The organism is Leclercia sp. UBA5076 (assembly GCF_002416465.1).
Classification (GTDB): Bacteria; Pseudomonadota; Gammaproteobacteria; order Enterobacterales; family Enterobacteriaceae; genus Enterobacter.
Window position 1 is genome coordinate 57,672 of record NZ_DIAO01000023.1, and the last position, 56,831, is coordinate 114,502.

Genomic DNA, 56,831 nt, shown 5'->3' on the forward strand with positions numbered 1-56,831 from the left:
TGGGCGCCGTGGTCTTTCAGCACCGCTTCCAGCTCGGGCCAGATCGGGTTGTGACGACGTTCATACTCCTCGTGTGCGTCAGGGTTTACCTGCATCACAAAGGCTTTGCGGATCATAATGCCTCCAGATAGAGTTCGCGCACCTCGTCGCGGCTGGCGCTGCGTGGGTTGCAGGGGGCGCACGGGTCGGCGAGGGCTTTGTCGAGCCAGCCTTCGATGTCGGCTTTGGTGACGCCCAGCTTGCTGAAGCCGGATGGAATACCGACGCGACTGCTCAGGGTGCGGATGGCGTTGATCGCCGCCATGCTGGCCGCTTCGTCGCTCATCTCGCGGGTATCTACGCCCATCGCCTGGGCCACGCGGGCAAAGCGTTCCACGGCGTTCGGGCGGTTAAAGTTTTCGATGATCGGCAGCAGGATGGCGTTGCACACGCCGTGCGGCAGGTTGTGCGTGGCCCCCGGTTGGTGGGCCAGGGCATGCACCAGTCCCAGTCCGGCGCTGTTAAAGGCCATACCTGCCAGATACTGGCCGTAGGCCATCTGCTCGCGCGCCTCCAGGTTATGTCCGTTGTCGACCGCTTCCGGTAGCCAGTGGGCGATCAGGCGAATCGCCTCCAGCGCGTTGGCATCGGTGAGGGGGTGAGCGCCGACGGAGACATAGGCTTCGATGGCGTGGGTCAGGGCGTCCATCCCGGTGGCGGCGGTGACGGAGGCCGGAATATCGAGCATCACGCTGGCGTCATCCACGGCAATGTCCGGGATGATGTTCGGGTCGATAATCACCTCTTTGACCTGACGGGCAGAGTCGATGATCACCGCATTGCTGGTCATCTCTGCCGCCGTACCTGCGGTGGTGTTGATGGCCACCAGCGGCACGCCGGGGTTGAGCACTTTGCCGACGCCGGAATAAGCGGTAGACGGGCCAGGATTGGCGGTGAGAATTTTAATCGCTTTGGCGGTGTCGATCGGGCTGCCGCCCCCGAAGGCAATGATGTAATCGCACTGCGCATCCTGGAAAGCGGCAAAGCCCTGCTGCACCAGTTCTTCCGTCGGATTCGGGAAGACCGCGTCAAACAGGTGATACGACATCCGCTCTGCGTCGAGAGCGGTAAACAGGCTGTCGAGCAGGCCCATTTTTACCAGCTGACCGTCGGTGACAATCAGCGCGGTGCCCCACTGTTTGTTTGCCACCAGCTTAACCATATCGCCGATTGCGCCTGCGCCGTGCAGGCTGATTTTCGGCAGCGCCAACATAAAGCTCATGATAATTCTCCTTAATTACGGTGATTTTTATGCCCGGCGGCGCTGCGCTTGTACACAGCGCCACCCGGCACTAGATCCGTCTTCGCTGCATTACGCGGCGGGTGATGATCGGCAGGGAGATCACCACAATCAGCATTGCGCCGATAATTACCGACATCACGATGCCCGGCACGTTGAGCAGGCTCAGGCCGAAGGTGACCAGCCCCATCAGGAAGGCGGCGATAATCACGCCTACCATGCTGCCGGAACCGCCGAGAATATTGACCCCGCCAAGCACCGCCATGGTCACCACCGCCAGCTCCCAGCCCATCGCAATCGTCGGGCGGGTACTGCCCAGACGCGAGGTGAGCAGCACCGAGGCCAGCCCGGCCATCAGCCCCACCAGGGCGAAGAGGATCAGATTGTGACGCTTGACGTTGATGCCGGAATACCATGCCCCGGTGGGGTTATTACCGATGGCGTAGGTACGACGCCCGAAGTTGGTTTTGTGCAGCACGAAGGCAAACACCACCGCCAGCACCATAAACAGCGCGAACTCAAACGACAGCGCGCCCCAGACGTATCCCTGGCCGAACCAGGCGAAGCTCTCCGGCCAGGTATTAAGCGCCTGGTCACCCAACAGAATGTAGGTGATGCCGCGATAGAGGCTCATAGTGCCGATGGTGATCACAATCGACGACAGGTTAAAGCGGGTCACCAGCAGGCCGTTGAACAGCCCACACAGCAGGCCAACCCCTAACCCCACGCAGACCAGCCACGGTGTATCCAGCCCCGCCGCCGCGCAGAAGCCCATCACCGTGGAGCTCAGGGCGATAGTGGAGGCCACCGACAGGTCAATCTCCCGGGCGATAATCAGCATCGCCATCGGCAGCACGATGATCGCCTTTTCGGTGAAGTTGAAGGTCGCATCCGACAGGTTCCAGATATTCAGGAAGTACGGGGAGGCCAGGGCATTGCCCACGAACACCGCCAGGGTGACCGCCAGCAGAAAACCCTCCCAGCACAGCAGGCGCTGGAAAATGCCCGCCGGAGCCGGGGTATTTTTCATCTCTTCAGAGGTCATCACTTTACTCATGATCTTACCGCCTGTTTCTGACGTGCCAGCGCCGCATCGCGCAGGATCAGCCGTCCTTTGCGCTTGTTGCCGCGTTCATTGAGCAGCACCGCAATCACAATCACCGTCCCGGAAATCGCCATCTGCCAGAACGGCGATACGCCGATCACCGGCAGGGCATTGTTGATGACGCCGAGGAAGAGCGCCCCGCACAGGCAACCTAACACCCGGCCCGTACCGCCCATGGTACTGATGCCGCCGATCACGCAGGCCGCCACTACCTGGAGTTCAAAGCCGTTCGCCACGTCGACATAGGCCACCGCGAAGCGCGAGATCCACAGATAGCCGCAGAACCCGGCCAGCGCCCCGGAGAGGCAGAAGCTGACAAACTGCATTTTGCCGGCGTTGATGCCGGTGTAGTACGCCGCCGTGGCGTTACCGCCTGCGGTGTAGAGCGCCCGCCCGGTGCGGCTGTAGCGCAGGAAATAGCCCACCAGCAGCAGGGCGGCGATGGCGCACCAGCTCAGCACCGGTAAACCCAGCACCGACGCACGCGGCAGGCCGAGGAAATCCGCCCCCATCTGGTTGGAGTTGACCCAGCCCCCGCCGGAGAGCAAGAAGATAATCCCGCGGTAGATGCTCATGGTGCCGAGCGTTACCACAATCGCCGGGATGCCCATCTTCCACACCAGCAGACCGTTGATAACGCCCATCAGCAGGCCCAGGGCCGTCGCCAGAATGAGCAGCACCCAGACCGGCACCTCGGGGTAATGAAAGTTAATCAGGGCGACAATCATCCCGGTCAGCGCCAGGTTCGCCGCCATCGACAGGTCGATGCCTTTGGTGAGCAGCACCATCATCTGGCCGAGGGCGAGGATGATCAGAATCGAGGTGTCGTTAAACATCTCCACCAGGTTGCCCGGCGCGATAAACGACGGGACGCGGGTGCCGATGGCGATCACCATCAGCACAATCACCGCCGCCAGCAGCGCCTCGCGGTGTTTAAGCAGTTGTTGCACCATTATGCGGCCTCCTGTCTGGCACCGCTGGCGGCGCTGACGATGGTTTCCGCCGTCGCGCCCTCCGCCTGATACTCCGCCACCATTAACCCTTCATGCATGACGATGATCCTGTCGGCCATGCCCATCACTTCCGGCAGTTCAGAGGAGACCATGATCACCGCCAGCCCCTGACCGACCAGCTCGGACATAAACTGATGCACCGCCGCTTTGGAGCCGATATCGATCCCTTTGGTCGGTTCATCCAGAATGATGACATCAGGATGGGTCGCCAGCCATTTGCCAATCACCACTTTCTGCTGGTTGCCGCCAGAGAGGGTTTCCACCGCCTGTTTCCAGCTAAAGGCTTTCACCTGTAGCCGCTTTGCATATTCATCCGCCAGCTGCCACTCGCGCGCGTCGTTCAGCACGCCGCTGGCGTTGAGTTTGCCAAGCTGCGGCAGGCTGATGTTCTGGGCAATCGACAGCTCGATAATCGCCCCCTGCTTCTGGCGCTCTTCCGGCACGCAGACGATCCCGGCTTTGATGGCGTCCGCCGGCTGGCGGAAATGCTGCGCTTTGCCGTTCAGCACAATGCTGCCGGAGGAGGGGCGCGAGACGCCGGAGAGCGCCTGCATCAGCTCGGTACGCCCGGCGCCTACCAGGCCATAGAAGCCGAGGATTTCGCCTTTGCGCAGGGTAAAGGAAATATTGGCGAACTCGGTCGGGTGGCAGAGATTTTTCACCTCCAGCACCGTGTCGCCTTTTTCGCATTCCACCTTCGGGAAGGTCTGGGTAATGGCGCGCCCCACCATCATCGCCACCATCCGCTCTTCGGTGATGTCGTTGATGGCCCCGGCGCCGACAAATACGCCGTCGCGCAGGATGGTGTAGTGATCCGCCAGCTCAAAAATCTCGTCGAACTTGTGGGAGATAAAGAGGATGGCTTTTCCCTCCTGCTTTAAGCGTTCGACAATCTGATAGAACTCGAGAATTTCATGCTGCGACAGGGCAGCGGTGGGTTCATCGAGGATCACCACCTGGGCATCAAACGACAGCGCACGGGCAATCGCCACCATATGCCGCTGGGCGATGCTCAGGGTTTTCAGCGTCGCACGCGGGTCAATCTGCACCTCCAGACGGGTGAGGATCGCCTGCGCCCGGCGGTGCATCTCCGGCCAGTCGAGCTTTTTGAAAAAGCCTTTATAGAGATACTGACCGACAAAAATATTTTCGGTGACCGACAGCTCATCGAACAGCACGGTCTCCTGGTGGATGGCGGTAATACCCACCTTGTGCGCCGCGTCAGGGGTCGGCAGCTGGATGGGGATCGCTTTATAGAGGATTTCGCCCTCGTCGGGCTGGTAGATGCCGGTCATCACTTTCACCAGCGTCGATTTGCCCGCGCCGTTTTCACCGATCAGGGCGGTGACTTTGCCGGGCCAGAGTTCAAGCTGCACGTTTTCAAGGGCACGCACGCCAGGGAAAACTTTGGTGATGCCGTTGAGTGCCAGTAATGGGGTCATGATAGTTCTCCACCATAGGGGATTTTGTAGGCCGGATGGCGCTACGCTTATCCGGCCTACAAAACGCATCAGAAGATTTTTGAGAACTTATCAATGTTGCTGGCATCGTAAACGAACGGCTCCGCCATCGCGCCGTTGCCGTCGGCATCCAGCTTCACTTTGCCCAGTTTGCCCATGCTGGCTTCGTCTTTGGTCGCCGTGCCTTTCACCAGATCATCCGCTAAGTAAGTCGCGGCATAACCGAGGTCAATCGGGTTCCAGATGGCGAAGCTCTTGCTGGCGCCGGATTTCACCGCGCCCGCCATTTCAGACGGCAACCCTAAGCCGGTGACGTACACTTTGCCGATCTTGCCCTGATCTTTCACCGCCTGCGCCGCCGCCACGATACCGACTGACGACGGGGAGACGATCACTTTCAGATCCGGGTAGGTTTTAAGCAGGCCAACCGCTTCGCGGTAGCTCTTGTCAGAGAGATCGTCGCCATAGGCCACGGTCACCAGATTGACGGACGGGTACTGCGGCAGCACCTTTTTCATCTCGGCAATCCAGGTGTTCTGGTTAGTAGAGGTAGGGGTAGCGCTCAGCACCGCCACGTCGCCTTTCTCCACATTCAGCGCTTTCAGCGCGTCGGCCGCCAGCTTGACGTTGGTCTCGCCAATCAGCGCGTTATTAGAAGGGTTGAGGTGGATCTGGCGCCCGGCTTTCGCCACGCCGGAATCCCAGGAGACCACTTTGATCCCGCGCTGCATCGCTTTTTTCAGCACCGGCACCACGGCGTCAGGATCGTTGGCGGAGATAGCGATCGCATCGACACCCTGAGCGATCAACCCGTTGAGGACTTCGATCTGGGCTTCGGCGGTGGTGGTGGTCGGCCCGGTATAGATGACTTTGACATCCCCCAACTCTTTAGCTGCCTCCTGGGCACCCACGTTTGCCGCTTCAAAGAAGCCGTTACCTAAGGATTTCGCCACCAGGGCGATTTTCACTTCAGCTAAAGCAGAACCGGACAACGCCAGGGCGGCAACGGTGAGGATCAAGCTTGTCTTTATTTTCATTGCTTTTACTCCACTTAATTGAGTTTTGTAGGGTTTGCAGGTGTAGATTCGCCCCGTCTCAATGAGCGGGGCGCGATGTTCTTATTTGTAGAGATCTAACGCTGACTGCACAGGATTAACGCCAAAGCGTTTACCCAGCGCAATCAGTTCTTCCCGGGTGATGGTCTGCTTCATGCCACCCATTGAATAAACTTTTACCAGCACTTCCGCAGACTTCTCGGCGGTATCGATCAGGCCAAAGGTTTCGTCCAGCGTCGGGCCGCTGCCGAACACGCCGTGGAACGGCCACAGCACCAGCGAATGTTTTTGCATCTCCACCGCCGTGGCGCTGCCGATTTCGTCGGTACCCGGCACCATCCACGGCAGAATGCCCACGCCATCCGGGAACACCACCAGACACTCGGTGCTGCCTTCCCACAGCTGACGGGTGATGACGTCTGAGTTGTTCTCCAGCACAAAAGTCAGGGCGATCAGGTTGGTGGCGTGGCAGTGCATGATCACGCGGTCTTTTCCCCCCGTGGCTTTGATGCGCTCGCAGTGGGAGAGGAAGTGGGCCGGCAGTTCAGATGTTGGCACCGCTTCGTCAGTCAGCCCCCAAAGAATGTGGTAGCCCGCGCCGTCGCTGTCCACTTTTACCACCCCTAAATTGGCGGTGGGATCGAGCTGTACGTTGCGGAAGAATTTGCCGGAACCGGTGACGATAAACGGCGTGTTGGCGAGCAGCGGCATCGGCTGGCTCAGGGCGATATAGCGCGGTTTGGCGTGGAAATCCGCTTCAAACGGGGCGATATCCGCGTCATCCAGGCGCAGCGTCAGGTTGCCGCCGTTGCGCTCGTCCCAGCCTTTCAGCCAGGCGTCGGAGGTGGCTTTGATCATGCCCTGGACGAACCAGGATTGGGTGATGGTCTGCATTTTTTGATTCCTTTGAAAACGCCCGGTGGCGCTTCGCTTGCCGGGCCTACAGCTAAACGTAGGCCGGGTAAGCGAAGCGCCACCCGGCAATGTTATTTACGTGCGACTGGCTAATACGTCCTGCTCATACGCCCGGACGTTATCCAGCCACTGGCTGCCCGCCAGGGCGTCGTTGCGCTGGCAGTACATCTCCCATACCGCCTGCCACGGCAGTGATTTTTGCTCTTCCAGCAGGGCCAGACGCGCGGTGTAATCCCCCGCGGCTTCCAGCGCGCGCAGCTCGGCGGTGGGCTCCAGCAGAGCGCGCAGCAGGGCTTTCTTCATGTTGCGGGTGCCGATCACCCACGCCGCGATGCGGTTGATGGAGGCATCAAAGAAGTCGAGGCCGATATGTACCCGGTCAAACAGGTCATGGCGGATAATTTCGCTGGCGATGGCCTGGGTTTCGTCATCCAGCAGCACCACGTGGTCGCTGTCCCAGCGCACCGGACGGCTGACGTGCAGCAGCAGGTGCGGCACATAGAGCATCGCGGCGGAGATCTTGTCGGAGATGACTTCAGTCGGATGGAAGTGACCCGCGTCCAGACACAGCGCGGTCTGGCGGCTGGTGGCGTAACCCATGTAGAACTCGTTGGAGCCCACGGTGTAGCTCTCGGCGCCAATGCCGAACAGCTTGCTCTCCACGGCATCGATGTGGTGCGCCGGGTCGAGCTTTTCACTGATGGCTTCATCCAGCGCCGCCAGCAGGCGCTGACGTGGGGCGAGGCGGTCAACGGTGATGTCTTTCATCCCGTCCGGGATCCAGATATTCATCACCGATGGGGTGCCAAGCTGCTCGCCAAAGTACGCCGACACGCGGCGGCTGGCCTTCACGTGGTCGATCCAGAACTGGCGGATCTCGTCGTTGGCGTGGGCGAGGGTAAAGCCGTCGGCGCTCAGCGGATGCGAGAAGCAGGAGGGGTTAAAATCCAGCCCCAGCTTGTTAGCTTTCGCCCACTCGACCCAGTTTTTAAAATGTTCTGGTTTGATGGCGTTACGCTCGACGGGCTCGTCGGATTCCAGATAGATGGCGTGCAGGTTCAGGCGCTTAGGACCCGGGATCAGGCTCAGGGCCAGCTCCAGATCCGCCCGCAGTTCGGCGGCGTTACGCGCCTTGCCCGGATAGTTACCGGTGGCCTGAATACCGCCGGTCAGCGCCCCGCCCGGGTTCTCAAAACCGGCGACGTCATCACCCTGCCAGCAGTGCATAGAGACCGGCAGACGGTCGAGCTGACGCAGAGCCTCCTCGACATCCACGCCCACGGCGGCGAAACGCTGTTTAGCCAGTTCCCAGGCTTGTTCAAGTTGAGTGGTCATGCGCAAAGCTCCTTTGTCGGTCGTTGTTGCTGAAACTGCGCTCGGTAGCGGGCAATCTCATGATCGGGATGAGGGGTAAAGGTGGTCAGGCCATAGTTGCCGGTCACCACCTGGCGGAACTGGTCGACGTTGTTCAGTTCGTCGAGGGTCATCAGCTGAATGCCAATATTGCCGAGGGTGGAGGCCTCGACCGGCCCGGCTAACACCGTGATGCCGCAGGCGTTGGCGCACAGCTGGTTGAGCAGCTGGTTCTGGCAGCCGCCGCCCACGATGTGCAGCTGGCTGAACGGCTTCTCGCGCAGGGTGGCCAGCTCGTGCAGCACCTCGGCATAGAGCAGGGCGAGGCTGTCGAAGATGCAGCGCGCCAGCTCGGCGGCGCTCTCCGGCACCGGCTGCGCGCTTTCGCGGCAGGCGGCCTGAATCTCGGCGCTCATATTGGCCGGATTGATAAAGCGGTCGTCATTGGGGTTGATCAGGAAGCGGCACGACGGCAGGATTTCCGTCTCAGCGATCAGGGCAGCCAGGTCGCTGATACCTTTTTCCTTCAGCACCCGCTGTAGCAGCCACAGCCCCATAATGTTTTTCAGCACCCGGTAGCGGCCCTCTGCGCCGCCCTCGTTGGTGATGTTGGCCGCCAGCGCGCTATCGCTGGTGTAGGGGGTTTTGCTCTCAAAGCCCATCAGCGACCAGGTGCCGGAGGAGAGATACGCCGCATCTTTTGAGGCTAGCGGGGCGGCGATCACCGCGCTGGCGGTGTCATGGCTGGCGACGGCCACCACCGGGATGGCATTCTCCCGGGGGCAAATCCAGTGACCGATTACATTGCCCGGATGGGTCGGCGTGCCAAACCAGTCGCGCGGCGCGCCGGTCCAGTTGAGCAGGTTCTCGTCCCAGGTATCGGAATTGATGTTCACCAGCTGGGTGGTGGTGGCGTTGGTATATTCCCAGTTCATCTGGCCGGTAAGGCGGTAGCTGAAGTAGTCCGGGATCAGCAGGGCGTGGGCGACCTTCGCCACCAGCTCCGGCTGCTGTTCAACCAGGGCACGCAGCTGATAGAGGGTATTAAACGGCAGGAACTGGATGCCGCTGCGGCCATAGATCTCCGCCTTGCCCAACTGCGCCAGCGCGTGCGCCATTACCCCGTCGGTGCGGCTGTCGCGGTAGGAGACCGGCAGGCCGATGCGCTGGCCGTTGCTGTCCAGCAGAACATAATCCACGCCCCAGGTATCAATCCCGATGCTGTCGATGCGAATGCCTTCTTCACAAACCTTATTCAGCCCGGTGCGGATCTCCGCTTCCAGGGTGTCGATATCCCAGCAGTCAAAGCCGTCCCGCTTTTGCAGACAGTTAACGAAACGGTGGATTTCGCGAAGCTGAAGCGTGCGCGCCTCGCGGTGGTAGCTTGCCAGCATCACCCGGCCGCTGGATGCGCCTAAATCGACAGCCACACAATGGCGAAAAGTCATGGTCCGGTCCTTCCTGAAGTCATTGCCGGACAGTGTAAAAAAGGGAAGGGAAGGCGACCTTCTTGCTACTGACAGCGCATTTCAGGCGCTGGCAAGAAAGCAAAGATGAACGTGAGAGAGTTCACATTTTCCGTTTTTAACGGCACTTGCAGGCGATGTGACGGTGACCGCATTTCCAGATCTTTCCCGCCGCTTCTTGAAAAAGCGACAGGGTTTGCGCCATTTGCTGTCGAAAATTTAAGGTGAGGCGGGGAACCCTAAATTACTATTTTGAGAACTCTTATCATCTGGTGACCCGTTATGACCGTACTGCACAGCGTGGATTTTTTTCCTTCAGGCCACTCGCCTGTGGCGATTGAGCCGCGGCTGCCCCAGGCTGCCTTTCCGGAACATCATCATGATTTTCATGAGATTGTGATCGTGGAGCACGGTACGGGTATCCACGTCTTCAACGGCCAGCCGTACACCATCAGCGGCGGAACGGTCTGCTTCGTGCGCGATCATGACCGGCACATGTATGAACATACCGATAACCTGTGCCTGACCAACGTGCTCTATCGCTCCCCGGAGGCGTTCCAGTTTTTGTCGGGGTTGAACCAGCTCCTGCCCCAGGAGCTGGACGGGCACTATCCGTCGCACTGGCGGGTGAACCAGGCCACGCTGCAACAGGTGCGCCAGCTGGTGAGCCAGATGGAGCAGGCTGAAGAGGGGCAGGAGACCCACGCCCTCGCCAGCCGTGAAATCCTCTTTATGCAACTGCTGGTGCTGCTGCGCCGCGGCAGCCTGGTCGAAGGGGCGGCGGATAATGACGCCCGCCTCAACCAGCTGATGGCCTGGCTGGAAGATCACTACGCGGAGGATGTCTGCTGGGAGACGCTGGCGGATAACTTTTCTCTCTCGCTGCGCACCCTGCATCGCCAGCTCAAACAGCACACCGGGCAGACGCCGCAGCGCTACCTGAACCGTCTGCGGCTGATTAAAGCGCGGCATCTGCTGCGCCATACCGATGATAGCGTCACGGATATCGCCTATCGCTGCGGTTTCGGCGACAGTAACCACTTTTCGACCCTGTTTCGCCGGGAATTTAGCTGGTCGCCGCGCGATATTCGCCAGGGCCGGGATGCTTCACTTCAGTAACGCGAGGAAAATCACCGTTTTATTGCCGCAAAGCGGGTAATAATGTCAGGTTATTCCCCGGTGAGGTTGTGACGTGGCAGGACAGTTGATTCTTCGCAGAGCCGATTTTTTTGCATCCGCTGCTCAGGCCGTCGCGGTGGCGGACCGCTATCCGCAGAATGTCTTTGCCGAACATACCCACGACTTCTGCGAGCTGGTGCTGGTGTGGCGCGGCAACGGCCTGCATATCCTCAACGATCGCCCCTACCGTATTACCCGCGGTGACCTGTTTTACATCCGCGCGGAAGACAAACACGCCTACGCCTCGGTGAACGATCTGGTGCTGCAGAACATCATCTACTGCCCCGACCGGCTGAAGCTCAACGTGGACTGGGGAGCCAACATCCCCGGCTTTATGAACGCCCGCGGAGCACCACACTGGCGGCTTGGCAGCAACGGTATGACTCAGGTGCGCCAGATCATTGCCCAACTGGAGCAGGAGAGCCTGAAGGACGATCCCCACGGCTATGACCTGGCGGAGCTGCTGTTTGCCCAGCTGGTGATCATGCTCAAACGCTACCGCTACGCCCCGGACAACCCGACCGCCAGCGAGCCGGAAGCGCTGCTGGATAAGCTCATCACCGCGCTGTCTGGCAGCCTGAACCGCAGCTTTGTGCTGGAGAAGTTTTGCGAGCAGGAGCAGTGCAGCGAGCGCGCCCTGCGCCAGCAGTTCCGAACCCAGACCGGCATGACGGTGAACCACTATCTGCGTCAGCTGCGGATCTGCCACGCCCAGTATCTGCTGCAGCATACCGAGCTGATGGTGAGTGAAGTGGCGATGCAGTGCGGCTTTGAGGACAGCAACTACTTCTCGGTGGTGTTTAACCGCGAAGTGGGGATGACCCCGGTTCAGTGGCGCCACCGCAGCCATAACGCCGCGTAATAGAATCCCGGCTCTACCCCTGACTTCTCCGCAGCCCCCGCCAGATCAGTGACATAACGAAAAGTTATAACCTTATTAAAACTACGGCATTGATAAACATTTTCAATATCATTTAATTAACTATAATGAACCAACTGCTTACGCGGCATTAACACGTTTGCCGCCCGACAATAATGGAGATGATTATGAGCTATACCCTGCCATCCCTGCCGTACGCTTACGACGCCCTGGAGCCGCATTTCGACAAGCAGACGATGGAAATCCATCACACCAAACACCACCAGACTTACGTTAACAACGCCAACGCGGCGCTGGAAAGCCTGCCAGAATTCGCGAGCCTGCCGGTTGAAGAGCTGATCACCAAACTGGATCAACTGCCAGCCGACAAGAAAACCGTCCTGCGCAACAACGCGGGCGGCCATGCTAACCACAGCCTGTTCTGGAAAGGCCTGAAAACCGGTACTACTCTGCAGGGCGACCTGAAATCCGCTATTGAGCGCGACTTCGGCTCCGTTGAGAACTTCAAAGCTGAGTTTGAAAAAGCGGCTGCTACCCGTTTCGGCTCCGGCTGGGCGTGGCTGGTTCTGAAAGGCGACAAACTGGCGGTAGTCTCTACGGCTAACCAGGACTCCCCGCTGATGGGCGAAGCGATCTCTGGCGCATCCGGTTTCCCAATCCTGGGTCTGGACGTGTGGGAACACGCTTACTACCTGAAATTCCAGAACCGTCGTCCGGACTACATCAAAGCCTTCTGGGACGTCGTCAACTGGGACGAAGCTGCGGCACGTTTCGCTGCTAAAAAATAAGGTTGCAAAGCCTTCTGTGAGAAGCGAGTCTGATGACTCGCTTTTTTTGTATCTGAAGGAGTAGAGATGCATTACCCGGTGAATGTGTTTACAGGCAAGGTAAGGGACTACGACGGCAGCCGCCCGAGCGCAATTGCTAAAGTGCAGGTCGACGGTGAGCTGACCTTAACCGACCTTGGACTGGCAGGTGACGAGCAGGCGGAAAAGAAGATCCACGGCGGGCCCGACCGCGCGCTGTGCCACTATCCGCGGGAGCACTATCAGCACTGGGCAAGGGAATTTCCCGCTCAGGCCGATCTGTTTGTCGCCCCGGCGTTTGGCGAAAACCTCTCAACCGAGGGGCTGACGGAGGAGAACGTCTTTATCGGCGACATCTTTCGCTGGGGGGATGCCCTGATCCAGGTGACCCAGCCGCGCTCGCCGTGCTTCAAACTCAACTTCCATTTCGGCATCAGCGATATGGCTACGCAGATGCAGAACGCGGCGAAAACCGGCTGGCTCTATCGGGTGGTGCTGGCAGGGCAGGTATCGGCGGATGCGCCCCTGAAGCTGGTGTCACGCCTGAGCGACGTATCGGTACATGACGCCTGCGCTATCGCCTGGCATATGCCGTTTGACGACGAACAGTATCAGCGTCTGCTGGCGGCGGCGGGCCTGTCAACAAGCTGGACCAGAACCATGCAGAAACGGCGTTTAAGCGGGAAGATCGAGAATAATTCCCGCAGATTGTGGGGAAACCAGGCCGGGTAAGGCGAAGCCGCCACCCGGCATAACAGGCGACAACTACGAACGTTTATACAACGGCAGCCAGAGGGTTAAACGCAATCCACCCAGCGGGCTGTCGTCCGCTTTCACCCAGCCGCGATGCTGCTGAATGGCGGTTTCGACAATCGCCAGACCCAGTCCGGTGCCGCCAGATTCACGGTCGCGGGCTTCGTCAGTACGGTAGAACGGACGGAAAATCTGCTCGCGATCTTCCGGGCTGACGCCAGGACCATCGTCATCCACGTTAATAGTGATGCCGTCTTTATCCACCGAGAACGCCACCTCGATTTTGGTATGCGAGTAGCGCAGGGCGTTACGGACGATATTCTCCAGCGCGCTTTCCAGCGCATTCGGGTTACCGTACAGCGGCCACGGGCCCGGCGGGAAATTAACGGTGAACGATTTACCCATCTGCTCCGCTTCGAAGGCGGCGTTATCCAGCACTTCGCCCCAGAGGTGGTTAGCCTTCATCGTTTCGCTGACCAGCGCGTTTTTCTGCTGATTGCGTGACATCACCAGCAGGTCGTTGATCATGCTGTCCAGACGGTGGGCTTCCGTTTCGATACGCTCCAGCTCCTTGCTCTCACCACTGCGGCGGCGCAGCAGGGCGGTGCCAAGTTGCAGGCGCGTCAGCGGGGTACGCAGCTCGTGCGAGATATCAGAAAGCAGACGCTGCTGGGTCGTCATCATCCGCTCTAGCGCCGTCACCATCTGGTTGAAGCTGGCCCCTGCCGCCAGGAACTCCTGCGGCCCGGCTTCCAGTTCCGGGTGCTGTCGCAGGTTGCCCTGCGCCACTTCATCCGCGGCGTTTTTCAGTTTGCGCGCCGGCTTCGCCAGGCTCCATGCGAGCCACAACAACAGCGGTGAACTCACCAGCATGGTGACAATCAGCAGTAGCAGCGGGCGGTCAAACAGCAGATTGATAAAGTCGGACTGGGAGCTGCTCGCCGGGCGGATCAGGTAGAGCTGATAATTATCCTCCCCGTCATTGACGGAGAACGGCCCCACCATCTCCACCCGACCATATTTTTTCTTTTGCGGGTGATCGGCGTTATCCGCCTGGCCAATGAAGTTACGGATGATCTGCATTTCATTGCGGTCCGCACCAATCACGCGACCTTCGCTGGTCACCAGCAGCAGGCGTTGGCCGGGAGGCGCCCATTTTTCGATAGCGCGAAACAGCCTGCGCCACCACATCAAATCATTGGGCGGATCGGTGGCCAGCTCTGCTTCTACGTGTTGCTCGATCATCACACCCTGACGTTGCTCGCTGTCGAGGAGCTCCGTCATCTGGCGTGAGTCGAGTTTTGGCAACATCAAAACCAGCATTAAAACCAGTGCCAGCGTCAGCCAGAAGATGGCGAAAATGCGGGCGGTTAAGCTACCTATCATGAAGCGGAAACCATCAGATAGCCGCGTCCACGCAGGGTTTTAAACCACGGGTGACCATCTTTGCGCTCCGGCAGCTTACGGCGCAGGTTCGAGATGTGCATATCGATGGCGCGGTCGAACGGCGTCAGGCGTTTACCCAACACTTCCTGGCTCAGATGTTCACGCGACACCACCTGGCCCAGATGCTGCGCCAGCAGATAAAGCAGGGTGAATTCGGTGCCGGTCAGCTCCAGCGCCTGGCCGTCAAAGCTCGCTTCCTGGCGGCCTGGATTGAGGCTCAGGGAGTCGACTTCCAGCGTCGGTGAACCGTTGTCGGTGTTTTGCTGCTGCTCGCTCCAGTGGGAACGGCGCAGGATCGCCCGAATACGCGCCACCAGTTCACGGTCGTTAAACGGTTTTGGCAGATAGTCATCAGCGCCCAGCTCAAGGCCGAGTACGCGGTCAAGTTCGCTGCCGCGCGCGGTCAGCATAATAACGGGGGTCTGGTGTGTCTGGCGCAGCTCTTTAAGGGTGTCGATACCGTTTTTCTTCGGCATCATGACGTCGAGCAAAAGCAAGTCGATGCTATCGTCGAGTAGACTCAGCGCCTGCTCCCCATCATGGGCAACCGACACGTCAAAGCCTTCCATGTCGAGCAACTCCTTTAAAAGGGATGTCAGCTCTCGGTCATCATCAACTAACAGGATTTTATTCATTGTTTAAATACCTCCGAGGCAGAAATTACGTCATCAAGGCTATCTAATCCATGACTTTACGTTGTTTTACACCCCCTGACGCATGTTTGCAGCCTGAATCGTAGACTGTCTCTCGTTGAATCGCGACACGAAAGATTTTGGGAGTAAGTGATGCGCATAGTTACCGCTGCCGTCATGGCCTCAACGCTGGCGTTTAGTGCATTTAGCCAGGCTGCTGGAGCTATCACCGGCGATAACCGTTCCTCAGCAGAGGGCATTGCGCAGCAAAACGGCCAGGGCCACATGTTTGACGGCATAAGTTTAACCGAACATCAGCGTCAACAGATGCGAGATCTGATGCAGCGGGCTCGTCATGACCAGCCCCCTGTTAATGTTAGCGAAATGGAGACAATGCACCGCCTTGTCACCGCAGAAAATTTTGACGAAAACGCTGTGCGCGCTCAGGCAAACAAAATGGCGCAGGAACAGGTTGCCCGCCAGGTCGAAATGGCCCGGGTCCGCAACCAGATGTTTCACCTGCTAACGCCAGAGCAGCAAGCGGTTTTGAACCAGAAACACCAGCAACGTATGGACCAGTTGCGCGAGGTTGCCCGGATGCAGAAGAACGCTGAATCGACGCTTTTTAGTAGCAACACCCGTAGTAACCAGTAAACCCTGTTTTCCTTGCCATAGACACCATCCCTGTCTTCCCCCACATGATGTGGGGGTTTTTTTTGCCCATCATTAAAATGCGTTAACCGTTTATTCATCTTATTGACTCCTCCGCATCCGTTATACTAGCGGCATAGCGTGACAGGAGTGTTTATGAATCAATCCTATGGACGGCTGGTGAGCCGGGCGGCAATCGCCGCGACGGTCATGGCGTCGTGCCTGTTAGTCATTAAAATCTTCGCGTGGTGGTATACCGGTTCGGTCAGTATTCTGGCGGCGCTGGTAGACTCCCTGGTGGATATTGCCGCCTCGGTGACGAACCTGTGGGTGGTGCGTTACTCGTTACAGCCAGCGGACGAAGAGCATACCTTTGGTCATGGCAAAGCGGAGTCGCTGGCGGCGCTGGCGCAAAGCATGTTTATTTCCGGTTCGGCGCTGTTCCTCTTTTTGACTGGCATTCAGCACCTATATACCCCATCGCCGATGAAAGATCCCGGCGTCGGCGTGGTCGTTACCGTTATTGCACTTATAAGCACATTAATTCTGGTGACGTTCCAGCGCTGGGTGGTGCGTAAAACGCAGAGCCAGGCGGTACGGGCGGATATGCTTCATTATCAGTCTGATGTTATGATGAACGGTGCGATTCTTATTGCGCTCGGTCTGGCCTGGTATGGCTGGCACCGGGCCGATGCGTTATTTGCGTTAGGGATTGGATTCTATATTTTATACAGTGCGTTGCGTATGGGGTACGATGCAGTGCAATCCCTGCTCGACCGCGCACTGCCAGACGCAGAACGGCATGAAATCTTTGAAATTGTGACCTCCTGGCCCGGTGTCAGCGGCGCTCACGATCTTCGCACGCGGCAGTCAGGGCCGACCCGCTTTATTCAGATTCATTTAGAAATGGAAGATAACCTGCCGCTCGTTCAGGCCCATCTGGTGGCGGAACAGGTTGAGCAGGCGATTTTGCAGCGTTTCCCGGGGTCAGATGTCATTATTCACCAGGATCCCTGCTCAGTCGTACCTAAGCCAGGTAATGGACATTTTGAGCTTTCGTAATTCGTTGTAAAAAAGTGAACCGGGGCAGCATTTTGTGGAAAAATAACCGCCATTTGGTCTGACCTGAATCAATTCAGCGGGAAGTGATTGATATACTATTTGCACTATTCGTTGGTCGATAGGACGTCTTCCGGCAACAGATTTCATTTTTGCATTCCTAAGTTCAGAGGTAGTCATGATTAAGAAAATCGGTGTGTTGACAAGCGGCGGTGATGCGCCCGGCATGAACGCAGCAATTCGTGGTGTAGTGCGCGCAGCGTTGACGGAAGGTCTGGAAGTTTTTGGTATCTATGACGGTTATCTGGGCCTGTATGAAGATCGCATGGTGCAGCTCGACCGCTACAGCGTGTCCGACATGATTAACCGTGGCGGTACCTTCCTGGGCTCCGCGCGTTTCCCGGAATTCCGCGATGAGCGCATCCGTGAAGTGGCTATCGAGAACATGAAAAAACGCGGCCTGGACGCGCTGGTTGTTATCGGCGGTGACGGTTCCTACATGGGGGCAAAACGCCTGACCGAAATGGGCTTCCCATGCATCGGTCTGCCAGGCACCATCGACAACGACATCAAAGGTACCGACTACACCATCGGTTACTTCACTGCGCTGGGCACCGTGGTAGAGGCGATTGACCGTCTGCGCGACACCTCTTCTTCTCACCAGCGTATCTCCATCGTCGAAGTGATGGGCCGCTACTGTGGCGACCTGACCCTGGCGGCGGCGATTGCCGGCGGCTGTGAGTTTATCGTGGTGCCGGAAGTGGAATTCAGCCGTGAAGATCTGGTGGCAGAAATCAAAGCCGGTATCGCCAAAGGTAAGAAACACGCCATCGTTGCCATCACCGAGCATATCTGCGACGTTGACGAGCTGGCGAAGTACATCGAAGCTGAAACCAAACGCGAAACCCGCGCGACCGTTCTCGGTCACATCCAGCGTGGCGGCTCTCCGGGTCCTTACGACCGTATCCTGGCATCCCGTATGGGCGCTTACGCGATTGAACTGCTGCAGCAGGGCTTTGGCGGTCGTTGCGTCGGTATTCAGAACGAAAAACTGGTTCACCATGACATCATCGACGCTATTGAAAATATGAAGCGTCCGTTCAAAGGTGACTGGCTGGAGTGCGCGAAAAAGCTGTACTGATCGGCGGCTGTTGCCCGGTGGCGCTGTGCTGACCGGGCCTACAAAAGCATGGTTCGTGGGCCGGGTAAGGCGTAGCTGCCACCCGGCTTTTTTGTGCGCTCACACCCTCTTTTTATTCCCCTGTGTTATAGCCAATCTTTTTTTATTCTTTAATCATTGGTTCGCTTTCTGGCACCCTGCACTCATCAAACACAACATTAAGAGAGTTGGGCGATGAATAAATGGGGCGTGGGTTTAACGTTATTGCTGGCATCGACCAGCGTTCTGGCAAAGGATATTCAGCTACTGAACGTGTCTTACGATCCGACGCGTGAACTGTACGAGCAGTACAACAAAGCGTTCGCCGCACACTGGAAACAGGAAACCGGCGATAACGTCGTGATCCGCCAGTCCCACGGTGGCTCCGGCAAGCAGGCGACCTCGGTGATTAACGGCATTGAAGCCGACGTCGTGACCCTGGCGCTGGCGTATGACGTGGACGCTATCGCGGAACGCGGCCGTATCGAGAAAAACTGGATCAAACGCCTGCCGGATAACTCCGCGCCGTATACCTCCACCATCGTTTTCCTGGTTCGCAAAGGTAACCCGAAACAGATCCATGACTGGAACGATCTGGTTAAGCCGGGCGTATCGGTCATCACTCCAAACCCAAAAAGCTCTGGCGGCGCACGCTGGAACTACCTGGCAGCCTGGGGTTACGCCCTGCACCAGAACAATGGCGATCAGGCTAAAGCGCAGGATTTCGTGAAAGCGCTGTTTAAAAACGTCGAAGTGCTGGATTCCGGCGCACGCGGCGCAACCAACACCTTCGTTGAACGCGGCATTGGTGACGTGCTGATTGCCTGGGAAAACGAAGCGCTGCTGGCGGCGAACGAGCTGGGTAAAGATAAATTTGAAATTGTCACCCCAAGCGAATCTATTCTGGCTGAGCCAACCGTCTCTGTGGTCGATAAAGTGGCGGATAAGAAAGGCACCCAGGCCGTGGCGGAAGCCTACCTGAAATACCTTTACTCCCCGGAAGGCCAGGAGATTGCCGCGAAGAATTTCTACCGGCCACGTGATGAGGCGGTGGCGAAAAAATATGAGAACACATTCCCGAAACTGAAGCTCTTCACTATCGATGAGGTCTTCGGCGGCTGGACGAAAGCGCAGAAAGATCACTTCTCGAATGGCGGCACCTTCGATCAGATCAGCAAGCGTTAAGCATTTTTTGAAGAACGACACGGGACCCGGTGTGAGAAATCCACCGGGTTTTTTATTTGGTCACTTTTATGCGTTACTCTTTGGCGTCAGGTGGATACAGGGAATGCGCTGTGAAAAAAATAATCGTGTTGGTACTGGTTATGATTGCGCTCGCGGCAGGCGGCGGGTTCTGGCTGAAAGCGGGTAACCCAAACGCGCTGCGGCATATCGTTCTCGACCAGTGTGTGCCTGGTCAGATGCAGAACCGTAACCCGGCGCCCTGTGCGCTGGTAAAAACGGATGCGGGATATGTGGTGTTTAAAGATCGCAACGGGCCGCTGCAATATCTGCTGATGCCCACGTACCGCATCAACGGTACCGAAAGCCCGCTCCTGACCGAGGCTCATACGCCCAATTTCTTCTGGCTGGCGTGGCAGTCGCGCCACTTTATGAGCATGAAGCGGGGGAGCAACGTGCCCGACAGTGCAGTTTCACTGACCATCAACTCCCCGACCGGCCGCACGCAAAACCATTTTCATATCCATATCTCCTGCCTGCGCCCGGACGTGCGCGAGAAGCTCAATGTTAGTCAGGGGCAAATCAGCACCCAGTGGCTGCCGTTCCCCGGTGGGCTGGAGGGGCATGAATACCTGGCGCGTCGGGTGACGGAAGCGGAGCTGGTGAAACGCAGCCCGTTTATGATGCTGGCAGAAGAGCTGCCGGAAGCGCGCGACCATATGGGGCGTTTTGCGCTAGCGATGGCGCAGCAGGCGGACGGATCGTTTGTATTACTGGCAACGGCGCGCAATTTGCTGGCGCTTAACCGCGCTTCTGCTGAGGAATTGCAGGATCATCAATGCACTATCCTGAATGAACCCCACCATAAATAGCGTTTACTCGCCCTGCCTGTCGCCGTAGACTTGCTGAAAAATTCTACAGGAGACAGGCATGTCGCTCTGGTTCACTCACCCGCTGTTTCTGCCCTCGCTGATTATCGTCGTCACCATCATCCTGTGGGCCACCTCGCTGTTGCCGGAATTCCTCACTGCGCTGCTGTTCTTTACCGCGGCGATGATCGCGCGTATCGCCCCGCCGGAGGTGATTTTTGGCGGTTTTGCCTCGTCAGCGTTCTGGCTGGTGTTCAGCGGATTTGTGCTGGGGGTGGCGATCCGCAAAACCGGGCTGGCGGACAGGGCGGCGCGGGCGCTGTCGGCCAGGCTGACCGACTCCTGGCCGCTGATGGTGGCAAGCGTAGTGCTGCTCACCTATGCGCTGGCGTTTGTGATGCCCTCCAATATGGGGCGTATTGCGCTGCTGATGCCCATCGTGGCGGCGATGGCGAAGCGGGCGGGCATTGCCGACGGCTCCCGGGCGTGGTTCGGCCTGGCGCTGGCGGTGGGGTTTGGCACCTTCCAGCTTTCGGCCACCATCCTTCCGGCCAACGTTCCTAACCTGGTGATGAGCGGGGCGGCGGAAGGCTCTTACGGCATCCATCTTAACTATGTTCCGTACCTGCTGCTGCATACTCCGGTGCTGGGTATTCTCAAGGGTCTGGTCCTGATCGGCCTGATCTGCTGGCTGTTCCCCGGCGCGCCAAAACCGGTGAAGGATTTGACCCCGCCAGAGCCGATGGGCCGCGACGAAAAGCGCCTCGCCTGGCTGCTGGCGGTGGTGCTGGTGATGTGGGTAACCGAAAGCTGGCACGGCATTGGACCGGCATGGACCGGGCTTGCGGCGTCGATTGTGGTGATGCTGCCGCGGGTTGGCTTTATCACCGGGGATGAATTCTCGGCGGGGGTGAATATGCGCACCTGTATTTATGTGGCGGGTATTCTCGGGCTGGCGATCACCGTGACGCAAACCGGTATTGGCAGTGCCGTGGGCGAGGCGCTGATGCGGGTAATGCCCCTGGATGCCGATGCGCCGTTCACCAGTTTCCTGGCCCTGACTGGCATCACCACCGCCCTGAATTTCATTATGACCGCCAACGGCGTACCGGCGCTGTATACCACCCTGGCGCAAAGCTTCTCGGACGCCACCGGCTTTCCGCTGCTGTCGGTGATTATGATTCAGGTGCTGGGGTATTCCACGCCGCTGCTGCCGTATCAGGCGTCGCCGATTGTGGTGGCGATGGGGCTGGGAAGAGTGCCTGCGCGGGCGGGGATGCTGCTCTGTCTGGCGCTGGCGGTGGCAACCTATCTGGTGCTATTGCCGCTGGATTATCTGTGGTTTAGCCTGCTGGGACGGCTGTAAAAAAGCCCGGTAGCGCTGGCGCTTACCGGGCCTGGAGTATCGTAGGGCGGGTCAGCGAAGCGCCACCCGCCGCAGATGCTCTTACGCCTGTTTCGCTGCTTCTGCTGCTTTAACGATCACCGCGAAAGCGTCTGCTTTCAGGGATGCGCCGCCAACCAGCGCGCCGTCGATGTCCGGCTGGGTGAACAGTTCTGCTGCGTTAGATGCGTTTACGGAACCGCCGTACTGGATGATCACTTGCTCAGCAACTTTCGCGTCTGCTTTCGCAATGTGGTCACGGATGAATTTGTGAACGGCCTGAGCCTGTGCTGGGGTGGCAGATTTGCCGGTACCGATCGCCCATACTGGCTCGTAAGCAATGACCGCACCTTCGAACGCGCTTGCGCCCTGAGTGGTCAGGACTGCGTCGATCTGACGTGCACAGACTTCTTCGGTTTTGCCCGCTTCGTTTTCTGCTTCGGTTTCACCGATGCACAGAACCGGGATCAGACCCTGCTCTTTCAGCACAGCGAATTTCTTGGCGATGAATTCGTCGGACTCTTTGTGGTAGGTACGACGCTCAGAGTGGCCGATGATGATGTATTTTGCGCCGATATCTTTCAGCATTTCAGCGGAGGTTTCACCGGTGAACGCGCCAGACAGGTTAACGTCAACGTTCTGGGCACCCAGAACGATGTGGCTACCGTCAGCCGCTTTCTTAGCCATATCCAGGTACATATCCGGCGGAGCGATAGCAACAGCACAGCCAGTCACACCAGCCAGCTCTTTACGCAGGTTAGCTACCAGCTCGTTTACCATGTGGCGGCTGCCGTTCAGTTTCCAGTTACCCATCACTAAAGGATGTCGCATTTCAATTCTCCACGCTCAAGAGCGAATTAAGGAATATGGCCGCCCAACAGGGCAGCATGGTCTGTGAATCAGTATAGAGATTTTCCCTCGAAAGGCTTTGCTTTTTGTCATTAATTCGACCCGCCGAGTGCCTCAGATAGCGCCAGCTTAATCGGTTCAACAGCGAAGGTCAGCCCCTTTTCGCCGTTATCTGCCACGACATAGCGAACCGCGCCTTCCGTTTCGGCGTAATAGCGCTTGTTTTTACCAGCTGTGAGGAGCTTTTGCAGCTTTTGCTGGCTTTGGGCTTTGGTCAGGGCAGGGGTAAAGGCGCGTAAAATGGCGCTCATATACTCCAGCGCTTTAGCTTTGGCGGCTTTCTGCTCCGGCCCCTGAATCGGCAGCCAGGTAATCTGCATACTCTTGATTTTGAGGGTTCCGCGCTCAAGCGCCGTCGAGGCGTACAAATTCTCATTAATTTTGCTGGCAGCCCGGGTCAGGTTCGGGGTGTCGCGGGTGCCATCAATGGAGCGAAACTCATTGAGCGGCAGCTTTGGATTATCCTGATTGAAAGCTTCACGGAACAGGCTGATAGACTGATCAAAGGTCGGCGCGCCCGGCATCACATAGGGTGCGGTAGCCGATACGGAAGTCTCAGCAGCATGCAGAGGTGCGCTTGCACCCAACAGTGTTAAACCCAGCCAAATAAGGTGAAACCACATCTTCATCAATAAAGTCTCTGAATGTTACTGCCCACGATTAAAACGGGATCCGGCTGGCTTGTCAAAAGGAGGCGACTCCAGGGTAAACTACGCGCCGCGATGACTTTTAGGAACCTGACATGACCATACAGCAGTGGTTGTTTTCATTCAAAGGGCGTATTGGACGCCGTGATTTCTGGATCTGGATTGGCGTATGGATTGTCGCCATGCTGGCTCTGTTTATTTTTGCCAATAACGCCTGGCTGAGCACCCAGACGGCGGCCTTCGCGCTGGTGTCGCTGCTGTGGCCGACCGCGGCGGTGTTAGTAAAACGGCTGCACGATCGTGGGCGTTCGGGGTTGTGGGCGCTGCTGGTGATACTGGCGTGGATGCTGCTGGCCGGCAACTGGTCGATGCTGCCCTCCATGCTGCCGTGGGTGGTGGGCAGGCTGCTCCCTACCATTATTTTTGTGATGATCATTGTCGACCTGGGCGCGTTTGTGGGCACCCAGGGCGAGAATAAATATGGTAAAGATACGATCGACGTAAAGTACCGCTAATTACCAGTAATGTTCTGCGGTCATATGGCCCGGCCGACGGCGTAAATGCTTGGTCATTTGCCGGGTCTCTTTCAGGAGCTGTTGGGTATCACGCACCATTTGCGGGTTGCCACACAGCATCACGTGGCTGGTGTCGGCCTCCATCTTCAGACCCACGGCGGCTTCCAGCTCGCCATTTTCAATCAGGGCCGGTACGCGCCCGTGGAGCGATCCCGCCACCGTTTCACGGCTCACTACCGTCTGGATTTTCACTTTCCCTTCATAACGCTTCTGCAGTTCCTGCATCAGCGGCAGGTAGCTCAGGTCTGCGGCGTAGCGCGCGGCATGCACGAGAACGATATTTTTAAAGCGATCCAGGTCCTGCCCGTATTGCAGGATCGACAGGTAAGGGCCGATGGCGGTACCGGTTGCCAGCATCCACAGCGTCTCGCAGTCTGGCACTTCATCCAGCACGAAGAAGCCTGCGGCTTCGCTGACAATCTGGATCTCATCGTCGGGTTTCAGTGCCGCCAGGCGCGGGCTGAGTTTGCCATCGGGAACGGTGACAAGGTAGAACTCGAGATCCGGGTTATCCGGCGCGTTGACATAGGAGTAGGCGCGCTGCACGCGTTCGCCGTCGATCTCCAGCCCCAGCTTGGCAAATTGCCCGGCCGTGAAAGGCTGGATGGGCGCATGTACGGTGAGGCTAAATAGCGCATCGGTCCAGAACTCTACCTTTTTGACTTTACCTGTTACCCAGTCTGCCATGATGTTCTCCTGTACTGATCTCGGGTTCTATCTTCCTTACCTGAGAGGGAGATTTCCAGCCCAGGCGGGCCGGAAAGCTCTATTGATCAAACGGTTTTACAGAATGTGGGTCTGCACGTCCGGATCTTTACGGTCGAGATAGTGAATCGACTGGATGCGGCGAATGGTGCGTGATTTACCGCGGATCAGCAGCGTTTCGGTGGTCGCCATATTGCCTTTGCGGCTGATGCCGTCCAGTAGATCGCCTTTGGTGATGCCGGTCGCCGAGAAGATAACGTTATCGCTGCGCGCCATATCATCCAGACGCAGCACGGTATTGGCTGCAATCCCCATCGCCGCGCAGCGGGCCAGCTCCTGCTCACCGATGCGGCGGTTCTCTTCGCTATCGCCTTTTACGTCATGACGGGCCAGCAGACGGCCATGCATATCGCCGTCGAGGGCGCGGATCACCGCGGCAGAAACCACCCCCTCCGGTGCGCCGCCGATACCGTACAGCACGTCGACTTCGCTGTCCGGCATGCAGGTGAGGATGGAGGCCGCCACGTCGCCATCGGGGATAGCAAAGACGCGCACGCCTAACTGCTGCATCTGGGCGATGACCGCATCGTGACGCGGTTTCGCCAGAATGGTGACCGTCAGTTCGCCAAGAGGCTTATTAAGCGCGGCGGCGATATTACGCAGGTTTTCCGCCAGCGGCAGATTGAGGTCGATGACCCCTTTTGCGCCAGGGCCGACAATCAGCTTCTCCATATACATATCGGGCGCGTTGAGGAAGGTGCCTTTATCGCCCACCGCCAGTACTGCCAGGGCGTTAGCCTGGCCCATGGCCGTCATGCGGGTGCCTTCAATGGGGTCTACCGCGATATCCACCGCATCGCCGTTACCGGTACCGACTTTTTCACCGATGAACAGCATGGGGGCTTCGTCGATCTCACCTTCACCAATCACGATGGTGCCATCGATGTTGACCTGGTTAAGCATGATGCGCATGGCATGGACGGCTGCGCCGTCAGCAGTATTTTTATCACCACGGCCAAGCCACTTGTAGCCTGCCAGAGCGGCGGCCTCGGTTACGCGGGAAAACTCGATAGCAAGTTCACGTTTCATCAGATACTCGTGCAATCAAAAGGAATTGCACGAAGTTTATCACAGAGTGGGAGAGGCGGTTTGGACCCCTCACCCCGACGGGGTGAGGGGGAGGTATTATGACTCGTCGTGCTCTTCCCAGGCCAGCGCGCGTTTCACGGCTTTTTTCCAGCCGCTATAACGGTAGTTACGCTCGGTGGTTTCGATACCCGGACGGAATTCGCGCTCGATGACCGCTTTCTCCTGCAGTTCGTCCAGGTTCTGCCAGAAGCCAACCGCCAGGCCGGCAAGATAGGCCGCACCCAGCGCCGTCACTTCACGCACTTCCGGGCGTTCCACGCGGGTACCCAGAATGTCGGACTGGAACTGCATCAGGAAGTTGTTTGCCACTGCGCCGCCATCCACGCGCAGGGCGTGCAGACGAATGCCGGAGTCAGCCTGCATCGCTTCCAGCACGTCACGGGTCTGATAGGCAATCGACTCCAGCGTGGCGCGGATGATGTGGTTAGAGTTTACCCCACGCGTCAGGCCGAAAATCGCCCCGCGGGCATAGGGATCCCAGTAGGGCGCGCCCAGCCCGGTAAAGGCCGGCACGACGTACACGCCGTTGGTGTCTTTCACCTTGGTGGCGAAATACTCCGAGTCGAAGGCGTCGCTGATAAGCTTCATCTCATCGCGCAGCCACTGGATAGAGGCTCCGGCCATAAACACTGCGCCTTCAAGCGCGTAATTCACCTCGCCGCGCGGGCCGCAGGCGATAGTCGTCAGCAGGCCATGCTCCGATTTCACTGCCTTCTCGCCGGTGTTCATCAGCATAAAGCAGCCGGTGCCGTAGGTATTTTTCGCCATCCCTTCTTTCACGCACAGCTGGCCAAACAGCGCCGCCTGCTGGTCACCGGCGATCCCGGCGATTGGAATACGGGTGCCGCCTTTACCGCCGATGTTGGTCTGACCGTACACTTCAGACGACTTACGTACCTGCGGCAGCATGGCGCGCGGGATGTCCAGCGCGTCCAGCATTTTGTCATCCCAGTCCAGATCGTGGATGTTGAACAGCATGGTGCGCGAGGCGTTGGTGTAGTCGGTGACGTGGACGCGCCCCTGGGTCATCTTCCAGATAAGCCAGGTGTCCACGGTGCCGAACAGCAGTTCACCGCGTTTGGCACGCTCACGAGAGCCTTCGACGTGGTCGAGGATCCATTTTACCTTGGTGCCGGAGAAGTAGGGGTCCACCACCAGGCCAGTGGCGCTACGCACGTACTCTTCCATGCCGTCGCGCTTGAGCTTCTCGCAGATGTCCGCTGTGCGGCGGCACTGCCAGACGATGGCGTTGTAAATCGGTTTACCGGTTTCGCGTTCCCAGACGATGGCCGTTTCACGCTGGTTGGTGATGCCAATTGCCGCAATCTGATCGGAACTGATATCGGCTTTCGCCAGCACTTCAACCAGCGTCGAGCTTTGCGACGCCCAGATCTCCATCGGGTCGTGTTCAACCCAGCCTGGACGAGGATAGATTTGCTCGAATTCGCGCTGCGACACGCTGACGATGTTCGCGTCATGATCCATAACGACAGCGCGGGAGCTGGTCGTGCCCTGGTCGAGCGCAACGATATATTTTTTGTCGGTCATAGTTGTGGTCCCGTAGTCAGATTACAGCGAAGCGTTTTGTTGTGTGGCAGAGGTGGCGTCCTTCTCCTCTGTGACACAGGTGTCGCACGGCAGGTGGCGGCCAATCAGCTTACGATAGCCAAATGCTCCCAGCGCAGCACCTACAATAGGGCCGAACAGCGGCACCAGGAAGTAAGGAATATCCTTGCCGCCGGTGAAGGCAACGTCGCCCCAGCCGGCAATAAAGGCGAAAGCTTTCGGTCCGATGTCGCGGGCCGGGTTCATGGCGAAGCCCGTCAGCGGTCCCATCGATGCGCCGATCACCGCAATCAGCAGGCCAATCAACAGCGGCGCCAGCGGACCGCGCGGAATGCCGTTGCCGTCATCGGTCAGCGCCAGGATGGTACCCATCAGGATGGCGGTGATCACCATCTCCACCGCGAAGGCCTGCACAAAGTTAATGTGCGGGTTAGGATAGGTGGAGAAGATCCCCGCCAGCTCAAGGCTTTCGGTACTGCCACGCACCATATGGTGCGTCTGCTCGAAGTCGATAAACAGATTGTAATAGAGCCCGTAAACTAACGCCGCTGCACAAAACGCACCAGCAAACTGCGCCACAATAAAAGGCACAACCTTGCGTTTGTCGAAGCAGGCAAACAGACACAGCGCGATGGTGACCGCAGGGTTGAGGTGCGCACCCGAAACACCCGCCGTCAGGTAGATAGCCATCGCCACGCCCAGACCCCAGATCACACTGATTTCCCACTGACCGAAACTGGCACCCGCCACTTTCAGTGCAGCCACACATCCTACGCCAAAGAAAATCAACAACCCAGTACCCAGGAACTCTGCGATGCATTGGCCTTTTAAGGTTGATGTTTCACTCATAATCGGATCCTGAAAAATGATTAATGGTTATTGTTGGCGCGACGGTCGCCATGACCGGCACGATGTCCTGTAGACATAGTGTTAATTTATCGTTAACGAACAAAAACGAGAAATATCGAACTTAAAATGTGTGTGCCGCGTCAACAAAATGAGCGATAACGCGCCATGAAGCGGGCGAGAACTGCTGTAAGCGAAAGGGGGAGTAAGCTTTCTATTAACTAAAGTGTTAACAATTTAGGGGTATATGGCGCGAATGCACCAGGAGGAGACTGAAAAGTGTTGCAAACCGCAATCTGCGCGGTCTGCCGCTGGACAGGGAGGGCGGGGCTCCATACAATCGACACCAGGTGTTGTGCGCGTTTACGTCAAGCGTCGCCTTGCAAATTCAGGAGAGGTAGCATTATGTCGTTAGAAGTGTTTGAGAAACTGGAATCGAAAGTACAGCAGGCGATTGATACCATCACCCTGCTGCAGATGGAAATCGAAGAGCTGAAAGAAAAAAACAACGCGCTGTCGCAGGAAATTCAGACTGCTCAGCATGGTCGTGAAGAGCTGGAGCGTGAAAACCACCAGCTGCGCGAACAGCAGAACGGCTGGCAGGATCGTCTGCATGCTCTGCTCGGGCGCATGGAAGAGGTCTGATTCCGAATTCCTGAAAAAGGCATCCACAATGGATGCCTTTTTTATTTTGCAGGAATAAGACCGCTCAACATGTTACTCATAAGGAATGCGAGATGACAAAGCGAAGCGATATTATTGATAATTCTGACCGATATATTACCCGTAATACTCCCTCTGGCCTCATTTATACAGAAAATCTGGGATGGATAGACTTAGGGCACGTAAATCCCTTCGGTGCTGAACGATTATGGCAACAAATGATAATGCCTGGCGCAGGAGGCGCTGACTGGTTTGAAATCCATTATCATCAAAGCATGTCCAGGAACATCGCAGGATTAAATACGACAACCGGGATATACAGACGTTTTTTAGTGCGGAGAGGCTTAAGCGAAGAGGTCTTAAGAGGAGTCGCCTTATCCATTTTTATGAGTACTTCTCACAGCTTTGAATCCTTGCAGGGTATTTGGCCCTATATTCTGATTACGGATAGCGGTTACAGCGCAGAAGATTTAGTTTCTAATCTTTTTGGTTTCTGCCAGGCCGTTAACTATGCAGATTACACACCTTTCCTGGACATTTGTTCCAAAGAGAAAGCTTATCGCATCTGGGACTACTATGGCCCCGTTGGGCAATTTAAAAATAAAAGTGTCCTTCCCTTACTGTTTCCAGACCCTAAGGATAAGCGCCTAAAACACCAACCATTCCCGGGCCATTTGCCTGCATTTATGGATTCTATTGTGCCAGTATCTGATCCTTCCGTCGTCAGGGAGGTTCGTATATGAAATGTAGGCATGTCATCATTTTTCTATTCGTTCTGGTGGCCGTGCTCTATTGCGTAATAATGACCAGAATCTTTTCTGATGAATATTATAAACAAGGCAATCTAATTCAATATTACTTATTAACGCCCAAACCACTCAAGGATGCACCAAGGATCACAGAAAACTGGTATTTCACGAAGCAAACCGTTGAAGGGAGTGGTTTGCAGATCAGTACACTCACTTTCACCGGTATCCAAAAGAGTGATCTTCAGAGGATGCACGAAAAGCTTGAAACCTGGATTGATAACTATCCGGATCGTCATGCAACAATGAGCATAGCGGTAGAGGAAAAGAAGGGGGTGTTTGAACTCCGCATTACTCATTACGATACGAATAAAGATAATTAAAAAAAGGCCATCTACATAACAGATGGCCTTTTTTTCTACTCAATATCCAGCGGATCTTCAGACAGGATAATGCCGGTATTATCGGCATAAAGATGGTCGCCGGAGAAGAAGGTCACCCCGCCGAAATTGACGCGCACGTCGCTTTCGCCAATGCCATCACCTGCGGCACCTACCGGAATAGCGGCAATCGCCTGAATGCCGATGTCCAGCTCTTCGAGGTCATCCACCTGACGCACCGCGCCATAGACCACAATGCCTTCCCACTCGTTCTGGGTGGCGAGACGGGCAAGTTCTGCATCGATTAACGCGCGACGCACGGAGCCGCCGCCATCAACCAGCAGAATGCGTCCACGGCCGTTCTGTTCGAGCAGATCGTACAGCAACCCGTTGTCCTCAAAACATTTCACCGTGATGATCTGTCCGCCAAACGACGACCGTCCTCCAAAGTTGGAAAACAGCGGTTCTACGACGTTGACATCTTCCTGGTAGATGTCACAAAGCTCAGAGGTATCGTATTTCATAGGCTTAAGTTCAGTTGCTGCGAGTGTTTTCAGTATATCGCGCGAATTGCATTGTTGGCAAAATCATCAATTGTTAATTGATATTTGTCAGCTAATTTAGCGTCTGACTAAGAATAATCCCTATCACGAACAACAGGTTAGTCAGCAGTGCGCCTTTTACCGTGCGTTCCAGCATTGGCGGCATGGCCGAGGCGCTCTGCTCGCGCATCACGTAGCGCGCCTGTTTAACCAGCAGCGGCGTGGCGAGCACAAACAGCCAGCCCCACAGGCTGTGCAGGGAAAGCAGGTTAAACAGCGCCAGACAGAGCAGGGCACCCATCAGCAGGCAGGCATGGTAACGGCGCGCATTCACCGCGCCTAACCGCACCGCCAGGGTGTTTTTACCGTTCTGACGATCGCTGTCGATATCGCGCAGGTTGTTGATATTCAGCACCGCTGTCGCCAACATGCCGCAGGCGGTGGCTGGCAGGAACAGGGCAGGAATTAACGAGTGCGCCTGCAGATACCAGCTGCCCATCACGCTCAGCCAGCCGAAGAAGACCAGCACGGAGATATCCCCCAGCCCGATGTAACCGTAAGGGCGGGTGCCGACGGTATAGGTGATGGCCGCGACAATCGCCAGCAGACCGAGCACGAGGAAGCCGACCGCATCCGCCGGGGTTTTACAGGCCACCAGCACCAGCGCAATCCCGGAAAGACAGATCAGCGCGACGGTGATAATCAGCGCCCGTTTCATCTCCTCCTGGGTGATCACCCCTTTCTGCATTCCCCGCAATGGCCCGATGCGGTCGGGCTTATCGCTGCCCTTGACGGCATCCCCGTAATCGTTAGCGAGGTTAGAGAGAATTTGCAGAAGCCCGGCGGTCAGCAGCGCCAGGGCAGCCACCAGCGGGTCGAAATGCCCCTGCCACCACGCGAGGGTAGTGCCAACAATAATGGCGGCGAAGGCGAGAGGGAGCGTTTTAGGACGCAGGCTTTCCAGCCAGGCCTGCGTACGGCTGATTTCAGTCATAGTAATTATGTGCCAATAAAAATGGGGCCTTTCAGCCCCATCATTTGTGATGAAAATGCAATTGCCGCGATTATAGGATAAAACGGCTCAGATCTTCATCTGCTACTAAAGCATCAAGGTGCTTACTCACATAGTCGGCATCAATTTTAATGCTTTGACCATTCAGGTCGCTCGCATCATAAGAGATATCTTCCATCAGGCGTTCCAGCACGGTATGCAGACGACGCGCACCGATGTTTTCGGTGGTTTCGTTAACCTGCCATGCGGCCTGGGCGATACGCTTGATCCCGTCTTCGGTGAACTCAATGTTCACCCCTTCGGTCGCCATCAGCGCTTTGTACTGCACGGTGATGGAGGCGTTTGGTTCGGTCAGGATGCGCTCGAAGTCTTCGGTGGTTAGCGCCTGCAGCTCAACGCGGATCGGCAGACGGCCCTGCAGTTCCGGGATCAGATCCGACGGCTTGGCAACCTGGAACGCGCCAGAGGCGATAAACAGAATGTGATCGGTTTTCACCATGCCGTGCTTGGTGGAGACGGTGCAGCCTTCAACCAGCGGCAGCAGGTCGCGCTGTACGCCTTCACGGGAAACGTCCGGGCCGGAGGATTCGCCGCGCTTACAGATTTTATCGATCTCATCGATAAACACGATACCGTGCTGTTCAACCGCGTCGATAGCGTCCTGCTTCAGCTCTTCCGGGTTTACCAGCTTCGCCGCTTCTTCTTCAATCAGCAGCTTCATCGCGTCTTTGATTTTCAGCTTACGCGGCTTTTGCTTCTGCCCGCCCAGGTTCTGGAACATGGACTGCAGCTGGCTGGTCATCTCTTCCATACCTGGCGGAGACATAATTTCCACGCCCATTGGCGCGGCGGCGAGCTCGATCTCAATCTCTTTGTCATCCAGCTGGCCTTCACGCAGTTTTTTGCGGAACGCCTGGCGCGCAGCGGATGGCTCAGCAGGCTGTTCTGCCTGGCCCCAGTTGTTTTTCGCCGGTGGGATCAGCACATCCAGCACGCGCTCTTCCGCCATCTCTTCAGCGCGATAGCGGTTTTTTTCGATGGACTGGACGCGGACCATCTTAATGGCAGAGTCGGTCAGATCGCGGATGATAGAGTCCACTTCTTTACCGACATAGCCCACTTCGGTGAACTTAGTCGCTTCGACTTTGATGAATGGCGCGTTGGCCAGTTTAGCCAGACGACGGGCGATTTCGGTTTTACCAACACCGGTTGGGCCGATCATCAGAATGTTTTTTGGCGTCACTTCATGGCGCAGCACTTCATCCAGCTGCATACGACGCCAGCGGTTACGCAGGGCAATTGCCACAGAACGCTTGGCGTTATCCTGGCCGATGATGTGTTTGTTCAGTTCGCTGACAATTTCGCGTGGGGTCATTTCAGACATGAGAAATCCTTACGCCTTAGACGGCAATTCTTCGATGGTGTGGAAGTGGTTGGTATAGATGCAGATATCACCTGCAATATCCAACGCCTTCACAGCGATATCGCGTGCGCCCAGATCGGAGTTTTCCAACAGCGCGCGGGCGGCGGCCTGGGCGTACGGGCCACCGGAACCGATAGCAATCAGGTCATTTTCTGGCTGCACCACGTCACCGTTACCGGTGATGATCAGCGAGGCATTTTCATCGGCCACCGCCAGCAGTGCTTCCAGCTTGCGCAGCATACGGTCGGTACGCCAGTCTTTCGCCAGCTCAACGGCAGCTTTCACCAGATGGCCCTGATGCATTTCCAGTTTACGTTCAAACAGCTCAAACAGCGTGAAGGCGTCCGCAGTACCGCCCGCAAAACCGGCGATCACTTTGTCGTTATACAGACGACGCACTTTTTTCACGTTGCCTTTCATGACGGTATTACCCAGCGTGGCCTGGCCATCACCGGCAATCACCACCTGGCCGTTACGGCGTACACTTACTATTGTTGTCACGAGCAGACCCCCTGGTTACACATTCGGAAAATAGAGGCCCTGAGCCAGTGCTCAGGGCTGAATAGAATGATAGATGGGGGGGATTTTGGGGGTTTCAACCCCCGGAAGCGAGTCGAATGCAGTTTGTGTGACCTGCCATCTTCAGACGGCTGATGGTGCCATCGGCATTGTCTTTGCCTTTAACCGGGCCGATCACTACGCGATTCCAGCCGTTATTGGTGGTAATGCGTGAGTCAAAGCCTTCAAAGGCCAGCTGAGCACGTACGGTTTCCGCCTGCTCTGCGCCTTTAAAGGAACCGCACTGCACCATCCAGCGACGTTCATCTTTCTTCTCAGCCGTTTGCTTCGGCGCCTCGGTCTCTTTGGTGACCGGCGCGGCTTTCGGCTGCTGCGCGGTGGTATGCGCAGGGGTTTGCAGCAGATCCTGATACGGCTGCGTGTTGCTATTTTGCTTCGCAGGCTGCGTCTTCGGCTGTTGCGCCGGTTGCGCCGGTTGCGTCTGTGCCACCTTAGGCTGCTGGTACGGTTGTTCCGTCACCCGCTGCTGTGTTTTCGGCTGCTGTACCGTCTGGGACTGCGCCCACTGCTGCTGCTGTTGCTGCTGAATTTGTTGCTGCGCCTGGCGCTGGCGCTGCAGCGTTTGCTGACGCTGTGCTGGCGTCTGCTCATTCCACGGCACTTCGTTGAGCTGGGTAGGCTGCTGGCGCATATCGGCCTGCATCTGTGCCAGCAGCTGACGTTGTTCGTTGGTTAACTGGTTAGGATCCACCACTTCGCCACCCGCAGAGGGTTCGGTAGGCGCACGCACGCCCGGCTGGCGGCTCTCAAGCTCTTTAATATAGCGCCAGCGCTCTTCCGGTTTAGGGGGCAAGCCATTGCCGACCACTTTATTGCCCTGCAGCGCTTCTGCTTCTTCTTTTTTATGGTGCGTAATGAACCAGAGGCCGCCGATAAATGCCACCAGGACCGCCGCCGCGATCGCCACCATAGCCGGTGAGACTGCGGGCAGGCTGCTGCGTTGCGGTTTCCGTGAGCTACTCTTTTTGCGTCGCGAAGGTGCCGGCTGGCCGCGACGTACATAATCTCGTTGTGCCACTATCGTTTCGCTGTATTTTTTCGTTTGTCAGCCCGTCATGTTACTTAAGCGACGGGCCTTTGACCAGATGAGGACGTCTGAAAGGCGTTTACTTTAAGTCAGGGCCTGGGTTGAACCTCTGACGATCAATTCACAGTCCAGTAAACGGGAGCCGCTGCTAACTGTTTGTCCGTTCAGCTGATCCAGTAACAGCAGCATCGCTTCCCGGCCAATATCATAGCGGGGTTGCGCCACCGTCGAGAGCGGAGGATCGCAAAATTCAGACAGAGAAATATTATCGAAGCCGATGATTGAGAGGTCTTTCGGCACTTTCAGACCGCGCCGTTTGGCATAGGAGAGCGCGCCCAGCGCCATCACGTCGCTGTGACAGAACACCGCGGTCGGCGGCTGCGGCAACGACAGCAGTTTTTCCAGCGCCAGGCCGCCTGCGGCATAGGTAAAATCGCCCCGGGCGATATAGTGCGGATCCACTGTCGCCCCGGTGCGGCGCAGCGCCTGAACATAGCCCTGCAGGCGATAGTGGCACAGCGGCATCTCTTCCGGTCCGGCGATACAGCCGATACGTTTATGGCCCAGCTCCTGCAGATAATTCACGGCGTTGAAGGCGGCGGTGAGGTTATCAATATGGACGGTAGGCAGTTCCAGCTCAGGGGCAAACTCGTTGGCCATCACCATCGGCGGCAGATTGCGTTGCTCTTCAATGCTGGCATCAAAGGGCAGGCGGGAACCGAGCAGCAGCATGCCGTCGATCTGCTTGGTGATAATCAGGTCAATGAAGGTCTTTTCCTGCTGATTCTGATGCGCGCAGTCGCCAATCAGCACCAGGTAGCCCTGCGCGGCGGCGGTCACTTCGATACCGCGGATAATTTCGCTGAAAAAGGGATCGCAGATGTCGGGCACAATGACCAGAATGGTGCGGGATTCGTTCCGTTTGACGTTACGGCCCATAGCCTGGGGCAGATAACCCACCTCCAGCGCAGCCTGCTCAACACGGTTACGCGTGCTCTGAGAGACTTTGTCGGGATTCATTAATGCTCGGGATACCGTTGCCGTTGAGACTTTTGCTTTCAGGGCAACATCTTTCATGGTCGCCGAGGCAACCTCTTTCCTGGACTTCAACTTCTTCTCCTCGCAGGCGTATCACCGCACTTCTGACTGTGTCAGTTTTATCAGATTGCGAATGGAAGCGGTTACAGAATTTTCATAAAAAGTGTGAGTCGTGTTTAATTTTTCGATCCGCCTCCCACCCTTTTTTAGCTTTCGATAGGATCAACGTCCAGGACCCACTTCACTTTACGCGCTTCCGGCAGGGTATTAATCAACGCCAGCGTGCCGCTGACGATATGCTGTAGCCGCACCCGGGAAGGGTGTTGCAGCAGGATTTGCCAGCGATAGCGTCCGCCGCGCTTGGGGGCCAGGGCCGGAACCGGACCTAAAATCCACAGCTGATTATCCACCAGCGGGCTGGCCTGCAGCAGGTTGCGCAGCTGCTGGAGGAACAGTGGCGCCTGCTGGTTGTTGTGATCCTCGGCGCGGATAATCACATGGCTTGTCCACGGTGGGAGTTGCAGGGTCTGACGCTCCGCCAGCGCCTGTTCGGCGAAGGCGTCGTAGCCTTTATGCAGCAGGGTTTGCAGCAGCGGATGCTCGGGGTGGTGGGTTTGTAGCACCACCTCGCCCTGTTTACCGGCGCGCCCGGCACGGCCTGCCACCTGGGTATAGAGCTGGGCAAAGCGCTCCGCGGAGCGGAAATCAGCCGAGAAGAGCGCCCCGTCGACATCCAGCAGCGCCACCAGGGTCACGTCCGGGAAGTGGTGTCCTTTGGCCAGCATCTGGGTACCGATCAGAATACGCGCCCCGCCGCGATGCACTTCCGCCAGCTGTTGCTCAAGGGCACCTTTGCGGCTGGTGGTGTCGCGATCGATACGTGAGATAGCCACGCCCGGGAAGAAGGGGGCCAGCGCCTGCTCCAGCTGCTCGGTGCCCAGACCGACCGGCACCATATGGGTCGAGCCGCAGGAAGGACACTGGCGCGGCACCGGTCGCTGGCTGTCGCAGTGGTGACAGCGCAAATGGTGCTGGGCCTGATGCAGGGTATAGTAGTGATCGCAGCGCGGGCATTCAGCGATCCAGCCGCAGTCGTGGCACAGCAGCGCCGGGGCAAAGCCGCGCCGGTTGAGAAACAGAATCACCTGGTTGTCGGCCTGCAAATGCTGGCGCATGCGGGCGATCAGCGCCGGGGCTAGCCCGGCCTGCACCGGCTGACCTTTCAGATCCAGTACGTGCTGCATGGCAGGACGGGCATTACCCGCCCGCCGCGTCAGGCGTAATAGATGGTATTTTCGCTGGCGCACATTATGCAGCGTCTCCAGCGCAGGGGTCGCGGAGCCGAGAATGATTGGGATCTGTTCGCTGTGGGCGCGATAGACCGCCAGGTCGCGGGCGTGATAGCGCCAGCCTTCCTGCTGTTTATAAGAGCTGTCGTGCTCTTCGTCGATGACGATCACCCCGAGATTTTTAAAGGGTGTAAACAGGGATGAGCGGGTGCCAATCACGATTGCCGCTTCGCCATTTTTCGCTTTCAGCCAGGCGCTCAGGCGCTCGCTGTCATTTAAGCCGGAGTGCAGCACCTCGACCGGGGCGTTAAAGCGCTCGCGAAAACGGGCGATGGTCTGCGGGGTCAGGCCGATTTCCGGCACCATCACCAGCGCCTGCTTGCCCTGAGCCAGCACATTTTCCAGTACGCTCAGATAGACTTCAGTTTTACCGGAACCGGTCACGCCCGCCAGCAGCCAGGCTGAGAAGCGATCGGACGCGCTGTGGATCGCCCCTACGGCGGTCGCCTGTTCGGTATTGAGCCGCAGCCGGTCGCCCGCGACGCTAAAGCCGTCGCGCCAGTCGATAAGCGCTGGGGCTTCGCAGGCCAGTTCGCTCAGCCCTTTTTTACGTAAGCTCTGCAACGCCGCGTCGTTAAAGTCGAGGCTCTCAACCTGATGCCGCCAGATCCTGCCCTGGCGTAACGCCGCCAGTGCCTGCTGCTGTTTCGGGGAGCGTTTCAGGCTATTAATATCTACCGCCTGGCCCTGCTCGGTGGCAAACCAGTACCACATCGGCGCATGGCTGGCGCTTTTGCCCTGTCGCAGCAGAATGGGTAAGGCGTGAAACAGCACATCGCCAATGGGATGATGATAATAGTCGGCCGCCCACAGGAGCAGTCGCCAGACGCTGGCGGAAAAGACCGGCTCGCTGTCCAGCACCTCGACCACGCTTTTGAGTTCACTGAGAGGCAACTCGCTGTGCTGGCTTACGGAGACGACAATACCCCCCCGCTGCTGTTTGCCAAACGGCACATTCACGCGACAGCCCGCCTCAGCCTGCATGTTGTCTGGCAGCAGGTAGTCAAAGGTACGGGGAAGCGGAACGGGCAGGGCAACGTGAGCAACGGGCATCGAATCTTCCTGACTTGAAAAGTGGCGCGTTAGTATACACATTAGTGAAAGGCGGCGTGCGGATCAGTTTGCATACCCTGGTTAAATTCTGTATGATTCGCCGCCTTTGGTGCACTTTGCATCAAAGAACTTACATTCAACATCGCGTGGTGTCTGGCGTTAGGGCTGGAAGAGCGACGCGGCCTTAACTGAGGTTCTCCCATGAAAAAAGATATCCATCCTAAATACGAAATGATTACTGCAAACTGCTCTTGCGGTAACTCTATCCAGATCCGCTCCACCGTGGGTCACGATCTGAACCTGGACGTGTGCGGCCAGTGCCACCCGTTCTACACTGGTAAGCAGCGTGACGTTGCAACCGGTGGCCGTGTTGACCGCTTCAACAAGCGTTTCAGCATCCCGGGTTCCAAGTAAGTTTCCCGAAAAAAAAGCGCCGCAAGGCGCTTTTTTTGTATCTGTAAATCAGTATTCCCACGTCTCCGGGTCGATACCCAGCTCACGCATGATCACCTTTGCCTCTTCCGGAATTTCATCGCTACGCTCTTTGCGCAGGTCTTCATCGTTCGGCAACGGTTGACCGGTAAAGGCGTGCAAGAACGCTTCGCACAGCAGTTCGCTGTTGGTAGCGTGACGCAGGTTATTCACCTGACGACGCGTGCGTTCATCGGTGAGGATCTTTAACACCTTCAGAGGAATGGAAACCGTAATTTTTTTTACTTGTTCACTCTTCTTACCGTGCTCAGCGTATGGGCTGATATATTCGCCGCTCCATTCAGCCATGAGATACCTTTAATCCTCTCTGTCATTAATATGAGGCTGACACCGCAGCGATACGCCGGGGTTCGAGCCATAATCGCGCGTAGTTTACCGTAGAGATGCCGTTGTGACACGGATATTGCCTCTGCGGTATGCGCTAAAGCATATAATTTTAACGGCTATTTGCGCATTGCTCAATCTATACGCAAAGAAGTTTAGATGTCCAGATGTATTGACGTCCATATAATCAATGTTTACTCTGGTGCCTGACTTTTCATCCATTAAGCCAGGAAGCCTTCACCATGACGCGTAAACAGGCCACCATCGCAGTGCGTAGCGGATTGAATGATGACGAACAGTACGGCTGCGTTGTCCCGCCGATTCACCTCTCCAGTACCTATAACTTCACCGGATTTAATGAACCACGCGCCCATGACTACTCGCGCCGTGGTAACCCTACGCGTGATGTCACCCAGCGCGCGCTGGCGGAGCTGGAAGGTGGCGCAGGTGCGGTGATGACCAATACCGGCATGTCGGCTATTCACCTGGTGACCACGGTGTTCCTGAAACCTGGCGATCTGCTGGTGGCCCCGCACGACTGTTACGGCGGCAGCTACCGCCTGTTTGACAGCCTGGCGAAGCGTGGCTGCTATCGCGTGCTGTTTGTCGATCAGGGTGATGAGCAGGCGCTGAAACAGGCGCTGGCAGAAAAACCGAAGCTGGTATTAATCGAAAGTCCGAGCAATCCATTGCTGCGCGTCGTGGACATTGCAAAAATTTGTCAGCTTGCAAGGGATGCGGGAGCGATAAGTGTAGTGGATAATACGTTCCTCAGTCCGGCGCTACAGAACCCGCTGGCACTGGGAGCAGACCTGGTATTGCATTCATGCACCAAATATTTGAACGGCCACTCGGACGTGGTTGCCGGGGTGGTGATTGCGAAAGAGCCGGAGGTTGTCACTGAACTGGCATGGTGGGCGAATAACATCGGCGTCACCGGTAGCGCGTTCGACAGCTATCTGCTGCTGCGTGGTCTGCGCACCCTGTCGCCGCGTATGGATGTGGCGCAGCGTAATGCCCAGGCGATTGTCGATTTCTTGAAGACCCAGCCGCTGGTGAAAAAGCTCTATCACCCGTCGCTGCCGGAGAATCAGGGACACGAGATTGCTGCGCGTCAACAAAAGGGTTTTGGCGCGATGTTAAGTTTTGAGCTGGATGGCGATGAGCAGACGCTACGTCGCTTCCTGAGCGGGCTGTCACTGTTTACGCTGGCGGAATCTTTAGGTGGGGTTGAAAGTTTGATCTCCCACGCCGCCACCATGACGCACGCGGGCATGGCGCCAGAAGCGCGTGCCGCCGCCGGGATCTCCGAGACGCTGTTGCGTATCTCAACCGGTATTGAAGATTGTGAAGATTTAATTGCCGATCTGGAAAATGGCTTCCGGATCGCAGCCAAGGGGTAATCATGAGTGTGATAGCGCAGGCAGGGGCGAAGGGTCGCCAGCTGCACAAGTTTGGTGGTAGTAGTCTTGCTGATGTGAAATGTTACCTGCGGGTCGCGGGGATCATGGCAGAGTATTCGATGCCGGGGGACATGATGGTTGTCTCTGCGGCGGGCAGCACCACCAACCAGTTGATTAGCTGGCTGAAGTTAAGCCAGACCGATCGTCTCTCTGCGCATCAGGTTCAACAAGCGTTACGCCGTTATCAGAGTGAATTGATCGCCGGGTTACTGCCTGCCGACGTGGCCGATGGCCTGATCAGCCACTTTATCCAGGATCTGGAGCGGCTGGCCGCGTTACTCGACAGCGGCGTGACCGATGCCGTTTACGCCGAGGTGGTGGGCCACGGTGAAGTGTGGTCTGCCCGTCTGATGGCGGCGGTTCTGCAACAGCAGGGGCTGGAGGCCGCATGGCTGGACGCGCGGGACTTCCTGCGTGCCGAACGTGGCGCTCAGCCACAGGTTGATGAAGGCCTCTCTTATCCGCTGCTCCAGCAGCTGCTGGTGCAGCATCCGAATAAACGTATTGTCGTGACCGGCTTTATCAGCCGCAGCAATGCGGGTGAAACCGTGCTGCTGGGGCGTAACGGCTCCGACTACTCCGCAACGCAGATTGGTGCGCTGGCGGGCGTGTCGCGCGTCACGATCTGGAGCGACGTGGCGGGCGTCTATAGCGCCGATCCGCGTAAGGTTAAAGATGCCTGCCTGCTGCCGCTGCTGCGTCTCGATGAAGCCAGCGAGCTGGCCCGTCTGGCGGCCCCGGTTCTCCACGCCCGTACCCTGCAGCCGGTTTCCGGCAGCGATATCGATCTGCAGCTGCGCTGTAGCTATACGCCGGATCAGGGTTCCACCCGCATTGAGCGCGTGCTGGCTTCCGGCACGGGGGCGCGTATTGTCACCAGCCATGACGATATCTGCCTGATTGAGTTCCTCGTTCCCGCCGGCCACGATTTCAAACTGGCGCATAAAGAGATCGACCTGATCCTCAAGCGTGCCCAGGTGCGCCCGCTGGCCGTGGGTGTGCATACCGATCGTCACCTGCTGCAGTTCTGCTACACCGCCGAAGTGGCCGACAGCGCGCTGAAGATTCTGGATGAAGCGGGCCTGCCGGGCGAGCTTCGCCTGCGTCAGGGGCTGGCGCTGATTGCGATGGTGGGCGCGGGCGTCACCCGTAACCCACTGCACTGCCACCGTTTCTGGCAGCAGCTGAAGGGGCAGCCGGTTGAATTTACCTGGCAGTCCGAGGAGGGCATCAGCCTGGTGGCGGTCATGCGCACCGGGCCAACGGAGAGTCTGATCCAGGGCCTGCACCAGTCGCTGTTCCGCGCCGAAAAACGCATCGGTTTGATGCTGTTTGGGAAAGGGAATATCGGTTCCCGCTGGCTGGAGCTGTTTGCCCGCGAGCAAACCACGCTGTCAGCGCGTACCGGTTTTGAATTTATACTGGCGGGCGTGGTGGACAGCCGCCGCAGCCTGCTCAGTTATGAAGGGCTGGACGCCAGCCGTGCGCTGGCCTTCTTCAACGATGAAGCCATCGAACAGGATGAAGAGTCGCTCTTCCTGTGGATGCGCGCCCACCCCTATGATGATCTGGTGGTGCTGGATGTCACCGCCAGCGAGCAGCTGGCCGATCAATATCTTGATTTCGCCAGCCACGGCTTCCACGTCATCAGCGCTAACAAGCTGGCGGGCGCCAGCAATACCCGTAACTATCGTCAAATCCATGACGCCTTTGAAAAAACGGGCCGTCACTGGCTCTACAATGCCACCGTTGGTGCCGGTCTGCCGGTGAATCACACCGTGCGCGATCTGATCGATAGCGGCGACAGCATTCTGGCGATCAGCGGTATCTTCTCCGGGACGCTCTCCTGGCTGTTCCTGCAGTTTGATGGCACCGTGCCGTTCACCGACCTGGTGGATCAGGCGTGGCAGCAGGGGCTGACCGAGCCTGACCCCCGCGTTGACCTCTCAGGGAAAGACGTGATGCGTAAGCTGGTAATCCTGGCGCGTGAAGCGGGCTACGACATCGAGCCGGGTCAGGTTCGCGTGGAGTCGCTGGTGCCGGCGGGCTGCGAAGAGGGGTCTGTGGATCACTTCTTCGAGAACGGTGAAGCGTTGAACGAGCAGATGCTACAGCGGCTGGAAGCGGCGCGCGAAATGGGTCTGGTGCTGCGCTACGTGGCGCGTTTTGATGCCAACGGCAAGGCGCGCGTTGGGGTTGAGGCTGTCCGCCCGGAACATCCGCTGGCGGCGCTGCTGCCGTGCGATAATGTCTTCGCCATTGAAAGCCGCTGGTATCGCGATAACCCGCTGGTGATCCGTGGTCCAGGTGCGGGCCGCGACGTGACCGCCGGGGCGATCCAGTCCGATATCAACCGTCTGGCGCAGCTGCTGTAAAGCCCTATGCCCGGTGGCGCAACGCTTACCGGGCCTTCTTTTTTCCCATCCTGAACTTTTTTCAACTTCCCTGAGCATTCCTCACCGTCAATGGTGATATTTTCAGTTGACGCCAGTCCGCTTTTCCGTCATTTTTACATCTGGACGTCTAAACGTATAGAAGTTCGAAGCATAACAAACAACGACACGCGATTGATGAGGTAAGGTATGAGCTTTTTTCACGCCAACCAGCGGGAAGCCCTGAATCAGAGCCTGGCTGAAGTAAACGGCCAGATTAACGTCTCTTTTGAATTTTTCCCGCCGCGCACCAGTGAAATGGAGCAGACCCTGTGGGCCTCTATCGATCGCCTGAGCAGCCTGAAACCCAAATTTGTCTCCGTGACCTACGGCGCCAACTCCGGCGAGCGCGACCGCACGCACAGTATCATCAAGGGCATTAAGGATCGTACCGGTCTGGAGGCTGCCCCGCATCTGACCTGTATCGATGCCACCCGCGACGAGCTGCGCACCATCGCCCAGGATTACTGGAATAACGGTATCCGCCACATCGTGGCCCTGCGTGGCGACCTGCCGCCGGGCAGCGGTAAGCCGGATATGTACGCGACCGATCTGGTAGCGCTGCTGAAAGAGGTGGGCGATTTCGACATCTCCGTGGCGGCTTACCCGGAAGTGCACCCGGAGGCGAAAAGCGCCCAGGCGGACCTGCTCAACCTGAAACGCAAAGTGGATGCGGGTGCCAATCGCGCCATCACCCAGTTTTTCTTTGATGTTGAAAGCTATCTGCGTTTCCGTGACCGCTGCGTCTCTGCCGGCATCGACGTGGAAATTATCCCTGGCATCCTGCCGGTTTCTAACTTTAAGCAGGCCAAGAAATTTGCCGACATGACCAACGTGCGCATCCCGCACTGGATGGCGAAGATGTATGAAGGCCTGGACGATGACGCCGAAACCCGCAAGCTGGTGGGTGCCAGTATCGCCATGGATATGGTGAAGATTTTAAGCCGCGAAGGGGTGAAGGATTTCCATTTCTATACCCTCAACCGCGCCGAAATGAGCTACGCGATCTGCCATACGTTAGGGGTTCGCCCGGGTCTGTAAAGACCAGGCCCTCAGTAAGATGAGGGCTTTTTTATTTCAGCCGGATAACAACGGTATTAACTATCAAATCTGTGGATTGTTTCAATTATCTCTTGTTCCCGGTGGTGTATATCCTAACGATAAAACCATAGAGGGAGCAGAGCGATGAGTACGTCCGACGAGAACCAGAATTCAGGTAAGTGCCCTTTCCATCAGGGCAGTTATGACAAGAGTGCAGGTGCCGGCACCAACAGCCGGGACTGGTGGCCTAAACAACTTCGTATTGATCTTCTCAACCAGCATTCCGAACGTTCCAACCCGCTAGGCAAAGATTTCAATTACCGCAAAGAATTCAGCAAGCTGGATTACTCCGCTCTGAAAGGCGATCTGAAAGCGCTCCTGACCGATTCCCAACCGTGGTGGCCTGCAGACTGGGGAAGCTATGCCGGTCTGTTCATTCGCATGGCGTGGCACGGTGCGGGCACCTATCGCTCTGTCGACGGGCGCGGCGGCGCAGGCCGCGGTCAACAGCGTTTCTCTCCGCTTAACTCCTGGCCGGACAACGTCAGCCTCGATAAGGCGCGTCGTCTGCTGTGGCCGATCAAACAAAAATATGGCCAGAAAATCTCCTGGGCCGATCTGTTTATTCTTGCGGGCAACGTGGCGCTGGAGAACTCCGGCTTCAGAACCTTCGGCTTTGGTGCCGGACGCGAAGATGTCTGGGAACCAGATCTGGACGTTAACTGGGGCGATGAGAAAGCCTGGCTGGAGCATCGCCATCCGGAAAGCCTGGCGAAAAGCGCCATTGGCGCCACCGAGATGGGGCTTATTTACGTTAACCCTGAAGGGCCCAACGCCAGCGGTGAACCGCTGTCGGCGGCAGCGGCTATCCGCGCCACCTTTGGCAACATGGGGATGAACGATGAAGAGACCGTCGCGCTGATCGCAGGCGGCCATACGCTGGGTAAAACCCACGGGGCAGGGGAAGCCAGCCATGTGGGTGTCGATCCGGAAGGCGGCCCGCTTGAGGCTCAGGGCCTGGGCTGGGCCAGCACCCACGGTACCGGTATCGGGGCGGACGCCATTACCTCCGGCCTGGAGGTGATCTGGTCCCAGACGCCGACCCAGTGGAGCAACTACTTCTTCGAAAATCTCTACAAATACGACTGGGTGCAAACCCGCAGTCCGGCTGGTGCTATCCAGTTCGAAGCGTCAAATGCGCCGGAAATTATGCCGGATCCCTTCGACCCGTCGAAAAAACGTAAACCGACCATGCTGGTGACCGACCTGACGCTGCGTTTCGATCCGGAATTCGACAAAATTTCCCGTCGTTTCCTCAACGATCCACAGGCCTTTAACGAAGCCTTCGCCCGCGCATGGTTCAAACTGACCCACCGTGATATGGGGCCGATTTCCCGTTATATCGGGCCGGAAGTGCCAAAAGAAGAGCTGATTTGGCAGGATCCGCTGCCGCAGCCGTTCTTCCACCCGACTGCTGAAGATATCGAAAGCCTGAAGGCGGACATTGCGGCTTCTGGCCTGTCGGTGAGCGAGCTGGTGTCGGTGGCATGGGCGTCGGCTTCCACCTTCCGCGGTGGCGATAAGCGTGGCGGGGCCAACGGCGCACGTCTGGCGCTGGCACCGCAGCGTAGCTGGGATGTCAACGCCGTCGCCGCGCGCGTACTGCCGGTGCTGGAAGGGATCTATAAATCGGCGCATAAAGCATCGCTGGCGGACATCATCGTGCTGGCCGGTGTGGTGGGCGTTGAGCAGGCGGCGAAAGCGGCGGGCTTCAACGTTACCGTACCGTTTACGCCAGGCCGTGTCGACGCGCGTCAGGATCAGACCGATATCGGCATGTTTACGCTGCTGCAGCCGGTTGCCGATGGTTTCCGTAACTACCGGGCGGCGATTGACGTTTCCACCACCGAATCGTTGCTGATTGATAAAGCGCAGCAGTTGACGCTGACCGCGCCAGAGATGACGGTGTTGCTGGGTGGGCTGCGCGTGTTGGGCGCTAACTTTGATGGCGGTAAGAGCGGCGTCTTTACCGACCGTGTGGGCGTACTCAGCACTGACTTCTTCGTCAATCTGCTGGATATGGGCACACAGTGGAAAGCCACCGATGAATCCAGCGAGCTGTTCGAAGGGCGCGATCGTGTGAGCGGGGAAGTCAAATATCTGGCGAGCCGTGCCGATCTGGTGTTCGGTTCTAACTCCGTGCTGCGTGCCCTGGCGGAGGTTTACGCCAGCAGCGATGCCCACGAGAAGTTCGTGAACGACTTTGTCGCGGCATGGGTGAAAGTGATGAACCTCGACCGGTTCGATCTGCTGTAAACAGAAAATCCCCGCTTCGGCGGGGATTTTTTTTCCCGGCGGCGCTACGCTTGCACGGGCCTACGGGTTTTGTAGGCCGGGTAAGGCGCAGCCGCCACCCGGCAATAAGGGCTACTCCCACTCTTGCATAAAACGCTGACCGTACTGGTCGGCCACCAGCAAGGCGGCATACACCTGATCCGCCGTTGTCCCGCCCGGCATGTTATGGATGGTTTCATCTTTCGCACAGGCTGCTGTCGCCACCAGGCGCATTTTGGCGGGGATATCTTCGGTAATATCCAGCTGCGCCAGCGTGATGGGCAACCCTACGCTGTGGCAGAGTGCCGCGACGGTTTCAATCTCTTCAACCGGGGCATTCTCCAGCACCAGCTGGGTCAGCGTGCCAAACGCCACTTTCTCGCCGTGATAGTAATGATGGGCGTCCGGAATGGCGGTCAGGCCGTTATGAATGGCGTGGGCCGCTGCCAGGCCACCGCTTTCAAAACCGACGCCGCTCAGATAGGTGTTGGCTTCAATGACCCGCTCAAGGGCAGGAGTCACCACATGCTGCTCTGCCGCCAGCATCGCTTTTTCACCCTCTTCAATCAGGGTGTTGTAGCACAGTTCGGCCAGCGCCAGCGCGGCCTGGGTGCATTTGCCTCCCGCCATGGTGGTAGCGCCGCTGCGTGAGCAGGCCCGGGCTTCAAACCAGGTTGCCAGCGCGTCGCCGATGCCGGCTGCCAGCAGACGTGCAGGCGCCCCTGCCACCACTTTGGTATCCACAATCACGATGTTCGGGTTATGCGGCAGCATCAGGTAGCGATCAAACTCCCCGCTGTCGGTGTAGATAACAGAAAGCGCGCTGCAGGGTGCATCGGTAGAGGCAATGGTCGGGGCGATGGCGACCGGGACATCCATGAAATGCGCCAGTGCTTTAGCGGTATCCAGTGTTTTACCGCCGCCGATGCCGAGGATTGCCTGGCAATCTGCACTTTTCGCCAGCTTGCGCAGCCGGTCGATCTCGTTCTGTGAACATTCGCCGCCAAATGGCGCGATTTCTACGTACAGTTCCGCCTGTTTAAAGCTCTGGCGCAGCGTCTCTTCCGCAAAGCCCAGCACAAATTTATCGCCCACCACCAGCCAGCGCGCCGCCAGCGGTTTCAGGTAGTCGCCGAGGCGTGAGAGCACATCTGCACCCTGAATGTATTTGCCAGGTGATTGAATAATACGATCCATCCTATGTCTCCTTTACAGGTTGAGGCTACCAAACGCGTTTTTCCAGTCCTGCTCAAACTTGTCTATGGCTGACTCTACCGCTGGCGTATTGAGCATTTGTTGCGCTACATCAGTCGGCAGGGTGATCGCTTCACAACCGGCGAGCAGGCAGTCCAGCGCCTGACGTGGCGTTTTGAAGCTGGCGGCCAGCACGCTGCTCTCTGGTGCATGCATTTCCAGCAGGCTTTGCAGCTCCTGTACCGTGCGGATCCCGTCGCCTCCCTGGGCATCCACGCGATTGACGTAGGGCGCGATGTATTTCGCCCCGGCTAACGCCGCCAGCAAACCTTGTGAGGCGCTGTAAACTGCGGTGCCGAGCGTAGTAATACCCTCTTTTTTAAGGGCTTTAATTGCAACCAGCCCTTCAGCGGTAACCGGAATTTTGACCACGATAGTAGGGATCGCTTTACGCAGGCGTCTGGCTTCGGCAACCATACCTTCGGCGTCGCGGCTCATTGTCTGGGCAAACAGGATGCCCTGCGGGCCGATGACGTTCTGCAGGCGCGGCAGGACTTCCCAGAGCGGCTCACCGCTGGCGGCAATAATGCTCGGATTGGTGGTGACGCCAGCAATGGGGAAGATGCGGGCGAGGCGTTCAACGTCCGCCACGTTGGCGGTATCCAGATACAGTTCCATGACTCTTCCTCGTTTTACAGTTCTAATTCATGTTGCAGCAGGGTGGCAATAGCCTCTTCGGAGCTGGCATTGACCAGCGCGTTGCGGAAATCGGCATGCATAATCCGGCGCGCCAGGCGCGAGAAGATGCGCATGTGCTGGTCACCAGCGGCATGTTTATTGAGCGTGAGCATAATAATGAACTGGGCCTCCTCCTCGCCCCATGGCACCGGGGTTTTTAATCGGGCGACGCTAATGGTCGACTGTTCAATATGTTCAGATTTGCTGTGAGGGATGGCGAAGCTAAAGCCGAGGCCCGTAGAGAACACGGCTTCACGCGCCCAGAGATCGGCCTCCAGCTTGCGCGGATAGCGGCAGCGCCCGGCGAGGAGCAGATTATCCGTCATGCCTTTCAGCACCTCTTCTTTACTGCGCCAGTCGTTATCCAGCGAAATGCAGACCGGGGTCACCAGCGGCGTGTCCTGTTGATTCATACGGAACTGCGCCAGCAGATGTTCAACTTCCAGCGAGGTGCGGCAATTCATTGCCTGATTAAGCAACTGACGGCAGGCGCGGCTGTCCAGCTGAGCGAGACGCGCTTTGGTTGTCGGGATCGCGGGTGAACCCATGCTGATTTCATCCAGCCCCAGGCCGACCAGCAGCGGCAAGACTGAGCCTTTGGCGCCCAACTCGCCGCACAGGCCAATCCATTTTCCCTGGCGGTGGACTGCCTGCACGGCATAATCCAGTGCGCGCAGAAACGCCGGGTTCAGGCTGTTGTAGTGACGGGTGACTTTGGCGTTATCGCGGTCCACCGCCAGCAGATATTGCGTCAGGTCGTTGCTGCCGATACTAAAGAAATCAATCTCTTCGCAGCACTGATCGATGATGAACATCACGGACGGCACCTCCAGCATGATGCCGAGCGGGATTTTTTCATCAAAGGGGATCTGTTCGCTGCGCAGCTGCTGTTTTGCTTCAGCGAGCTTCTCTTTGACCCACAGGATCTCTTCCATTGAGGAGATCATCGGGATCATGATCTTCAGCCTGCCGTGGGCTGATGCGCGGAGGATCGCCCGCAGTTGAGTCGTGAAGAGCGCGGCGTACTCTTCGTAAATACGTACCGCGCGATAGCCCAGGAATGGGTTGTTCTCCGCCGGGATGTTCAGGTACTCCACTGGTTTATCACCACCGATATCCATCGTGCGCACGATGATGCTGCGCCCACCTGCGCTCTCCAGCGACTGGCAAAAAATGTTGTAAAGCTCGTTTTCACACGGCGCGCTGGCGCGGTCCATATAGAGCATTTCAGTGCGGAAAAGACCGACCGCTTCTGCGCCGTTGCCAAAGGCTGTCTGGGCTTCCAGCGCATGCGCGATGTTGGCAGCCACCTCAATACGCAGGCCATCCGCGCTTCGCGCCTCCTGGTTCAGCCAGACGCTCTGCTGCTGACGCAGGGCTTGCTGAACATACGCTTCCTGCTGGTAATAACGCGCCACAGCTTCGCTGGCGTTCACCACCACCGCGCCGGCATTGCCGTCAATAAATACCGGCTGGTTGCGCCACTGGAGCAGGCTTTCGCTATCAACCCCCACCAGCGTCGGAATATTAAAGGAACGTGCAAGAATAACGGTGTGCGACGTGGTGCCGCCGCTTTTTAACAGCAACCCTTTCAGCAGCGTTTTATCAAGCTCGAGAAACTGGCCGGGAGTAAGATCGTCAGCCAGGCAAATACTCGGTTGCGTCAGCTGGCCCGGCACCGGGAAGCGCTGCTCGCCGTAGATGTGCTGCAACAGCTGATAGCAAACATCGCGTACATCCAGCACGCGCTCCTGAAGATAACTGCTGCTGGAGCGGGCAAACTCTGCGCAAAAATGGCTGGCGGTCTTAACCACGGCCTGCGCGCAGCTTAACCCTTCATTAATGCCTGCCAGAAGCTGCTGGCGCAGCGAGGCGTCCGTGGCCAGCGAGCGATGCGCCTCCAGAATGGCGCTGGCCGTACTGTCGTTATCCAGCATGCGCAGCTCAATGTTTTTAACCAGCAGCTTCAGGCCATTATCCAGCGCCGACTGTTCCTCTTCCTGGGTTCCGGCAGTGGGTAAATCGGTTAACGCATTGAGATCAAGGGAGGTCAGGAGCGTTAAGACCCCCTGGGCGCTACCGCTGCAAACCGCCAGCGCGCGAAACAACGTGGGATTAAGGCGTGTTAAGGATTCAGGGAGAGGGGAAAGTTCGGTATTGATGGCTGCAGCCAGCGGAGCATCGCAGTGAGGAAACTCTTCTTTAAACCACCTTTCAAGTTGCTGATGCGCATCCTGTTCATCCGCGCCAGTAATAAGCAGACGGCAAGCATCCCCTGCCAGCGTGTCGGTGCCAATCAGCGCCAGCGCGCTTTTCGCACTGCCTTTCCGGCCGCTACGCAGGTTGTGCCACACAATCTGTGACGTAAATGAATTACACAGCGTTTCAACATGACTTGCCGGCCGCGCATGAACGCCATTAGGCAAATCACAGGTAAATTCCACCACCAGAGCCATAACCACTCCTGAAATCACGAGTCATACATGGCAATCAGCATACGAGTGTGGCGAGGATGCGCGCTATGTGACATTTCTGCCAAAAACTGGACAAATGTAATGTCTCGCTGGAAGTGAGACTTTGTTCACAACACGCCTTTTATCGGGCGCGAGTCAGAAGGAGAAGAAATTAAGAGGCGGATCGCATTTTTCTTTCTATATTACAAAAATCCAGTAAATGGCGTTTTTATCCACTGTCTGTACCCCGCCGGATTGCCTATTGTTTGCCACAACATCGTTATGGATTTGGGCCAAACATAGCCCGGGAGCGACCTATGAAAGAACTGGTGCAGATTCTTAAAAACACGCGACAGCATCTGATGACAGGGGTATCGCATATGATCCCCTTTGTCGTGGCGGGCGGTATCTTGCTGGCGACATCCGTAATGCTCTACGGCAAGGGCGCGGTGCCGGATGCCGCGACCGATCCCAATCTGAAAAAACTGTTTGATATTGGTGTTGCCGGACTCACGCTGATGGTGCCATTCCTGGCCGCCTACATCGGTTATTCCATTGCTGAGCGCGCGGCGTTGGCGCCCTGCGCCATTGCGGCCTGGGTTGGCAACAGCTTCGGCGCCGGGTTCTTCGGGGCGATTATTGCCGGGGTACTGGGCGGTATCGTCGTCTATTACCTGAAAAAGCTGCCCGTAGCGAAAGTTCTGCGCTCCGTCATGCCCATCTTCATCATCCCCATCATCGGCACCTTTATTACTGCAGGCATCATGATGTGGGGGTTGGGTGAACCTGTTGGCGCGCTCACAACTGGCTTAACCCAGTGGCTGCAAGATATGCAGCAGGGAAGCATCGTCGTACTGGCCGTGATCATGGGGCTGATGCTGGCCTTCGATATGGGTGGGCCCATCAACAAAGTTGCCTATGCCTTCATGCTGATTTGTGTGGCTCAGGGGGTTTATACCGTCGTGGCGATTGCCGCGGTTGGCATCTGTGTGCCGCCGCTGGGGCTGGGCCTGGCAACGCTGATTAACCGTAAAAATTTCAGCGGCGAAGAGCGTGAAGCCGGGAAAGCGGCTCTGGTGATGGGCTGTGTTGGCGTCACCGAAGGGGCGATTCCTTTTGCCGCCGCCGATCCCCTGCGGGTTATCCCCTCGATCATGCTGGGCTCCGTCTGTGGCGCCGTGACCGCGGCAATGCTTGGAGCGCAGTGTTACGCCGGATGGGGCGGCCTGATTGTGCTGCCCGTCGTGGAAGGCAAGCTGGGCTATATCGCTGCGATTGTGGTCGGTGCGGTGGTAACGGCAGTGAGCGTCAATGTGCTGAAGAGTCTGGCGCGTAAGAACACGACTCAGGTTGCGCAAAAAGATGACGACCTGGATCTGGATTTTGAAATTAACTGAGTGAGGAAGAGAGCATGACCCGAATTGTTGCAGTAACCGCATGTCCATCTGGCGTAGCGCATACCTACATGGCTGCGGAAGCGCTTGAAAGCGCGGCGAAAGCGAAAGGCTGGGAAGTCAAAGTCGAAACGCAGGGCTCGATTGGTCTGGAGAATGAGCTTACAGCCGAAGAGATCGCCGCGGCGGATATGGTCATTCTGACCAAAGACATCGGCATCAAATTTGAAGAGCGCTTCACTGGAAAAACCATCGTGCGCGTCAACATCAGCGACGCGGTAAAACGCGCCGAAGCGATCATGAACAAAATTGATGCGCATCTGGCGCAAACTGCCTGATCTCCACCCGCCCTGAGGGGCGGGAGTGTTTTCCTCTACCGGAGTGTCCTCATGACGAACCGTATCCAACGCCTGAAAGACGCGCTATTTGCTCACCCACGAGAGATTTCGCTCGAACGCGCAGTGCTTTACACCGCCAGTCATCAACAAACGGAAGGTGAACCGGTAATGATACGCCGGGCGAAAGCGACGGCGTATATTCTTGACCACGTAGAAATTGCGATTCGTGATGAGGAGTTGATTGCCGGTAACCGCACGGTGAAACCGCGCGCCGGGATTATGTCTCCGGAAATGGATCCCTACTGGCTGCTGAAAGAGCTGGATCAATTCCCCACCCGCCCTCAGGACCGTTTTGAAATCAGCGAGCAGGATAAGCAAACCTATCGCGAACAACTTTATCCCTACTGGGAAAAACGTTCGATGAAAGACTTCATCAACAGCCAGATGACGGATGAGGTAAAAGCCGCCGTTGGCACCCAAATATTCAGTATTAACCAGACGGATAAAGGCCAGGGCCACATTATCATCGACTATCCGCGCTTGTTGAATAACGGTTTGGGCGCCTTAGTGGCCCAGATGCGCGCGCACTGCGCGCAAGATCCACAAAACATCTTCTACCAGGCCGTCTTGTTGCTGCTTGAAGCCTCCCAACGCCACATTTTGCGTTATGCGTTGCTGGCGGATCAGATGGCGGCAAACTGCCCGGATGCCGCGCGTCGTCAGGAGCTACTGACCATCGCTGAGATCTCGCGGCATAACGCGCAGCATAAGCCGCAGACCTTCTGGCAGGCGTGTCAGCTGTTCTGGTATATGAACATTATTTTGCAGTATGAATCGAACGCCAGTTCGCTCTCCATTGGTCGCTTCGACCAATATATGCTGCCGTTCTACCAGGCTTCGCTCACCCAGGGCGAAGACGCCGCGTTCCTCAAAGAGCTGCTGGAATCGCTCTGGGTAAAATGTAATGACGTGGTGCTGCTACGCTCCACCAGTAGCGCCCGCTATTTCGCCGGGTTTCCGACCGGTTATACCGCGCTGTTAGGCGGCCTGACCGAAAATGGCCGCAGCGCGGTGAACGTATTGTCATTTCTCTGTCTGGACGCCTACCAGAGCGTTCAGCTACCGCAACCCAATCTTGGCGTACGCGTCAACGAGCTGATCGACAGGCCCTTCCTGCTGAAAACGGCAGAGACTATCCGCCTCGGTACCGGCATCCCACAGATTTTTAACGATGAAGTGGTGGTGCCCGCATTCCTTAATCGTGGCGTGTCGCTGGAAGATGCCAGGGATTACGCCGTTGTTGGCTGCGTTGAGCTTTCTATACCGGGCAAAACTTACGGTTTACACGATATCGCCATGTTTAACCTGCTGAAAGTCATGGAAATCGCCATGCAGGAGAACGAAGGTAATGCCGGGTTGACCTATGAAGAATTGCTCGACGATATTCGCCACAAAATAAACCATTACATTGCCCTGATGGTTGAAGGGAGCAATATCTGCGATATCGGGCATCGGGACTGGGCGCCAGTGCCGCTGCTCTCCTCCTTTATCAGCGATTGCCTGGACAACGGAAAAGAGATCACCGACGGCGGCGCCCGCTATAACTTCTCCGGTGTGCAGGGCATTGGGATCGCCAACCTGAGCGACTCGCTACATGCATTAAAAGGGATGGTGTTTGAGCAGCAGCGCTTAAGTTTTGATGAGCTACTGGCACTATTGAAAGCCAATTTTGCCACTCCGGAAGGAGAAAAAATCCGGGCGCGTCTGATCAACCGCTTCGATAAATATGGCAATGATATCGACGAAGTTGACAATATTAGTGCGGAACTGCTACGCCATTATTGCAAAGAGGTCGAAAAATATCGCAATCCAAGAGGTGGGCAATTCACGCCGGGCTCTTATACGGTGTCGGCGCACGTCCCGCTAGGTGCCGTAGTGGGAGCTACGCCAGATGGTCGGCTGGCAGGGGAGCAGCTCGCGGATGGCGGTCTCTCACCGATGCTCGGTCAGGATATGCAGGGGCCTACGGCGGTGCTGAAATCCGTCAGTAAGCTGGATAATTATCTGCTCTCCAATGGCACTTTGCTCAACGTGAAATTTACTCCGGCGACGCTTGAGGGCGATGCCGGGCTGCAAAAGCTGGCCGATTTCCTGCGCGCGTTTACCCAGCTCAAACTACAGCACGTTCAGTTCAACGTGGTGAATGGAGATACGCTGCGTGAAGCCCAGTTGCGCCCACAGGATTTTGCCGGGTTGGTGGTCAGGGTTGCCGGATACAGCGCCTTCTTTGTCGAGTTGTCGAAGGAGATCCAGGATGACATTATCCGCCGCACCGCGCATCAGCTGTGAGGTCATTGAGACACGCGCGCCTGTGGCGCGCATCTTCAATATCCAGCGTTACTCCCTGAATGACGGGCGCGGCATACGTACCGTGGTCTTCTTTAAAGGGTGCCCGCATACCTGTCCGTGGTGCGCCAACCCTGAATCGATGTCGCCAAAAATCGAAACCGTACGCCGGGAGAGTAAATGCCTGCACTGCGCGCCCTGTTTACGCGATGCCGATGAGTGCCCTTCGGGGGCGTTTGAGCGGATCGGCCGGGATGTGACGCTCGACGAGCTGGAACAGGAGGTGATGAAAGACGATGTTTTCTTTCGCGCTTCCGGCGGTGGTGTCACGCTGTCAGGCGGAGAAGTACTGATGCAGGCGCCTTTCGCCACACAATTTTTGCAACGTTTGCGCCGTTATGGCGTGCATACCGCAATCGAGACGGCGGGTGATGCGCCGTTGTCGCGTTTGCTGCCGCTGGCGCAGCAGTGCGATGAAGTGCTGTTCGACCTGAAGATCATGGAACCAGAGCAGGCGCGGGCTATCGTGAATATGAATTTGCCCCGTGTGTTACAGAACTTGCGCAGCCTGGCGGCAGAAGGGGTCAATGTCATCCCCCGGGTTCCGCTTATTCCGGGCTACACACTGCACAGGACCAACATCACGCGCGTGCTGGAATTTCTGATACCCTCAGGGATACGGCAGCTGCATTTACTGCCTTTTCATCAATATGGCGAACCAAAATACCGTCTGCTAGGGCAAACATGGTTAATGCGTGATGTGGCCGCGCCGGATGCGAATGAGATTGCCGCCATACGCCTGCTGGCAGAACGTGCAGGTTTTCAGGTAACCGTGGGAGGTTAACAATGTCAGTCATGACGGGAAGACAACTGGTGGCGGTAACAGCCTGCGTGAGCGGCGTGGCGCACACCTACATGGCAGCCGAGCGTCTGGAAAAACTTTGTCAGCAAGAGAACTGGGCTGTCCGTATCGAAACCCAGGGGGCGTTAGGGATTGAAAACGAGCTGACAGAAGAGGATATCCATCGTGCCGATCTGGCACTGTTAATCACCGATATTGAACTGGCGGGTAGCGAACGCTTTGAATATTGCCGTTATGTGAAATGTGGTATCAACGCCTTTCTGCGCGAGCCGCACAAGGTAATGAGCGCCGTGCGGAAGTTGTTAACCGCCCCTCAGCACACGCAGGTTAATCTGACTTAACGGCCTTACCGGTCAACTGGCTATGATACTGGCGACGATACTCTGACGGGGAACGTTCCGTGTTCTTACGAAACAGCCGACAAAAATAGTTGCTGTCGACAAATCCGCAGGCGTGCGCCACCTCTTTCACTTTCAGATCATAGCCCTTAAGTAACTGACGCGCGTGTTCAAGACGGATATGCGTCAGGTATTCATTAAAGCCCACCGCACCGGTTTTTTGAAAAAGATGCGACAGGTAGTTGGGTGAGATATAAAACGCCTGGGCTACGGATTCCCGGGTAAGCGGCGAAGCGTAATTATCATCGATGTGGCTGCGAATAGCGTCGAACAGCGCCTGGCTGCGCGATGCCGTCTGGATCTGGCTGCCAAGCAGGTCGTTGCAATGACTCAGCAGACTGGCGACGACCAGGCGCGCGGTCTGCTGCTCCTGCGGCTGCATCTGCATTTCGTGCAGCGTTTGCAGCAGAAAAGAACCAATGCGCGGCCCGCGCCGGGCAACATGTTGTTTAGCCAGATTGCGGTGCATGACGCCATCCCATTGCAGGACGCTAAAACCGAGCTGCTGTTTGCCGAAGAGGATACTCAAGGTTGTCGCAGGCTGTTGCCAGTGAGGGAAATTCCATCCGCCCGCGGGTATATACAGGATGTCGTACTGCTGTAACGCCGGTGCGGCGCTCTCCTCAACGACGCCCTCCAGGATAATTTCAAGGCGTGGGAAATCAACCTGTAATGCAAGGGCAGGGGCCGGAGAAGGTGAGCTGGCAAAATGAACATGACCCAGCCGCACAGGGCTACCAATTAATTCTGCCAGTATGTGACTGATATCTGGCTGCATAATTTACCTTCTCCCGTTGCAACAAAGCCAAAACCTTACCTGTAAGCATAAAAAAAGGCCACACATAGTGTGGCCTGATTACATCAGGTTTACGCTTAGCCGGTGTTACGCATCCCCGCCGCAACGCCTGCGATGGTGACCATCAGCGCTTGTTCCACGCGCGGATCTGGCTCCTGACCCTCTTCTTCCGCTTTACGTGAACGATACAGCAGCTCTGCCTGCAGAACGTTCAGCGGGTCGGTGTAGATGTTACGCAGCTGGATAGACTCCGCAATCCACGGCAGATCGGCCATCAGGTGGGAATCGTTGGCGATAGCCAGCACCACTTTGATGTCGCCTTCCAGCAGCTCGCGCAGCTCTTTACCCAGCTTCCACAGCTCGGGTTTCAC

54 protein-coding genes (2 of these 54 cut by a window edge) are annotated in these 56,831 nt (G+C 57.1%); 24 read left to right on the forward strand and 30 right to left on the reverse strand.

Going from position 1 to position 56,831, the window contains the following annotated elements; all coding sequences use genetic code 11:
* From rhaM to rhaB, 9 genes are all read right to left on the reverse strand, one after another.
* A protein-coding gene (gene rhaM, locus B3X29_RS22215; protein ID WP_103177536.1) for an L-rhamnose mutarotase crosses the window boundary here: on the reverse strand, positions 1-116 show its start. It extends 199 nt beyond the left edge of the window; 116 of the gene's 315 nt are visible here — the first part of the coding sequence; its start codon is at positions 114-116; its stop codon lies beyond the left edge, outside the window.
* A complete protein-coding gene (gene fucO, locus B3X29_RS22220; protein ID WP_159340294.1) occupies positions 113-1,261 on the reverse strand; it encodes a lactaldehyde reductase in 1,149 nt (382 codons plus the stop codon). Before fucO ends, rhaM begins: the two co-directional genes overlap by 4 nt.
* Positions 1,262-1,331: 70 nt before the next feature.
* A complete protein-coding gene (locus B3X29_RS22225; RefSeq protein ID WP_103177534.1) occupies positions 1,332-2,336 on the reverse strand; it encodes an ABC transporter permease in 1,005 nt (334 codons plus the stop codon).
* Positions 2,333-3,337, reverse strand: a complete 1,005-nt coding sequence (locus B3X29_RS22230) for an ABC transporter permease (protein WP_103177533.1) — start codon at positions 3,335-3,337, stop codon at positions 2,333-2,335. The genes B3X29_RS22225 and B3X29_RS22230 overlap by 4 nt, the downstream gene beginning before the upstream one ends.
* Entirely contained in the window at positions 3,337-4,839 is a 1,503-nt protein-coding gene (locus tag B3X29_RS22235) for a sugar ABC transporter ATP-binding protein (protein ID WP_159340295.1), read from the reverse strand. The genes B3X29_RS22230 and B3X29_RS22235 overlap by 1 nt, the downstream gene beginning before the upstream one ends.
* A 68-nt stretch (positions 4,840-4,907) precedes the next feature.
* Positions 4,908-5,894, reverse strand: coding sequence for a rhamnose ABC transporter substrate-binding protein (rhaS, locus tag B3X29_RS22240; protein WP_103177531.1), 987 nt, complete (start codon positions 5,892-5,894; stop codon positions 4,908-4,910).
* Positions 5,895-5,975: 81 nt separating this feature from the next.
* Positions 5,976-6,806: a rhamnulose-1-phosphate aldolase gene (gene rhaD, locus B3X29_RS22245; protein WP_103177530.1), complete on the reverse strand. Its 831-nt coding sequence runs from the start codon at positions 6,804-6,806 to the stop codon at positions 5,976-5,978.
* Between the two features lie 96 nt (positions 6,807-6,902).
* Entirely contained in the window at positions 6,903-8,162 is a 1,260-nt protein-coding gene (gene rhaA / locus B3X29_RS22250) for an L-rhamnose isomerase (protein ID WP_159340296.1), read from the reverse strand.
* Complete coding sequence (gene rhaB / locus B3X29_RS22255) at positions 8,159-9,628, reverse strand: rhamnulokinase (protein ID WP_290567611.1); 1,470 nt, start codon at positions 9,626-9,628, stop codon at positions 8,159-8,161. The genes rhaA and rhaB overlap by 4 nt, the downstream gene beginning before the upstream one ends.
* 300 nt (positions 9,629-9,928) lie before the next feature.
* On the opposite strand from rhaB, the gene rhaS (B3X29_RS22260) reads away from it, so the two are divergent.
* The 4 genes from rhaS (B3X29_RS22260) (at position 9,929) to yiiM (ending at position 13,243) form a co-directional block, all read left to right on the forward strand.
* Positions 9,929-10,765 carry an HTH-type transcriptional activator RhaS gene (gene rhaS, locus B3X29_RS22260; protein WP_103177527.1) on the forward strand — a complete coding sequence of 279 codons (837 nt, stop codon included), beginning with the start codon at positions 9,929-9,931 and terminating at the stop codon, positions 10,763-10,765.
* Between the two features lie 73 nt (positions 10,766-10,838).
* Positions 10,839-11,687 (forward strand): HTH-type transcriptional activator RhaR, encoded by an 849-nt coding sequence (gene rhaR, locus B3X29_RS22265; protein ID WP_103177526.1) that lies wholly within the window; start codon positions 10,839-10,841, stop codon positions 11,685-11,687.
* A 185-nt stretch (positions 11,688-11,872) separates the two neighbouring features.
* Entirely contained in the window at positions 11,873-12,493 is a 621-nt protein-coding gene (gene sodA, locus B3X29_RS22270; RefSeq protein ID WP_103177525.1) for a superoxide dismutase [Mn], read from the forward strand.
* 66 nt (positions 12,494-12,559) lie between these two features.
* Positions 12,560-13,243, forward strand: coding sequence for a 6-hydroxyaminopurine reductase (yiiM, locus tag B3X29_RS22275; protein WP_103177524.1), 684 nt, complete (start codon positions 12,560-12,562; stop codon positions 13,241-13,243).
* A gap of 33 nt (positions 13,244-13,276) precedes the next feature.
* Here the strand turns inward: yiiM and cpxA are convergent, their stop codons facing one another.
* Entirely contained in the window at positions 13,277-14,650 is a 1,374-nt protein-coding gene (cpxA, locus tag B3X29_RS22280) for an envelope stress sensor histidine kinase CpxA (protein WP_103177523.1), read from the reverse strand.
* Positions 14,647-15,345 (reverse strand): envelope stress response regulator transcription factor CpxR, encoded by a 699-nt coding sequence (cpxR, locus tag B3X29_RS22285; protein WP_039032144.1) that lies wholly within the window; start codon positions 15,343-15,345, stop codon positions 14,647-14,649. Before cpxR ends, cpxA begins: the two co-directional genes overlap by 4 nt.
* A 150-nt stretch (positions 15,346-15,495) precedes the next feature.
* Here cpxR and cpxP point away from each other — a divergent pair, with 150 nt between their 5' ends.
* The 6 genes from cpxP (at position 15,496) to B3X29_RS22315 (ending at position 21,628) form a co-directional block, all read left to right on the forward strand.
* Entirely contained in the window at positions 15,496-15,996 is a 501-nt protein-coding gene (cpxP, locus tag B3X29_RS22290) for a cell-envelope stress modulator CpxP (RefSeq protein WP_103177522.1), read from the forward strand.
* Positions 15,997-16,149: 153 nt separating this feature from the next.
* Positions 16,150-17,055 (forward strand): CDF family cation-efflux transporter FieF, encoded by a 906-nt coding sequence (gene fieF / locus B3X29_RS22295; protein WP_103177521.1) that lies wholly within the window; start codon positions 16,150-16,152, stop codon positions 17,053-17,055.
* 175 nt (positions 17,056-17,230) lie between these two features.
* Positions 17,231-18,193, forward strand: a complete 963-nt coding sequence (pfkA, locus tag B3X29_RS22300) for a 6-phosphofructokinase (RefSeq protein ID WP_103825256.1) — start codon at positions 17,231-17,233, stop codon at positions 18,191-18,193.
* A 213-nt stretch (positions 18,194-18,406) separates the two neighbouring features.
* On the forward strand, positions 18,407-19,396 hold the full coding sequence (locus tag B3X29_RS22305; RefSeq protein WP_156655378.1) for a sulfate ABC transporter substrate-binding protein: 990 nt from the start codon (positions 18,407-18,409) through the stop codon (positions 19,394-19,396).
* Positions 19,397-19,506: 110 nt separating this feature from the next.
* Positions 19,507-20,265 (forward strand): CDP-diacylglycerol diphosphatase, encoded by a 759-nt coding sequence (locus B3X29_RS22310; RefSeq protein WP_159340298.1) that lies wholly within the window; start codon positions 19,507-19,509, stop codon positions 20,263-20,265.
* A gap of 58 nt (positions 20,266-20,323) precedes the next feature.
* Positions 20,324-21,628, forward strand: a complete 1,305-nt coding sequence (locus B3X29_RS22315; RefSeq protein ID WP_103177517.1) for an SLC13 family permease — start codon at positions 20,324-20,326, stop codon at positions 21,626-21,628.
* Between the two features lie 81 nt (positions 21,629-21,709).
* Here the strand turns inward: B3X29_RS22315 and tpiA are convergent, their stop codons facing one another.
* Positions 21,710-22,477 (reverse strand): triose-phosphate isomerase, encoded by a 768-nt coding sequence (gene tpiA, locus B3X29_RS22320; protein ID WP_103177516.1) that lies wholly within the window; start codon positions 22,475-22,477, stop codon positions 21,710-21,712.
* Between the two features lie 110 nt (positions 22,478-22,587).
* Positions 22,588-23,184, reverse strand: a complete 597-nt coding sequence (locus B3X29_RS22325; protein WP_103177515.1) for a DUF1454 family protein — start codon at positions 23,182-23,184, stop codon at positions 22,588-22,590.
* A gap of 113 nt (positions 23,185-23,297) precedes the next feature.
* Here B3X29_RS22325 and B3X29_RS22330 point away from each other — a divergent pair, with 113 nt between their 5' ends.
* On the forward strand, positions 23,298-23,717 hold the full coding sequence (locus B3X29_RS22330; RefSeq protein ID WP_159340300.1) for a DUF805 domain-containing protein: 420 nt from the start codon (positions 23,298-23,300) through the stop codon (positions 23,715-23,717).
* On the opposite strand, the gene fpr is transcribed toward B3X29_RS22330, so the two are convergent.
* The 4 genes from fpr to B3X29_RS22350 all read right to left on the reverse strand — a co-directional run bounded on the left by fpr (position 23,718) and on the right by B3X29_RS22350 (position 28,046).
* On the reverse strand, positions 23,718-24,464 hold the full coding sequence (gene fpr / locus B3X29_RS22335) for a ferredoxin--NADP(+) reductase (protein ID WP_159340301.1): 747 nt from the start codon (positions 24,462-24,464) through the stop codon (positions 23,718-23,720).
* A gap of 96 nt (positions 24,465-24,560) precedes the next feature.
* Entirely contained in the window at positions 24,561-25,571 is a 1,011-nt protein-coding gene (glpX, locus tag B3X29_RS22340; RefSeq protein ID WP_103177512.1) for a class II fructose-bisphosphatase, read from the reverse strand.
* Between the two features lie 96 nt (positions 25,572-25,667).
* The gene (gene glpK / locus B3X29_RS22345) at positions 25,668-27,179 is read right to left on the reverse strand and encodes a glycerol kinase GlpK (RefSeq protein WP_103177511.1); all 1,512 of its coding nucleotides are present in this window, start codon (positions 27,177-27,179) and stop codon (positions 25,668-25,670) included.
* 21 nt (positions 27,180-27,200) lie between these two features.
* On the reverse strand, positions 27,201-28,046 hold the full coding sequence (locus tag B3X29_RS22350) for an MIP/aquaporin family protein (RefSeq protein WP_103177510.1): 846 nt from the start codon (positions 28,044-28,046) through the stop codon (positions 27,201-27,203).
* A gap of 402 nt (positions 28,047-28,448) precedes the next feature.
* Between B3X29_RS22350 and zapB the strand changes: the two genes are divergently transcribed.
* The 3 genes from zapB (at position 28,449) to B3X29_RS22365 (ending at position 29,835) form a co-directional block, all read left to right on the forward strand.
* On the forward strand, positions 28,449-28,688 hold the full coding sequence (gene zapB / locus B3X29_RS22355) for a septal ring assembly protein ZapB (RefSeq protein ID WP_103177509.1): 240 nt from the start codon (positions 28,449-28,451) through the stop codon (positions 28,686-28,688).
* Positions 28,689-28,780: 92 nt separating this feature from the next.
* The gene (locus B3X29_RS22360) at positions 28,781-29,449 is read left to right on the forward strand and encodes a hypothetical protein (RefSeq protein ID WP_159340302.1); all 669 of its coding nucleotides are present in this window, start codon (positions 28,781-28,783) and stop codon (positions 29,447-29,449) included.
* Positions 29,450-29,508: 59 nt separating this feature from the next.
* Positions 29,509-29,835 carry a hypothetical protein gene (locus B3X29_RS22365; RefSeq protein ID WP_139156421.1) on the forward strand — a complete coding sequence of 109 codons (327 nt, stop codon included), beginning with the start codon at positions 29,509-29,511 and terminating at the stop codon, positions 29,833-29,835.
* 35 nt (positions 29,836-29,870) lie between these two features.
* Here B3X29_RS22365 and rraA read toward each other — a convergent pair whose 3' ends face one another.
* The 7 genes from rraA to priA all read right to left on the reverse strand — a co-directional run bounded on the left by rraA (position 29,871) and on the right by priA (position 37,855).
* Positions 29,871-30,356, reverse strand: a complete 486-nt coding sequence (gene rraA / locus B3X29_RS22370; protein WP_103177506.1) for a ribonuclease E activity regulator RraA — start codon at positions 30,354-30,356, stop codon at positions 29,871-29,873.
* A gap of 91 nt (positions 30,357-30,447) precedes the next feature.
* Positions 30,448-31,374 carry a 1,4-dihydroxy-2-naphthoate polyprenyltransferase gene (menA, locus tag B3X29_RS22375; RefSeq protein WP_103177505.1) on the reverse strand — a complete coding sequence of 309 codons (927 nt, stop codon included), beginning with the start codon at positions 31,372-31,374 and terminating at the stop codon, positions 30,448-30,450.
* A 64-nt stretch (positions 31,375-31,438) separates the two neighbouring features.
* Positions 31,439-32,770, reverse strand: a complete 1,332-nt coding sequence (hslU, locus tag B3X29_RS22380) for an HslU--HslV peptidase ATPase subunit (RefSeq protein WP_103177504.1) — start codon at positions 32,768-32,770, stop codon at positions 31,439-31,441.
* A gap of 9 nt (positions 32,771-32,779) precedes the next feature.
* On the reverse strand, positions 32,780-33,310 hold the full coding sequence (hslV, locus tag B3X29_RS22385; RefSeq protein ID WP_032615282.1) for an ATP-dependent protease subunit HslV: 531 nt from the start codon (positions 33,308-33,310) through the stop codon (positions 32,780-32,782).
* Between the two features lie 94 nt (positions 33,311-33,404).
* Positions 33,405-34,406 (reverse strand): cell division protein FtsN, encoded by a 1,002-nt coding sequence (gene ftsN / locus B3X29_RS22390; protein ID WP_159340303.1) that lies wholly within the window; start codon positions 34,404-34,406, stop codon positions 33,405-33,407.
* 93 nt (positions 34,407-34,499) lie between these two features.
* Positions 34,500-35,525, reverse strand: coding sequence for a DNA-binding transcriptional regulator CytR (gene cytR / locus B3X29_RS22395; RefSeq protein WP_103177502.1), 1,026 nt, complete (start codon positions 35,523-35,525; stop codon positions 34,500-34,502).
* Positions 35,526-35,659: 134 nt separating this feature from the next.
* Positions 35,660-37,855 (reverse strand): primosomal protein N', encoded by a 2,196-nt coding sequence (gene priA, locus B3X29_RS22400; protein ID WP_159340304.1) that lies wholly within the window; start codon positions 37,853-37,855, stop codon positions 35,660-35,662.
* Positions 37,856-38,056: 201 nt separating this feature from the next.
* Between priA and rpmE the strand changes: the two genes are divergently transcribed.
* A complete protein-coding gene (gene rpmE / locus B3X29_RS22405; protein ID WP_103177500.1) occupies positions 38,057-38,269 on the forward strand; it encodes a 50S ribosomal protein L31 in 213 nt (70 codons plus the stop codon).
* Positions 38,270-38,317: 48 nt separating this feature from the next.
* Here the strand turns inward: rpmE and metJ are convergent, their stop codons facing one another.
* A complete protein-coding gene (gene metJ, locus B3X29_RS22410) occupies positions 38,318-38,635 on the reverse strand; it encodes a met regulon transcriptional regulator MetJ (protein WP_015966498.1) in 318 nt (105 codons plus the stop codon).
* Positions 38,636-38,913: 278 nt separating this feature from the next.
* Between metJ and metB the strand changes: the two genes are divergently transcribed.
* From metB to katG, 4 genes are all read left to right on the forward strand, one after another.
* Positions 38,914-40,074 carry a cystathionine gamma-synthase gene (gene metB / locus B3X29_RS22415; RefSeq protein ID WP_159340305.1) on the forward strand — a complete coding sequence of 387 codons (1,161 nt, stop codon included), beginning with the start codon at positions 38,914-38,916 and terminating at the stop codon, positions 40,072-40,074.
* Positions 40,075-40,076: 2 nt separating this feature from the next.
* Positions 40,077-42,509 carry a bifunctional aspartate kinase/homoserine dehydrogenase II gene (locus tag B3X29_RS22420; protein ID WP_159340306.1) on the forward strand — a complete coding sequence of 811 codons (2,433 nt, stop codon included), beginning with the start codon at positions 40,077-40,079 and terminating at the stop codon, positions 42,507-42,509.
* 207 nt (positions 42,510-42,716) lie between these two features.
* Entirely contained in the window at positions 42,717-43,607 is an 891-nt protein-coding gene (gene metF / locus B3X29_RS22425; RefSeq protein WP_032615268.1) for a methylenetetrahydrofolate reductase, read from the forward strand.
* A gap of 144 nt (positions 43,608-43,751) precedes the next feature.
* Positions 43,752-45,923, forward strand: coding sequence for a catalase/peroxidase HPI (katG, locus tag B3X29_RS22430; protein ID WP_159340307.1), 2,172 nt, complete (start codon positions 43,752-43,754; stop codon positions 45,921-45,923).
* Between the two features lie 111 nt (positions 45,924-46,034).
* Here the strand turns inward: katG and gldA are convergent, their stop codons facing one another.
* The 3 genes from gldA to ptsP are packed head-to-tail and all read right to left on the reverse strand — an operon-like array spanning position 46,035 to position 50,329.
* Complete coding sequence (gldA, locus tag B3X29_RS22435) at positions 46,035-47,138, reverse strand: bifunctional L-1,2-propanediol dehydrogenase/glycerol dehydrogenase (protein ID WP_159340308.1); 1,104 nt, start codon at positions 47,136-47,138, stop codon at positions 46,035-46,037.
* Between the two features lie 12 nt (positions 47,139-47,150).
* The gene (fsa, locus tag B3X29_RS22440) at positions 47,151-47,813 is read right to left on the reverse strand and encodes a fructose-6-phosphate aldolase (protein WP_156240032.1); all 663 of its coding nucleotides are present in this window, start codon (positions 47,811-47,813) and stop codon (positions 47,151-47,153) included.
* Between the two features lie 14 nt (positions 47,814-47,827).
* The gene (ptsP, locus tag B3X29_RS22445; protein WP_159340309.1) at positions 47,828-50,329 is read right to left on the reverse strand and encodes a phosphoenolpyruvate--protein phosphotransferase; all 2,502 of its coding nucleotides are present in this window, start codon (positions 50,327-50,329) and stop codon (positions 47,828-47,830) included.
* A 314-nt stretch (positions 50,330-50,643) separates the two neighbouring features.
* On the opposite strand from ptsP, the gene B3X29_RS22450 reads away from it, so the two are divergent.
* Genes B3X29_RS22450 through B3X29_RS22470 form a run of 5 tightly spaced genes read left to right on the forward strand, consistent with a single transcriptional unit; the run spans position 50,644 to position 55,607 of the window.
* Positions 50,644-51,723 carry a PTS fructose transporter subunit EIIC gene (locus tag B3X29_RS22450; protein ID WP_159340310.1) on the forward strand — a complete coding sequence of 360 codons (1,080 nt, stop codon included), beginning with the start codon at positions 50,644-50,646 and terminating at the stop codon, positions 51,721-51,723.
* A gap of 14 nt (positions 51,724-51,737) precedes the next feature.
* The gene (locus tag B3X29_RS22455; protein ID WP_103177492.1) at positions 51,738-52,058 is read left to right on the forward strand and encodes a PTS fructose-like transporter subunit IIB; all 321 of its coding nucleotides are present in this window, start codon (positions 51,738-51,740) and stop codon (positions 52,056-52,058) included.
* 51 nt (positions 52,059-52,109) lie between these two features.
* Complete coding sequence (locus B3X29_RS22460) at positions 52,110-54,407, forward strand: formate C-acetyltransferase (protein ID WP_159340311.1); 2,298 nt, start codon at positions 52,110-52,112, stop codon at positions 54,405-54,407.
* The gene (locus B3X29_RS22465; RefSeq protein WP_159340312.1) at positions 54,373-55,248 is read left to right on the forward strand and encodes a [formate-C-acetyltransferase]-activating enzyme; all 876 of its coding nucleotides are present in this window, start codon (positions 54,373-54,375) and stop codon (positions 55,246-55,248) included. Before B3X29_RS22460 ends, B3X29_RS22465 begins: the two co-directional genes overlap by 35 nt.
* Before the next feature lie 11 nt (positions 55,249-55,259).
* Positions 55,260-55,607, forward strand: coding sequence for a PTS fructose-like transporter subunit IIB (locus tag B3X29_RS22470; protein ID WP_371816563.1), 348 nt, complete (start codon positions 55,260-55,262; stop codon positions 55,605-55,607).
* Here the strand turns inward: B3X29_RS22470 and B3X29_RS22475 are convergent.
* Both B3X29_RS22475 and ppc read right to left on the reverse strand, forming a co-directional pair.
* Positions 55,594-56,442: a helix-turn-helix transcriptional regulator gene (locus tag B3X29_RS22475; RefSeq protein ID WP_159340313.1), complete on the reverse strand. Its 849-nt coding sequence runs from the start codon at positions 56,440-56,442 to the stop codon at positions 55,594-55,596. The genes B3X29_RS22470 and B3X29_RS22475 overlap by 14 nt on opposite strands.
* Before the next feature lie 95 nt (positions 56,443-56,537).
* A protein-coding gene (gene ppc / locus B3X29_RS22480) for a phosphoenolpyruvate carboxylase (protein WP_103177487.1) crosses the window boundary here: on the reverse strand, positions 56,538-56,831 show its final stretch. Its footprint extends 2,358 nt past the window's final position; 294 of the gene's 2,652 nt are visible here — the last part of the coding sequence; its start codon lies off the right edge, out of view; its stop codon occupies positions 56,538-56,540.

What these genes read in the sequence shown, in the direction of transcription:
- fucO (WP_159340294.1), bottom strand. Translation starts at nt 1,261, where the DNA reads ATGAGCTTTATGTTGGCGCTGCCGAAAATCAGCCTGCACGGCGCAGGC.
- B3X29_RS22225 (WP_103177534.1), bottom strand. Translation starts at nt 2,336, where the DNA reads ATGAGTAAAGTGATGACCTCTGAAGAGATGAAAAATACCCCGGCTCCG.
- B3X29_RS22230 (WP_103177533.1), bottom strand. Translation starts at nt 3,337, where the DNA reads ATGGTGCAACAACTGCTTAAACACCGCGAGGCGCTGCTGGCGGCGGTG.
- B3X29_RS22235 (WP_159340295.1), bottom strand. Translation starts at nt 4,839, where the DNA reads ATGACCCCATTACTGGCACTCAACGGCATCACCAAAGTTTTCCCTGGC.
- rhaS (WP_103177531.1), bottom strand. Translation starts at nt 5,894, where the DNA reads ATGAAAATAAAGACAAGCTTGATCCTCACCGTTGCCGCCCTGGCGTTG.
- rhaD (WP_103177530.1), bottom strand. Translation starts at nt 6,806, where the DNA reads ATGCAGACCATCACCCAATCCTGGTTCGTCCAGGGCATGATCAAAGCC.
- rhaA (WP_159340296.1), bottom strand. Translation starts at nt 8,162, where the DNA reads ATGACCACTCAACTTGAACAAGCCTGGGAACTGGCTAAACAGCGTTTC.
- rhaB (WP_290567611.1), bottom strand. Translation starts at nt 9,628, where the DNA reads ATGACTTTTCGCCATTGTGTGGCTGTCGATTTAGGCGCATCCAGCGGC.
- rhaS (WP_103177527.1), top strand. Translation starts at nt 9,929, where the DNA reads ATGACCGTACTGCACAGCGTGGATTTTTTTCCTTCAGGCCACTCGCCT.
- sodA (WP_103177525.1), top strand. Translation starts at nt 11,873, where the DNA reads ATGAGCTATACCCTGCCATCCCTGCCGTACGCTTACGACGCCCTGGAG.
- yiiM (WP_103177524.1), top strand. Translation starts at nt 12,560, where the DNA reads ATGCATTACCCGGTGAATGTGTTTACAGGCAAGGTAAGGGACTACGAC.
- cpxA (WP_103177523.1), bottom strand. Translation starts at nt 14,650, where the DNA reads ATGATAGGTAGCTTAACCGCCCGCATTTTCGCCATCTTCTGGCTGACG.
- cpxR (WP_039032144.1), bottom strand. Translation starts at nt 15,345, where the DNA reads ATGAATAAAATCCTGTTAGTTGATGATGACCGAGAGCTGACATCCCTT.
- cpxP (WP_103177522.1), top strand. Translation starts at nt 15,496, where the DNA reads ATGCGCATAGTTACCGCTGCCGTCATGGCCTCAACGCTGGCGTTTAGT.
- fieF (WP_103177521.1), top strand. Translation starts at nt 16,150, where the DNA reads ATGAATCAATCCTATGGACGGCTGGTGAGCCGGGCGGCAATCGCCGCG.
- pfkA (WP_103825256.1), top strand. Translation starts at nt 17,231, where the DNA reads ATGATTAAGAAAATCGGTGTGTTGACAAGCGGCGGTGATGCGCCCGGC.
- B3X29_RS22305 (WP_156655378.1), top strand. Translation starts at nt 18,407, where the DNA reads ATGAATAAATGGGGCGTGGGTTTAACGTTATTGCTGGCATCGACCAGC.
- B3X29_RS22315 (WP_103177517.1), top strand. Translation starts at nt 20,324, where the DNA reads ATGTCGCTCTGGTTCACTCACCCGCTGTTTCTGCCCTCGCTGATTATC.
- tpiA (WP_103177516.1), bottom strand. Translation starts at nt 22,477, where the DNA reads ATGCGACATCCTTTAGTGATGGGTAACTGGAAACTGAACGGCAGCCGC.
- B3X29_RS22325 (WP_103177515.1), bottom strand. Translation starts at nt 23,184, where the DNA reads ATGAAGATGTGGTTTCACCTTATTTGGCTGGGTTTAACACTGTTGGGT.
- B3X29_RS22330 (WP_159340300.1), top strand. Translation starts at nt 23,298, where the DNA reads ATGACCATACAGCAGTGGTTGTTTTCATTCAAAGGGCGTATTGGACGC.
- fpr (WP_159340301.1), bottom strand. Translation starts at nt 24,464, where the DNA reads ATGGCAGACTGGGTAACAGGTAAAGTCAAAAAGGTAGAGTTCTGGACC.
- glpX (WP_103177512.1), bottom strand. Translation starts at nt 25,571, where the DNA reads ATGAAACGTGAACTTGCTATCGAGTTTTCCCGCGTAACCGAGGCCGCC.
- glpK (WP_103177511.1), bottom strand. Translation starts at nt 27,179, where the DNA reads ATGACCGACAAAAAATATATCGTTGCGCTCGACCAGGGCACGACCAGC.
- B3X29_RS22350 (WP_103177510.1), bottom strand. Translation starts at nt 28,046, where the DNA reads ATGAGTGAAACATCAACCTTAAAAGGCCAATGCATCGCAGAGTTCCTG.
- zapB (WP_103177509.1), top strand. Translation starts at nt 28,449, where the DNA reads ATGTCGTTAGAAGTGTTTGAGAAACTGGAATCGAAAGTACAGCAGGCG.
- B3X29_RS22360 (WP_159340302.1), top strand. Translation starts at nt 28,781, where the DNA reads ATGACAAAGCGAAGCGATATTATTGATAATTCTGACCGATATATTACC.
- B3X29_RS22365 (WP_139156421.1), top strand. Translation starts at nt 29,509, where the DNA reads ATGACCAGAATCTTTTCTGATGAATATTATAAACAAGGCAATCTAATT.
- rraA (WP_103177506.1), bottom strand. Translation starts at nt 30,356, where the DNA reads ATGAAATACGATACCTCTGAGCTTTGTGACATCTACCAGGAAGATGTC.
- hslU (WP_103177504.1), bottom strand. Translation starts at nt 32,770, where the DNA reads ATGTCTGAAATGACCCCACGCGAAATTGTCAGCGAACTGAACAAACAC.
- priA (WP_159340304.1), bottom strand. Translation starts at nt 37,855, where the DNA reads ATGCCCGTTGCTCACGTTGCCCTGCCCGTTCCGCTTCCCCGTACCTTT.
- rpmE (WP_103177500.1), top strand. Translation starts at nt 38,057, where the DNA reads ATGAAAAAAGATATCCATCCTAAATACGAAATGATTACTGCAAACTGC.
- metJ (WP_015966498.1), bottom strand. Translation starts at nt 38,635, where the DNA reads ATGGCTGAATGGAGCGGCGAATATATCAGCCCATACGCTGAGCACGGT.
- metB (WP_159340305.1), top strand. Translation starts at nt 38,914, where the DNA reads ATGACGCGTAAACAGGCCACCATCGCAGTGCGTAGCGGATTGAATGAT.
- B3X29_RS22420 (WP_159340306.1), top strand. Translation starts at nt 40,077, where the DNA reads ATGAGTGTGATAGCGCAGGCAGGGGCGAAGGGTCGCCAGCTGCACAAG.
- metF (WP_032615268.1), top strand. Translation starts at nt 42,717, where the DNA reads ATGAGCTTTTTTCACGCCAACCAGCGGGAAGCCCTGAATCAGAGCCTG.
- katG (WP_159340307.1), top strand. Translation starts at nt 43,752, where the DNA reads ATGAGTACGTCCGACGAGAACCAGAATTCAGGTAAGTGCCCTTTCCAT.
- gldA (WP_159340308.1), bottom strand. Translation starts at nt 47,138, where the DNA reads ATGGATCGTATTATTCAATCACCTGGCAAATACATTCAGGGTGCAGAT.
- fsa (WP_156240032.1), bottom strand. Translation starts at nt 47,813, where the DNA reads ATGGAACTGTATCTGGATACCGCCAACGTGGCGGACGTTGAACGCCTC.
- ptsP (WP_159340309.1), bottom strand. Translation starts at nt 50,329, where the DNA reads ATGGCTCTGGTGGTGGAATTTACCTGTGATTTGCCTAATGGCGTTCAT.
- B3X29_RS22450 (WP_159340310.1), top strand. Translation starts at nt 50,644, where the DNA reads ATGAAAGAACTGGTGCAGATTCTTAAAAACACGCGACAGCATCTGATG.
- B3X29_RS22455 (WP_103177492.1), top strand. Translation starts at nt 51,738, where the DNA reads ATGACCCGAATTGTTGCAGTAACCGCATGTCCATCTGGCGTAGCGCAT.
- B3X29_RS22460 (WP_159340311.1), top strand. Translation starts at nt 52,110, where the DNA reads ATGACGAACCGTATCCAACGCCTGAAAGACGCGCTATTTGCTCACCCA.
- B3X29_RS22465 (WP_159340312.1), top strand. Translation starts at nt 54,373, where the DNA reads ATGACATTATCCGCCGCACCGCGCATCAGCTGTGAGGTCATTGAGACA.
- B3X29_RS22470 (WP_371816563.1), top strand. Translation starts at nt 55,260, where the DNA reads ATGACGGGAAGACAACTGGTGGCGGTAACAGCCTGCGTGAGCGGCGTG.
- B3X29_RS22475 (WP_159340313.1), bottom strand. Translation starts at nt 56,442, where the DNA reads ATGCAGCCAGATATCAGTCACATACTGGCAGAATTAATTGGTAGCCCT.